Origin of the sequence: Synechococcus sp. 60AY4M2, assembly GCF_002760375.1 — a bacterium.
Classification (GTDB): Bacteria; Cyanobacteriota; Cyanobacteriia; order Thermostichales; family Thermostichaceae; genus Thermostichus.
Genome location: NZ_AUMZ01000001.1, coordinates 1,256,455 through 1,302,810, shown reverse-complemented (window position 1 = coordinate 1,302,810; position 46,356 = coordinate 1,256,455). Strand labels below are relative to the sequence as shown.

General features: G+C 60.5%; 42 protein-coding genes and 1 tRNA gene (1 of these 43 only partly in view). 17 read left to right on the top strand and 26 right to left on the bottom strand.

Features of this window, described 5'->3' with window-relative positions; translation table 11 throughout:
- From SYN60AY4M2_RS05710 to SYN60AY4M2_RS05695, 4 genes are all read right to left on the bottom strand, one after another.
- Positions 1-190 (bottom strand): helix-turn-helix domain-containing protein (locus tag SYN60AY4M2_RS05710; protein WP_143597031.1); only part of this gene is annotated, 190 nt, incomplete at its 3' end.
- A gap of 299 nt (positions 191-489) precedes the next feature.
- The gene (locus SYN60AY4M2_RS05705) at positions 490-3,690 is read right to left on the bottom strand and encodes a multidrug efflux RND transporter permease subunit (RefSeq protein ID WP_099812482.1); all 3,201 of its coding nucleotides are present in this window, start codon (positions 3,688-3,690) and stop codon (positions 490-492) included.
- A gap of 67 nt (positions 3,691-3,757) precedes the next feature.
- A complete protein-coding gene (locus SYN60AY4M2_RS05700; RefSeq protein ID WP_099812481.1) occupies positions 3,758-5,065 on the bottom strand; it encodes an efflux RND transporter periplasmic adaptor subunit in 1,308 nt (435 codons plus the stop codon).
- A 170-nt stretch (positions 5,066-5,235) separates the two neighbouring features.
- Entirely contained in the window at positions 5,236-6,486 is a 1,251-nt protein-coding gene (locus SYN60AY4M2_RS05695; protein WP_099812480.1) for an RNA-guided endonuclease TnpB family protein, read from the bottom strand.
- Between the two features lie 50 nt (positions 6,487-6,536).
- On the opposite strand from SYN60AY4M2_RS05695, the gene tnpA reads away from it, so the two are divergent.
- The gene (gene tnpA / locus SYN60AY4M2_RS05690; RefSeq protein WP_011429345.1) at positions 6,537-6,941 is read left to right on the top strand and encodes an IS200/IS605-like element ISSoc6 family transposase; all 405 of its coding nucleotides are present in this window, start codon (positions 6,537-6,539) and stop codon (positions 6,939-6,941) included.
- 222 nt (positions 6,942-7,163) lie between these two features.
- Positions 7,164-7,943: a hypothetical protein gene (locus tag SYN60AY4M2_RS05685; RefSeq protein WP_099812479.1), complete on the top strand. Its 780-nt coding sequence runs from the start codon at positions 7,164-7,166 to the stop codon at positions 7,941-7,943.
- Positions 7,944-7,991: 48 nt separating this feature from the next.
- Here the strand turns inward: SYN60AY4M2_RS05685 and SYN60AY4M2_RS05680 are convergent, their stop codons facing one another.
- From SYN60AY4M2_RS05680 to SYN60AY4M2_RS05650, 7 genes are all read right to left on the bottom strand, one after another.
- The gene (locus tag SYN60AY4M2_RS05680) at positions 7,992-9,287 is read right to left on the bottom strand and encodes a class I SAM-dependent methyltransferase (protein WP_099812478.1); all 1,296 of its coding nucleotides are present in this window, start codon (positions 9,285-9,287) and stop codon (positions 7,992-7,994) included.
- Positions 9,288-9,317: 30 nt separating this feature from the next.
- Entirely contained in the window at positions 9,318-10,400 is a 1,083-nt protein-coding gene (locus SYN60AY4M2_RS05675; protein WP_099812477.1) for a glycosyl transferase, read from the bottom strand.
- Between the two features lie 4 nt (positions 10,401-10,404).
- Positions 10,405-11,298 (bottom strand): DMT family transporter, encoded by an 894-nt coding sequence (locus SYN60AY4M2_RS05670; RefSeq protein ID WP_011429349.1) that lies wholly within the window; start codon positions 11,296-11,298, stop codon positions 10,405-10,407.
- Positions 11,298-11,645 carry a hypothetical protein gene (locus SYN60AY4M2_RS05665; protein ID WP_099812476.1) on the bottom strand — a complete coding sequence of 116 codons (348 nt, stop codon included), beginning with the start codon at positions 11,643-11,645 and terminating at the stop codon, positions 11,298-11,300. The genes SYN60AY4M2_RS05670 and SYN60AY4M2_RS05665 overlap by 1 nt, the downstream gene beginning before the upstream one ends.
- Positions 11,646-11,705: 60 nt before the next feature.
- Positions 11,706-11,993 (bottom strand): hypothetical protein, encoded by a 288-nt coding sequence (locus SYN60AY4M2_RS05660; protein ID WP_240527745.1) that lies wholly within the window; start codon positions 11,991-11,993, stop codon positions 11,706-11,708.
- A gap of 95 nt (positions 11,994-12,088) precedes the next feature.
- Complete coding sequence (locus SYN60AY4M2_RS05655) at positions 12,089-13,144, bottom strand: leishmanolysin (protein ID WP_240527744.1); 1,056 nt, start codon at positions 13,142-13,144, stop codon at positions 12,089-12,091.
- Between the two features lie 534 nt (positions 13,145-13,678).
- Positions 13,679-14,104: a hypothetical protein gene (locus tag SYN60AY4M2_RS05650; RefSeq protein ID WP_228375410.1), complete on the bottom strand. Its 426-nt coding sequence runs from the start codon at positions 14,102-14,104 to the stop codon at positions 13,679-13,681.
- Positions 14,105-14,826: 722 nt separating this feature from the next.
- Between SYN60AY4M2_RS05650 and SYN60AY4M2_RS05645 the strand changes: the two genes are divergently transcribed.
- From SYN60AY4M2_RS05645 to SYN60AY4M2_RS05635, 3 genes are read left to right on the top strand one after another with little or no spacing between them, the layout of a single operon-like run.
- Positions 14,827-17,034, top strand: a complete 2,208-nt coding sequence (locus SYN60AY4M2_RS05645; protein WP_099812473.1) for a transketolase — start codon at positions 14,827-14,829, stop codon at positions 17,032-17,034.
- Positions 17,035-17,080: 46 nt separating this feature from the next.
- A complete protein-coding gene (locus SYN60AY4M2_RS05640) occupies positions 17,081-18,406 on the top strand; it encodes an AAA family ATPase (protein ID WP_099812472.1) in 1,326 nt (441 codons plus the stop codon).
- Positions 18,399-19,043, top strand: coding sequence for a hypothetical protein (locus SYN60AY4M2_RS05635; protein WP_011429357.1), 645 nt, complete (start codon positions 18,399-18,401; stop codon positions 19,041-19,043). The genes SYN60AY4M2_RS05640 and SYN60AY4M2_RS05635 overlap by 8 nt, the downstream gene beginning before the upstream one ends.
- Before the next feature lie 35 nt (positions 19,044-19,078).
- Here the strand turns inward: SYN60AY4M2_RS05635 and SYN60AY4M2_RS05630 are convergent, their stop codons facing one another.
- The gene (locus SYN60AY4M2_RS05630; protein ID WP_099812471.1) at positions 19,079-19,624 is read right to left on the bottom strand and encodes a GDYXXLXY domain-containing protein; all 546 of its coding nucleotides are present in this window, start codon (positions 19,622-19,624) and stop codon (positions 19,079-19,081) included.
- A gap of 59 nt (positions 19,625-19,683) precedes the next feature.
- On the opposite strand from SYN60AY4M2_RS05630, the gene SYN60AY4M2_RS05625 reads away from it, so the two are divergent.
- A tRNA-Met gene (locus tag SYN60AY4M2_RS05625) sits at positions 19,684-19,755 on the top strand.
- 112 nt (positions 19,756-19,867) lie between these two features.
- Here the strand turns inward: SYN60AY4M2_RS05625 and SYN60AY4M2_RS05620 are convergent.
- Positions 19,868-20,260 (bottom strand): DUF29 domain-containing protein, encoded by a 393-nt coding sequence (locus SYN60AY4M2_RS05620; protein ID WP_049749706.1) that lies wholly within the window; start codon positions 20,258-20,260, stop codon positions 19,868-19,870.
- Here SYN60AY4M2_RS05620 and SYN60AY4M2_RS14055 point away from each other — a divergent pair.
- Positions 20,210-20,350: a hypothetical protein gene (locus SYN60AY4M2_RS14055; RefSeq protein WP_168173307.1), complete on the top strand. Its 141-nt coding sequence runs from the start codon at positions 20,210-20,212 to the stop codon at positions 20,348-20,350. The genes SYN60AY4M2_RS05620 and SYN60AY4M2_RS14055 overlap by 51 nt on opposite strands.
- A gap of 34 nt (positions 20,351-20,384) precedes the next feature.
- On the opposite strand, the gene SYN60AY4M2_RS05615 is transcribed toward SYN60AY4M2_RS14055, so the two are convergent.
- Complete coding sequence (locus SYN60AY4M2_RS05615) at positions 20,385-20,900, bottom strand: TIGR02652 family protein (protein ID WP_011429361.1); 516 nt, start codon at positions 20,898-20,900, stop codon at positions 20,385-20,387.
- Between the two features lie 321 nt (positions 20,901-21,221).
- Between SYN60AY4M2_RS05615 and rimP the strand changes: the two genes are divergently transcribed.
- From rimP to SYN60AY4M2_RS05600, 3 genes are all read left to right on the top strand, one after another.
- Positions 21,222-21,695: a ribosome maturation factor RimP gene (rimP, locus tag SYN60AY4M2_RS05610; protein WP_099812470.1), complete on the top strand. Its 474-nt coding sequence runs from the start codon at positions 21,222-21,224 to the stop codon at positions 21,693-21,695.
- 159 nt (positions 21,696-21,854) lie between these two features.
- Positions 21,855-23,222 (top strand): transcription termination factor NusA, encoded by a 1,368-nt coding sequence (gene nusA / locus SYN60AY4M2_RS05605; protein ID WP_011429364.1) that lies wholly within the window; start codon positions 21,855-21,857, stop codon positions 23,220-23,222.
- Between the two features lie 55 nt (positions 23,223-23,277).
- A complete protein-coding gene (locus SYN60AY4M2_RS05600; protein WP_011429365.1) occupies positions 23,278-23,925 on the top strand; it encodes a flavin prenyltransferase UbiX in 648 nt (215 codons plus the stop codon).
- A 141-nt stretch (positions 23,926-24,066) separates the two neighbouring features.
- Here SYN60AY4M2_RS05600 and SYN60AY4M2_RS05595 read toward each other — a convergent pair whose 3' ends face one another.
- The gene (locus SYN60AY4M2_RS05595) at positions 24,067-25,137 is read right to left on the bottom strand and encodes an alpha/beta fold hydrolase (RefSeq protein ID WP_099812469.1); all 1,071 of its coding nucleotides are present in this window, start codon (positions 25,135-25,137) and stop codon (positions 24,067-24,069) included.
- Positions 25,138-25,633: 496 nt separating this feature from the next.
- On the opposite strand from SYN60AY4M2_RS05595, the gene SYN60AY4M2_RS05590 reads away from it, so the two are divergent.
- The 3 genes from SYN60AY4M2_RS05590 to cbiE are packed head-to-tail and all read left to right on the top strand — an operon-like array spanning position 25,634 to position 28,441.
- Complete coding sequence (locus SYN60AY4M2_RS05590; protein ID WP_049749809.1) at positions 25,634-26,260, top strand: cobalt-precorrin-8X methylmutase; 627 nt, start codon at positions 25,634-25,636, stop codon at positions 26,258-26,260.
- Between the two features lie 33 nt (positions 26,261-26,293).
- Positions 26,294-27,181: a hypothetical protein gene (locus tag SYN60AY4M2_RS05585; RefSeq protein ID WP_228375411.1), complete on the top strand. Its 888-nt coding sequence runs from the start codon at positions 26,294-26,296 to the stop codon at positions 27,179-27,181.
- Positions 27,182-28,441: a precorrin-6y C5,15-methyltransferase (decarboxylating) subunit CbiE gene (gene cbiE / locus SYN60AY4M2_RS05580; protein ID WP_099812468.1), complete on the top strand. Its 1,260-nt coding sequence runs from the start codon at positions 27,182-27,184 to the stop codon at positions 28,439-28,441.
- Positions 28,442-28,475: 34 nt separating this feature from the next.
- Here cbiE and SYN60AY4M2_RS05575 read toward each other — a convergent pair whose 3' ends face one another.
- Positions 28,476-29,072 (bottom strand): NYN domain-containing protein, encoded by a 597-nt coding sequence (locus SYN60AY4M2_RS05575; RefSeq protein WP_011429371.1) that lies wholly within the window; start codon positions 29,070-29,072, stop codon positions 28,476-28,478.
- 190 nt (positions 29,073-29,262) lie between these two features.
- On the opposite strand from SYN60AY4M2_RS05575, the gene sfsA reads away from it, so the two are divergent.
- The 3 genes from sfsA (at position 29,263) to msrA (ending at position 31,559) form a co-directional block, all read left to right on the top strand.
- Positions 29,263-29,982: a DNA/RNA nuclease SfsA gene (gene sfsA, locus SYN60AY4M2_RS05570; RefSeq protein ID WP_011429372.1), complete on the top strand. Its 720-nt coding sequence runs from the start codon at positions 29,263-29,265 to the stop codon at positions 29,980-29,982.
- Between the two features lie 24 nt (positions 29,983-30,006).
- Complete coding sequence (xth, locus tag SYN60AY4M2_RS05565) at positions 30,007-30,792, top strand: exodeoxyribonuclease III (protein WP_099812467.1); 786 nt, start codon at positions 30,007-30,009, stop codon at positions 30,790-30,792.
- Positions 30,793-30,890: 98 nt separating this feature from the next.
- Complete coding sequence (gene msrA, locus SYN60AY4M2_RS05560) at positions 30,891-31,559, top strand: peptide-methionine (S)-S-oxide reductase MsrA (RefSeq protein ID WP_099812466.1); 669 nt, start codon at positions 30,891-30,893, stop codon at positions 31,557-31,559.
- 113 nt (positions 31,560-31,672) lie between these two features.
- Here the strand turns inward: msrA and cysW are convergent, their stop codons facing one another.
- The 10 genes from cysW to pflB form a co-directional block, all read right to left on the bottom strand.
- Positions 31,673-32,512: a sulfate ABC transporter permease subunit CysW gene (cysW, locus tag SYN60AY4M2_RS05555; protein ID WP_099812465.1), complete on the bottom strand. Its 840-nt coding sequence runs from the start codon at positions 32,510-32,512 to the stop codon at positions 31,673-31,675.
- Positions 32,502-33,314, bottom strand: coding sequence for a sulfate ABC transporter permease subunit CysT (gene cysT / locus SYN60AY4M2_RS05550; protein ID WP_099812464.1), 813 nt, complete (start codon positions 33,312-33,314; stop codon positions 32,502-32,504). The genes cysW and cysT overlap by 11 nt, the downstream gene beginning before the upstream one ends.
- A 6-nt stretch (positions 33,315-33,320) precedes the next feature.
- Entirely contained in the window at positions 33,321-34,400 is a 1,080-nt protein-coding gene (locus SYN60AY4M2_RS05545) for a TOBE-like domain-containing protein (protein ID WP_099812463.1), read from the bottom strand.
- Positions 34,401-34,539: 139 nt separating this feature from the next.
- Positions 34,540-35,628 (bottom strand): sulfate ABC transporter substrate-binding protein, encoded by a 1,089-nt coding sequence (locus SYN60AY4M2_RS05540; protein WP_240527742.1) that lies wholly within the window; start codon positions 35,626-35,628, stop codon positions 34,540-34,542.
- Positions 35,629-35,723: 95 nt separating this feature from the next.
- Complete coding sequence (locus SYN60AY4M2_RS05535) at positions 35,724-38,468, bottom strand: bifunctional acetate--CoA ligase family protein/GNAT family N-acetyltransferase (protein ID WP_099812462.1); 2,745 nt, start codon at positions 38,466-38,468, stop codon at positions 35,724-35,726.
- A gap of 52 nt (positions 38,469-38,520) precedes the next feature.
- Positions 38,521-41,151, bottom strand: a complete 2,631-nt coding sequence (gene adhE / locus SYN60AY4M2_RS05530) for a bifunctional acetaldehyde-CoA/alcohol dehydrogenase (protein WP_099812461.1) — start codon at positions 41,149-41,151, stop codon at positions 38,521-38,523.
- 90 nt (positions 41,152-41,241) lie between these two features.
- A complete protein-coding gene (locus SYN60AY4M2_RS05525; RefSeq protein ID WP_011429381.1) occupies positions 41,242-41,652 on the bottom strand; it encodes an OsmC family protein in 411 nt (136 codons plus the stop codon).
- Positions 41,653-41,833: 181 nt separating this feature from the next.
- Positions 41,834-42,586 (bottom strand): pyruvate formate-lyase-activating protein, encoded by a 753-nt coding sequence (gene pflA / locus SYN60AY4M2_RS05520; RefSeq protein WP_011429382.1) that lies wholly within the window; start codon positions 42,584-42,586, stop codon positions 41,834-41,836.
- Positions 42,587-42,747: 161 nt separating this feature from the next.
- Positions 42,748-43,125 (bottom strand): pentapeptide repeat-containing protein, encoded by a 378-nt coding sequence (locus SYN60AY4M2_RS05515; RefSeq protein WP_099812460.1) that lies wholly within the window; start codon positions 43,123-43,125, stop codon positions 42,748-42,750.
- 86 nt (positions 43,126-43,211) lie between these two features.
- On the bottom strand, positions 43,212-45,518 hold the full coding sequence (gene pflB, locus SYN60AY4M2_RS05510) for a formate C-acetyltransferase (protein ID WP_206336814.1): 2,307 nt from the start codon (positions 45,516-45,518) through the stop codon (positions 43,212-43,214).
- Between the two features lie 385 nt (positions 45,519-45,903).
- On the opposite strand from pflB, the gene SYN60AY4M2_RS05505 reads away from it, so the two are divergent.
- A protein-coding gene (locus SYN60AY4M2_RS05505; protein WP_240527741.1) for a VOC family protein crosses the window boundary here: on the top strand, positions 45,904-46,356 show its 5' portion. Its footprint extends 612 nt past the window's final position; the window shows 453 of its 1,065 coding nt (coding positions 1-453); it begins with the start codon at positions 45,904-45,906; the stop codon falls past the right edge of the window.

Here is a 46,356-nt window from a genome sequence, read left to right as displayed (position 1 = left end):
CTCGGGCGTACAAAACGACTCGTTTGTCCTTCTTGGGTGCTCTGATGTAGCTGTCGAGGTCATACCTTCTCGCCCTACCGGATGGTGTACGTACTGCATGGATCCAGCCCTTCTGTTCCCATCGCCTCAAGGTGTGGAGACACACCCCAAAATAATCCGCCGCTTCTCTCGGTTTTACATACCTAGCCATACCAAGCAGCCATACTGAACATACTGGGCATTATTTTCAGTATAGTCCAGCATATCATTGACTAGAGTCATGCTCCCTTCCTGCAGCGCCGCCCGCCCCCCAGCCACCATCGGGTGAATCTTCTGGTTAGCTGACCTGTTGTACTTGGCCGACTGCCGCTTGCGTAAGCAGAAGAGGGAAAGACAGCACTCTGCACCGCTCCTGCAAGAGGGTGGCTGGGCGCTCTTTCAGCGTGGTTGGCCTACCAACCCTGTCGCTGGAAAAAGCTGGAATCCACAGCCATAGGTTTTGCCCTGCAATCAAGTCGATTCTTCCGGCAACAGACCCTTGGGATCCTCCGGCGGCGGCAGATGGGCCAGATCCCCACGGGATTCGCTCCCCAAAACTCGCGCCTGGATTCTCTTGATCACGACATAGAGCACCGGCACCACCAGCAGGCTGAGCAGGGTCGAGACGAACATACCGCCGATAACAGCCGTGCCCAGAGACTGGCGGCTGGCAGCCCCGGCGCCACTGGCCACGGCCAGCGGGAAAATCCCCAGGATCGTGCTCAGGGCCGTCATGAGGATGGCGCGGAAACGGGTCTCCGCCGCCTGGATCGCGGCCTTGACCAGCGGGATCCCCTGGGCAACCAGTTGGTTGGCAAACTCCACGATCAAGATCGAGTTCTTGCTGGCCAGACCGATCAACATCACCAGCCCCACCTGGCAAAAGATGTCGTTGGCCAGGCCCCGCAGCAGTTGGGCCGAGAGCGCCCCCAGAACCGCCAGCGGCACCGCCAGCAGAATGATCAAGGGATCCACATAGCTCTCAAATTGGGCCGCCAGCACCAGGAAGACGAACACCGACCCCAAAGCGAAGATCAGCGGCGCCTGTCCCCCCGACTCGATCTCTTCCAAGGACAGGCCCGACCACTCGAAGCCAAACCCCTGCGGCAGCAAGCGGGCAGCCAGACTTTCCATAGCCCGAATGGCTTGCCCTGAGCTGAAGCCCGGCAGCGGGCTGCCCTGGATCTCCGCCGAGCGGAAGAGGTTGAAGTGGTTGATGATTGCAGGGCCGGTGGTCTCCTCCACCTGAACCAGGGTGCTCAAGGGCAAAAGCTGCCCCTGCCCACTGCGCACGTAGAACTGGCCGATACGTTCGGGGCTGCCCCGGAAAGCCTGATCCGCCTGCACATAGACCCGGTAGTTGCGGTTGAACAGGTCGAAATCGTTGACATAGGTGCCCCCCAACAGGGTCTGCAGCGTGCCGAAGACCTCGGCCAGCGGGATCCCCAGCACCTGGGCCATGTCCCGATCCACCTTGACCTGCAACCGGGGGGAGTTGGCGTTGAAGGTGGGCGGGTTAATCCGCACGCCCAGGGGGGGTTGGCCCGGCGGGGGCGGCGCGTTGCCCACGAAGAAAAGCGTGTTGGCCGTCTGCTGCAGCAGGTTGAAATCGTTCACCCCCCGATCCTGGAGCTGGAAGGTGAACCCGCCCGTAACCCCCAAATCGGGAATGGCTGGCGGCAAAATCGGGATCACCAACGAGCGGCTGATCCCGCCCAAAAAGGGCCCGAACAGCCGGTTGACAATCGCCTGCGCCGATTGTTCCGGTCGCCGCCGCTCGTCCCAGGGCTTGAGGGTGGCGAAGATTAACCCGTTCCCCGGCGAGGGCCCGGTAAAGCTGAACCCCCCCACGATCACCTGGTTTTCGATTTCCGGGATCCCGTCCAAAATGGCGCTGGCCTGCCGGATGACCCGGTCGGTGTAATTGAGAGAAACCCCCGGCGGCCCCTGGATGATGGTGATGAAAAAGCCCTGATCCTCATCCGGCACAAACCCGGTCGGCACGACCTGGAACAGCCAGTAGGTGAGGCCCAGACAGGCGACAAACCCCGCCACCACCAGCAGCCGCAGCTTCACCACCAGCTCCAGGAACCGACGATAGGCGGCGCGGATCCCTTCCACGGCCCGGTCAAACCAGCGCAACAGCCAAAACATCTGCTCCGAACGGGGGCGGATCAGCAGCGCCGACAACGCCGGAGCCAGGGTAATGGCATTGAAGGTAGACAGCGAAACCGATACGGCAATGGTGACGGCAAACTGCCGGTAGATGCGGCCACTGGTGCCGGGAAAGAACGCGATTGGCACAAACAGGCCCAACAGCACCAGCGTCGTGGCGATCACCGCCCCCAGGACCTCGTTCATCCCCGCCGAGGCCCCCTGCAGAGGCCGCATGCCGCGGTCGCGGATGTAGCGGGAGATGTTCTCCACCACCACGATGGTGTCGTCCACCACCAGGCCGGTGGCCAAGGTGAGGCCGAACATGGTCAGGGTGTTGATGGAAAAGCCGAACAGGCGCACAAACGCAAACGTCCCCAGCAGCGCCACCGGGATCGTGACAGTGGGGATGAAAGTGATGCGCCAATCCTGCAAAAAGATAAACAGCACCAGCACCACCAGGACAATAGCCTGCAGCAGGGTGAAGATCACCTCCTGCACCGACTCCGTAATAAACAGCGTGGCGTCGAAGGCGATCTCGTAGATCAAGCCGGGCGGGAAGCTACGGGAGAGCTCCGCCAACGTCTGCCGCACCTGCCGCGACACCTCCAAGGCGTTGGCATCCGGCTGCTTGGTGATGGCGATCCCCACCGCCTCCTGGCCGCCGATGCGGAAGAACGTATCGTAACTTTGGGCCCCCAGCTCCACCCGACCCACGTCGGCAATGCGCACCAAGCTGCCGTCGGGGCTGGCTTTGAGCACAATTTGGGCAAACTCCTCCGGCTGCGACAGCCGCCCCGTGGCCTGGACGCTGATCTGAACCTCCTGATCCGGGGGGCTGGGCTGGCTGCCGATCTGTCCGGCAGGCACCTGGATGTTTTGCTGGCGCACGGCGTTCACCACATCCAGCGCCGTCAGCCCATAGCCGGCCAGCCGCGTCGGATCCAGCCAGATGCGCATGGCATAGGTGCGCTCCCCGAAGACGATGACATCGCTGACGCCGCGAATGCGCCGCAGGGCATCGCGCACGAACAGCTCGGCGTAGTTGCTCACAAACAGCTCGTCGTATTCCCCTGCCTCTGAGCGCAGCGCCACCACCTGCACAAAAGCGCTATCGCCGGCCTTTTCTACACTAAGGCCGTTTTGGATCACCTCTGCCGGCAGCCGCGCCTGCACCCGTGCCACCCGGTTTTGCACATCCACAGCCGCCGTGTCCAGATCCCGATCCGGGCTGAAAGTGACGGTGATCTGGCTGGTGCCGTTGCTGCTGCTCACCGAAGAGATGTAGCGGATGCCCTCGACGCCGTTGATCTCCTGCTCCAGCACATTGGTTACCGCCGTCTCCACCGTCTCGGCATCGGCTCCAGGGTAAACGGCGGTCACCCTCACCGCCGGCGGCGCCACCTGCGGGTAGTAGTCCACCGGCAATAGGGGAATGCTCACCGCTCCCACCAGCACAATGATGATGGAGCAGACGCTGGCAAAAACAGGACGGCGAATGAAAAAGTCGACAAACATAGGCCAGGGATCCGCGTAAGGAGTAGAAGGGGATGACCAAGTTGGGAAACCGCTCAAGAGGAGAAATCTAGGGCGGGGATCCAGGCGGTCTCCCCTCCCCTTGCATCCTCTGCTGCAAAAGCACCTCATCGACAATCGGGGCGCCATCGCGGATTTTTTGCAGGCCGCTCAGCACAATCGGCTCGTTGGCCTTCAGCCCCTCCAGCACCTCGTAGCTGTTGCCGTAGAGGGATCCCAGCCGCACCGGCCTTTGCACCGCCACCGCCCCGGGGGGCTTGCCCTCCTCAGGTGGCTCTGTCGTCTGCACCGTGTAGACAAAGGTTTGGGCGCCCAGACGGGCTACCGCCGTTGCCGGCACCAGCAAAGCTGGCCGCTCCTCCCAGAGGATGCGGGTTCGCACAAACTGGGCTGGTCGCACCAGCGGGCCGTAGGCCTTGCGCAACTGGCCGGCGGGGTTCTCCAGCAGGGCCTTGGCCAGCACCGATTGCGTGCTGGCATCGGCTTCAGGCGCGATGAAAGAGATTTGGCTGGTGCCGATCACCTCGCCGCGGCTGTCCAAGATCTGCACCGGTGTGCCGATGCGCAGGCGGGGGGCCTGCTGCAGCGGGATATTCAGGTTCAGCTCCAGCGCCTGGGTTTGGGTCAGGGTGGTCAAAACCGTCTGGGGCGTCACATAGTCCCCCTGCCGCACCAACACTTCCCCGACAATACCGGCAAAGGGAGCCGTGACCTGGAAAAACTGCAATTGCACCTGCTGCCGCTCCGCCTCGGCCCGGGCCCGCTCCACCTCCCGCTCTGCCCGCACAATGGCCGCCTCTTGGGCCCGGATCTGCTCCTGTTGCGCCGCCAAGGCCGCCTCCGCCTGGCGCAGATCGCGGCTGGACTGATCCACTTGCGCCTGGCTGATGGCCCCCTCGGCCAAGAGGCGCAGGTTGCGCTGGTGTTGATCCCGGGCGAACTCCGCCGCTGCCTCCAGCCGCAGGCGATCCGCCCGCAATTGGCTGAGCACGGCTCGGCTGCTCTCCAGGTTGGCCTGAGCCGCCGCGATCCCGGCCGCTTGGCCGGCCACCGCCGCCTGTTGTTGCCGGCTGTCGATGGCAAACAGAGGCGCCCCGGCAGAAACCTGGGATCCCAGCCGCACGAACACCTGGGTCACCTGGCCGCTCACCTGGGGCCGAATACTGGCCACCTGCTGGGATCCGAGGCTGGCGATGAACTCCGACGTCTCCTGAATGAGCCGTTCTTCCACGGCGCCGATGGCCACCGGTGTCGGCTGGCCTTCTCCACTCTCCATGCCGCGAGGGGGCCCGCCGGGCCGACAGGCAGCCAGGAGCAAAGAAAAACCCAACAGCGGCAGAACTGTTCGCAATCGCATCCTCAACCTGCTCCCCCAACGAGCACCCAAACAGAGGGATCCCCCATCTGCATTGGCTCAACCAACCAAGGTAATGAGCCTGTGCCTTCCTGTGCCTGTGCAAAAGCGCTGGCCATCCTTCCCAATCCAGAACTAAGTTGACACTCCCGCCGCCTGAAGGCGGGGGATTCTTACGCAGTCCACAGAAGGACCCGTAACGGCGTTGTCAAAGCGCCTCTAGACAGTTCCTTAAGGCAAAGCCCCAAGGTTCTGCTTACTTTCTTAAGCAGGTTGGCGGCAGCATTTGCCTCAGCGTTGACCAACCACCCCTTTGCCGTTTGGTACAGGCCCCGCTTGACACGCTTCCCAGAGGGTCTCCACCCGTCGGGTTTTTCACCATAATTAGGTAGCTCATCTCCATCTAGGAAGCTCGCCTGCGAACTGTACGCCTCCTCCGCCTCGATAAACTCAATGCCATAGTGCTGACATAATTCCGCAATACGCTCCTTTAACCAACCTGTTGGAATTAAAACAAAGTTTTGGTTATTGACCTTCCCTAAACCGCATTCTTGCTTTTGTTCTTTGTTCCAACCAAAGATGATTCTCCCAATCGAGTGGTGCAAACAGAAGTCAATGACCTTGCGCGCAGCTTTGTGAATTGCATCTCGCATCCTCCGGCTTCTTTTTTCCGTAATTCGCTCAAGTTTCTGCGACCAAAACCCCTGCGGCTTGTCAGTCTTAAGCCTAGCCACCTCCTTGTTGTACCACTGGTTAAAGGATTTGACTTTGCGTCCGTCAATGATGAAGCTATGCCCTAAGTTGCTAACGCACGTAAGCCAGTTGTTTACTCCGTGGTCAATTGCTAGTACCTTTTTTGGATCCAGCGATTGCGGTTGAGCGGGCTTAGCATAGATCCACTCCAAGTAGAACACCCCATGCCTGGGCAGAATTCTTAGCTCCTTAATATTTTTCCAATCTAAGTTGGTAGGAAATCGTATCCAGAAAGCGTCTATCCCAAACCAAGCTTTGACCTGGTTGCCGAGCGGCACTCTGACTCTTCCTTCTTGGAACTTAAGCCACTTCCTCGGGTATGCTACCGTGAACATTCCCTTCTTACGGTAGCGCGGTAGGTTTGGTCTTAAGCTAATCTCTTCTTGCAAGAAAAGTTTCAGCTTTGTCTTAAAACTACTTAGTGCCTCAGCTACAGACTTACACGTCTGTTGTGCGGCGGAAACATACATTGCGATAAAGTGCTTGTTTTTGGTTCTCACCATTTCAGCGCAAAGCTCACCATAGCTTGCCCATCGCTTTGTTTTGAAATAGACTTGTCGCGCATAGTACAAAGCGCAGTTGTACACCTTATTAGACTGTTGACACAAGTACTCTAATACGGGGAGTAGCTCCCTGTCCCTGACGAGAACCTGCTGACAGCCGTACCCCATACTTGTTGGTAAGTGGCATGATAACTGCAGTCTAACATAAGTAAGCAACAATGCGAGAGGGAAGCCAACGGTACAATCACTACAACCATGCTGTGGGGCTAGCGGTTGTTCGCCTCGTTTTTTGCCCAAAGAGAAGGAAAAAGGTCTTGGTAGGAGAAGTCAGGAACAGGTTGTTTGAGCTATGGCAGGAGCTGTCTAGCGAGAAGGGTTGGCATGTGAGAGCGATTGAAATAGCTCCAGACCATGTCCACCTGTTTCTTGAGATTAAGCCTACCGACCCAATTCATCTTGTGGTAAAAGCATTCAAAGGTAGAGCTTCCAAATATTTAAGGCAGAAGTTTCCTAACCTGCGAAAACTACCTAGCCTTTGGAGCAGAAGTTATTTTTTCTGTACTGCGGGGAATGCTAGCGCTGAGGTAATTCAAAACTATATCAATGACCCACATCATTGGTAAGCGACTAAAGTCGCTCTCGGGCTTTTCCGCCCCGCGCTAAAGTGCGAGGCTACCAAGCTATCCCTCTGTGTAGGCTTAGCCAAAAGCCCAGCTTCGGGATCCAGAGCCCCAACTGGCCGGACAACGGCCATCTTCGGCTAGACTGTTCCAAAGTTGTCGCGCAAGCAGCGGGTCTTTTGTTGCCTGGCGCGAAGGCGAGTTGCCGGGGTTAAAAAAGCTGACATGAGAACTGTGGCCGTAACCTGGTTTCGCCCACCGCAGCTTCAGCTTCGTCCTCAGCACTGGCTGTGGAGCTGCCTCGGGGCAGCAGCCATCACAGCCCTCACGGCGGCTGCCGCTTGGGCGCGGCCGGTGTTGGAAGTGCGCATGACCATGGGCTTGCCCATCAGCCCCAACTACTGGTACCTGGTGGCCCTCAGCCGGGCCGGCAGCCCCGGCCCCACCGCCAATCTGGTGGATCCCAATGTCCGCGTCGGGCCCAATGAGTATGCTTTTGTCCAGAACTGGGACTACCTGATCCGGGTTACCCCCCTCAACGAAGAGTCGGTCTTGCAGTCCACCATCCAGCGGTTTGGCGAGCCGGAGCGGGAGCTTGCCGTCGGCTTCAACCAGGTGCGGGTGGAGCGCCTCAGCCGCGACCGCGACACCCTCCGCTTGCAGATCGACATCTCCGAGCTAGAGGGCCTCGACGGGCGGGATCAGGATATCCAGGTGGCTCTCCTCACCGCCCGCGCCCCCTTCCGCGTCGCCCCCGAGGAAACCAACTTGGCCATTGACGCCACCCGCGGCGAGCTGCCCCACTACTACCGCCTCAGCCTCTCCAACCAGCGGCAGGTGGTCGTGGACGATCCCCAGCGCCAGGAGACGATGCGCCGCAGCCGAGAATTGATCCAACAAAGTGGCTCCGGGGCTGCCCTCAGCCGCGAGCTCATCGAGGGGGGAGCCTTGGAAATTTTGGCCGCCAACATCCTCACCTTTGAGCTGCGCCTGGTGGATCGCTAGGGATCCGCTCCCCTGCGCGCCCAAGGCGGGGCCCAGATTGCCGCCATTTCAAGCCCCTTCTGCGCCAAGAGAAGCTGGGCTGGGATCCAACATCACAAACAGAAACGACTCCAGCCCCGCCAGGTAGGTGAGCACCTGCTCCTGGGCCGCTTCCGGTTCTATCTGATGGGCTTGGGCCGCCTGCTCGATCAAGCTGGCCACCGCCACTGGCCCCTGCAAGAGGGATCCCAGCCAGGCCATCTGGGGAGCCGGAATGGCGAGGCGGCCGCGGCTGGCCCCCGGCCAGTTCATAGTAAACTCCAGCTTCTTTTCGTAGGCCTGGGCGAAGTTGCGGCGAAATTCGGCATTGTCCATCAGGATGGGGTTGAGCTGCACCCTGCCCTCCAGCCAGTCGGCGTCGCTCCAGGGCAAGACCAGGGAAGAGCCGGGGTGCTCGGCCCAAAAGTCGATCAGGCGGTGGTCGGGGTAGATCAGCTCGTAGAAGTGGTTTTGCTCGGCGGGAGAGAGCTTGTCCAGCTCCGCCTCTAGCCAAGCCGGCATGGCTCTGTCTTTAAACAGCAGCGCCGGATCCCAGTCGGCGTAGTCCACCAGGCAAACCAAGCCCAGCTCTGCCTCTTGGAGCATGCGCATCAAGTCTGGGATTAAAAACCCCTTGTCGCCGGGCAAGAGGTAGTTGGCGCGGATGTTGGTGTCGTCGCTGTAGATCTGGGGATCCCAGTGCAGGGAGACCCGCAGCTCGTCAGAGGCCAGGCTGGCCATGAACTCCCGCACCCGCTGGCAGGCTTCGGGCGTGGGCAGATCAAACAACCCCAGCAGCCGGAACGCCTCCTGCATGCGCAAGATCACCTGCCGCTGGTAGGCGTGGTGCAGGTTGGCCCGCAGGATGCCGTCCGGGTTGAGCACCCGCTTGAGCGCCTTCAAGCCCGCCACCGGATCCTCGAGCAAATAGAGCACGTCGTTGAGGCTGATGAAGTCAAACTGCTGCCCCAGTTGTTCAATTTCCAGCAGGTCGAGGGCGTACAGCTCCACCTCTCCGAAGCCGTGGTAGCGCAGGCGTCGCTCCGTCCCCCGCACCGACTCCGGCGAGAGGTCGCAGGCCACCAGCCGTGCCCCCGGGTTGGCCTCCGCCAAGATCAAGGTCTCCCAGCCGGAGCCACAGCCGACATTGAGGATGGCGATCCCCTCGCTGGGCAGGATGGCGCGGGTGCGGGCGTATTGGGCCGTCGTCCAGCTTGAGCGGTATAGGCTGCCGATGGCGTTGCGCCCTGAGGCCTCAACGGGCACGTTGGGATAGGGCAGTTCCTCGTAGACTTGCCGCAAAGACTCGGTCGTGCTGCCGGCCATGGGATCCGCTCCAAGAAGCTGCTCCCTATGCTACTGCCCCAGGAAGGCCGCAATAGCGCCGGCAATGGCCTCATTGCCCCCGCGATCCAGCTCCTCCGGCGCCTGGGGTGGGTGAGGGGGATCCCGCAGGAAGTCCCAGGATCCCGCAAAGAACTCTTCCGGCGAGAGGATGCGGTGCCATCCGTAGCGCCGCAATCCCTCCACCAACAGGGGCGACTCGGCAAACCCCGACCGGTTGACACAGGCCATGGGCGTGCCACAGCGCAGCGCCTCTGCCAAGGTGCCATAGCCCGGCTTGGACACCACCCAACGGCAGAGGGGCATGACATCCACCGGCCGCCACACCTGGCCGTCTAGAATCTGCAAGTTGGGCAGAGCAGGAGCCTTTGGGTCGAAGGTGAGAAACTGCCAGTCGGGAAAATCCGCCAGCCGCTCGTAAGGCAAGCCCTGCAACCCCAGCCCGCCAAAGGTTAACAAAACCGTGGGCCGCTCCCGCTCCAGCCCCAGGCGCCGGGCCACCTCCTCTCCTGAGTAGCGCGGATCCGACCCCGTCAGCCCCACTGCCTCTTGGTGAGGGAAGGCGGCCATAGGCTCGGCAAAGGGCAGGCGAAACAGCCGCTGGCAGCGCCCGTACAGCTCGCGGATCCAGGCCACCAAGGGCTGAAACTGGGGGCCGTAGTCTTGGTAGATAAAATCCCAGCCGAAGTTGCTGGCCATCCAGCAGGGGATCCCGGCGGCCTCGGCAATGGCGGTGGCGATGGGGGGCACATCCGCCAGGATCAACGGCACCCCCTGGCTGCGAATGAACTCGGCCTCCTCCCGGATGAGGTCGGCAGCCCCCGCTTGAAACGCCTTGAGAGCAGCCAGCGTGGCCGGCAGATCCGCCTGCAAGCCATCCGGCTGCACCACCCCCACATCCAAACCCCGCGGCCGGTGCACAAACTCCCCTTCCCCGTAGCGCTGCAGCAGCCAGGCGGGGGCCGGCGTCACCCAAATGGGCAGGATCTGCGCATCCTGCCGCCGCAAAGTGTTCACCACCGCCGCCAGCCGGGTGACGTGCCCAAACCCGTGGGCCGTTGCCGCTACATAGAGAGGAATGGGATTCACCGCCATAGCCTTAAGAAAGAACAGGCTGAGGTTTTTCCCGCCGGGATCCCCAGAGGTTGCCGGCCAAGATAAGTCCCAGGCCCAGCACCGATCCCGGCGCGATCGGCTCCCGCAACAGCACCCCAATCAGCCCCAGCGACAAGAATGGCGTTACATAGACCCAATTGGCCAGGGATCCGCGCTCGTGGGCCAGCTCCAGGGCCCGCAGCCAAAACACAAAAGTCAACCCCATCTCCGCCAAGCCGATGTAGGCTGCCCAGGCCAGCCCCGCCATTGTCCACCTCAGCTCCTGAAACGGCAAGAGCAGCAGGCAGTAGAAGCTGCCGAAGACAAACCCCATGAACAGCTTCAGCACCGCGTCCCGTCCATCCCGCACATTGAGCAGCCAGTAGAGGGCCCAAATGGCAGCGCTGCCCACCGCCAGCCCCACCCCCCAGGGATCCTCCACCTGCCAGGTGTCCCAGGATCCCCCCGTGGCCACCAGCACCGCCCCCACTAGGCTCATGCCCAAAGCCAGCAGCAGCCGCCCGCGCAGGCGCTCCCCCAACAGCGGCGCCGCCAAGAGAGCCAGCAGCAGCGGCCAGGTGTAATTCAAAGCCAGCGCCGCCTGGGCCGAGAGGCGATCATAGGCCTGGAACAGCACCCCGTAGTAGCCAAGCGGGTTAAGTAGCCCCTGCAGCGCCGACAAGGCAATCTGGGATCGCTTCTGCTGGCGGACAAGATGCGCCCGCCCTGTAGCCACCAGAACCATCCCCAAGATCAGGCAGGAGCTGCACGCGGAAAAAATTAGCAAAAGCGTTGGCGCAAGGTGTTGCAGGCCAAACTTAAAGGCGCTGGCCGCCGTGGCCCAGCCCAAGATAGCTGCCGCCAGGTAGGCATAAGCCCGCCAGGGATCCCTGCCCATCAAAAGCGGTCCAGATCCCTGTCGTCCGCCTTTGGCCTAGCTCCGGTGGAAAGGCCCAGCCGCGGCGCCACCACCCAGGCGTAGAGCAGATAGCCCAGCCCCGCCACCACTGCCCACCTGAGAACGGTGCCGAAAACCCGGAAGAACAGCCCGACCAGAAGAATACAGCCCAGAATGGCGAAGACCGTCACCAGTGGACGCCCCCAAGTCTCAACCCAAGCTCGGACGGCACTTTTCCCCTGAGACGCAACGGATGTTCCTGGATCCCCAGAGGCCGCCGCCGCTTGCTCCAGTTCACGCTCAAGCTGTTTCAGCCGTTCTTGTTCTGAGAAAGAGAGATCGGACATAGAGAGCAGTCTCCAGCGGTGTCACCTCCATCTTACGAGCTGCTCCCGAAGATGGGCAGACTAAGCCCGCGCCGAAGGGATCTCCTGAACCATAGCCCGGAACAGATCCAAAGCCGGGCCAGGGCGACGGTTAGGACGCGGAGCCGGGATCTCGTTGGGCACAAACGGCTTCTCAACCACCACCTTGGGCTTGGCAGGCGTAGCCGTTGCCGCAGGGCTAGAGGACTGGGTTGGAGCGGATTGGGCAGGCGCCGGACGAAAAGGGCCGGTAACAAAATCCACGAGGCCGCCGAAGAGAATGCCAAAGAAGGAAAAAAGACCGCCGAACAGCTTTTTGAGGATGCCCATATAAGAGTTTGCCGATGTCGTAAAGTTCTGCAACTGGCCATTCATTATTGTTAAGAACGGGCAGCTTGGCTATAGGTAGATATGCTTTTTTCGACTCAGGGATCCCATACCTGCCTGCCGGTGGCATCAAACCGCCGCAGCGGCAGGGCCAACTCCAGCTCCTGCAGCTCCAGCGGCTCCGAGAAGCGCCGGCTGCGCCCCAGCTCAAAGCCATCCGCTGCCGCCGGATTCACCGCGTAGCCGATATCCGCCATGGCTCCCACCGTGAGGATGCTCAAGGGGTTGGGCACCCCCCGGTCGAGGCGGCTGGTCATCAGCTCGCGGCCCAAGACGCTCTCCCGCCAATGGGCATCGCGGGATCCCTCCCCAAACTGATTCTCTAAAGGAACAGAAGGGGCGTTCCCCCCCAATGTGATAAAAGCGTCAACTGCCCGCGGGCCGATAAAGCGGGGGTCATAGCCCGGCGGCGTCGGCTGATCCCGCCTCACCAACCCTACCGTCAGCCCCTTGGGATCCCAGACGCTGGGCAAAAAGCCAAGCGCATGGCCCAACTCGTGCAGGGCAGTAATGGGCAGATCCCCCCGCTCTTCCAAAGCCGAGAGGTTTTGGCTGTTGAAGAGCACAATTGAATAGAACGGCAAGCCATTCGAGGCCCGCACAAAGCAAGGAGCCGCCCCCCCCAAAACCCGCTCGTTGCCTAGGTCTCTCGCCCTCACCTCTACCAACAGATCGTCAATGGGGAAATTGAGCGGCGTGCTGGGAAATCCCCGATTGCATGCGTCGGCCTGAATAGAGGTGGGGGGCAAATCTGGCTGGTCCCCGACAATGATCTGCTGCCATCTCAAGGCCGCGCTGCGGACAATGGCTTGCTGACTGGGAGTGAGGCTGTTGTCGGGAAAGCGAAGGTCGATCGTGAACTGGGGAACAGAGGTAGGCGTCAGCGAAGGCAGAACAGTCGGGGTAGGGGTGAGGACGACAGCTGGAGTAGAGGTGGGAACGATGGTTGGAATGGGAGTAGGAATGACACTTACCGAAGAGGAACCACCACTTCCCCCGCAAGCCTTGAGCGCCAGCAGCAAGAGCATCGCCACCAGGGATCCGATCGGGCGCAAGCTCCACGTTCTGCCGCCAAGCTTCCGAAAATCCTTCACACTGCCTCCCAACCCAAAAGCCCCACAGCCCAGACAGATCATACCGGTTGCCTCCATTTGCCGAGCAGGATTGGCCCTGGGCTCTGCCACCCATACCCATTCTCAATGGGCGATGTCTAGGAGGCTGGGGAAACCTCTGTGGATCCTCATGAACAAAAACTGGGGCCTGAATGACACAGCAAGGATAGCTTGGTAGCCCCGTATTTTAGTGCGGCGAGGAAAAGCCCGTAAGCAAGTTGCTCGCCAATGGTGTGATTGTTGATGAGGCGTGCCCTTCCTAGGCAAGCACCCAAAACGGTGAAAAACCCGAGTAGGGGCAAGCGCCCAGGAGATGTCTCAGCTAACTTGCTAAGTAGGCAGAACTTTGGGGCTTTGCCCCAAGGAACTGTCTAGAAGCGTCTTGACAGCCCCCTTGCGAGTCCGTTCCTGGACTGCGTAAGAATCCCCTGCCTTTAGGCAGTGGGAGTGTGAATAATAACAGTCACCTCAAGAGTGAGCGAAGATGGGCCTGGCGGCACGTTTTTTTGAGCCCTTTCAATCCAGCAGGTCGGAAGAACCGTCTTCCTCTTCTAGGCTCCAACCCGCCCCCAAAGCGTCCGCTGCTGCCGCCCGCAACGCCTGAGTGTCCGCCCACAACTGCGCAGGATCCGATAGCGGATCCGACAAAGGCACCAAACGCAAGATGCGGCTCTCCTGAACCAGATCGATCACCACACTGGGCCGTTCCCCCTCCAGGCCTGCCACCTCCGAGGGGGAGGGATCCCGCAAGCAGGCGTAGTCAAAGCTGTTTAGGTTGAGATAAAGGCTGCGATTGGCCACCAAGGTAGCCGCCGTTGCATCCTGAAACACCTCCATCACATAGCCCTCCCCCTGCTTTCGTACCCGACCATCGACAATATCGAAGTAGCGAACCCGCCCCAGATCCGCCAGAAGACGGTAAATATCCCGCTTATTAACCAAAATTCCGCTATCTACGATACAGGGGGCACAAGGACGAGTGTCTGTCATGGAGTAGTCGGTCTTGGGGAGCAAGCGGATCGACAACAGGCAAGAAGCAATTAGAAGTAATGCTCAACAACAGCTAGCAACCATCGCAAATCCTCTAGAAAATAGCAACCCCCCACAAGTCTAAGACTTGGGCAAACAAAACCAGAGAACCTCAGGCAATCAAGACGAGAAAAAGTCAACAGCCCTACAAACTTAAGCCATTGCAGTACAGCCCTTTGCTTTGCTCCAAAAAGCCTCTAGCCTGCTTCTCGGAAACTCAGTTCTGGCCTCCCTCGAATGTACCACAGCTTTCCAAAAAGGGGCACCGATCCCTCCCAGGTAAAGGACAAGGGAAACTGGTCAATAGCCAGCAGATTTTCATCTGTATATTGTGGGAAAATAGGTGATTAAAGGGTTTGAGACACTAGATATTGTAGGTAAGGGTGAGGACGGGCCATCGCGACCGAACCTCTGCCCTAGGATGGATCTTGGCTACCCTTTTGATTTACTTGTCCAGATCGTCTGTCATCGATGACGAAAGCTTGCCAACAGCCTGTTGGGCCGCACCACCCACCGCTTGACCAACTTGGGGGCCGAGAGGGGTAGCCTCAGTTAGACGAGTTCTGCTTAGAACATCCAAGAGGCTCTATTAGGTTTAAAGTGAGGAGTAACCCGACAAAGAGTGAGGCTCGACCATGACGCTGGCTCAGGAGGCAACCGCCCAAATCCCCGCCTTTTGCGAAGGGATCCGCTACTTTGGCGATCCCTGGCCGGAATTCGACCGCCTGGGTCAGGAGCCTGCAGTGGATGCTGCCACCGGCAAGCTGCGGGATCCGGGCAGTCGCATGGCCGCCTACCAAACCCTGCTCTATGCCGATGCGCTGCGCTATCTCACGCTGCAGATGACCGCCAGCAAAGCCTCGGGCCACCCGGGCGGCTTTGCCAGCCAAGCGGAAGCCTACGCCGCTTTGGTGTACTTGGGCCAAAAGAACATCCCTACCGAGGTGGGCCACCACGCGCCCGGCTTCTATGCCGCCATGTTCTTGGATGGATCGCTGGCGGAGATGGGCATCCACACTGTCTCCGACTTGCAGGCCCGCTTTCGGGAACGGGAAGGGCTGCTGGGTCACCTCTCTGGCTACATCCCCGGCCTGCTAGCGCCAGCAGGGCCCCTCGGGCAGGGGCAGCACTTTGCTATGGCCGCCGCCTTGCTCTACCCGGATCGGCTCTTCCCCGTCACCATCGGCGATGGGGGCCTGGGGGAGCCCTACGTGATGAGCTCCATGATCCACTTTCACACCGCCTTCCCGCAGCGCACCAACTTCCTGCCGGTGCTGGTCTGGAACGGCTACAGCCAAGAGCACCACAGCATGATCTCTACCTTCACCAACGCTCAGATGGCCGAGTACTGGCGGGGCAACGGCTTTGAGGAAGTGGTGCTGGTGGATGCCAAAGACTTCGACGATGCCCAACAGCCTGGCCCCTACGTGGATAGCACCCAATTTTCCCTGGAAGCCCGCTTGGCCTTTGTCCAAAGAGTGCTGGTAGAGATGGAACGGGCCATCCAGTGCGCTCTAGGCGGCCACCTGACGGTTTTCATCCTCAAGCAACTGAAGGGGGCAGGCGTGCACGCCAAGGGATCCAAATCCCACAACCTCTACGCCCACCACACCTTGGATCACCCCGACATCGTGGCCGCTCTGGAGGCACGGGCCCTGCACCCAGCCGCTTGGGCTCTGGTGCGCCAAAATTGTGAACGGGCTGCTGGCGGGCCGGCAGCCAAGGTGGTGGTAACCGAATTCGTCCGCCCTCTGCCGCCCTTGGGATCCCTCAACTTAACCGAGTTCTCCCTCGGCGATAAGCAGGTTTCCACCACTGCCATCGGCGCCCTGGTGCTACAGGTGGGGCAGAAAGACCCCGACTTTCTGGTGGCCAACGCTGACGGCAATGAGGCCTCTGGCCTTGCCAATGTCAACCAGGGCCTGAAAGTGATCCACCCCACGGCGGATCCCCTCTACAACCAACAGCCCCAAGGGCAGGTCTACGAACCCCTTAGCGAAGATGCTTGTGCCGGCCTGACGGCAGGCCTGGCGCTCTTTGGCGGGCGCTCCCTGTGGTGTTCTTACGAATCCTTTGCCGTCAACGGCCTGCCCATCTGGCAGACGGTGACCCAGGCGATGGCCGAGCTGCGCCGCCCCACCCCTTCCGCCATTGCTCTCTACACCGCCGGAGCCCTGGAACAAGGCCGCAACGGCTGGACCCACCAACGCCCGGAAATTGAAGCCTACCTGGCGGCCATGATGCGCAACGGCAACATCTTCCCCCTCTTTCCCCCCGACGCCAACTGCGCCCAAGCCGCCTACGAGTGGGCCTTGTCTACCTACAACAAAGGGATCCCGATCTTTGCCAGCAAAACCCCCCTGCCCATCCGCACCACCCTGGAACAGGCTCGCCAAGCAGTAGAGCAGGGCTGCACCGTGCTGCAGGAAGTGCCCGGATCCCGCACCGTGGTCTTTGCCGTGGTGGGAGATATGATCCTCCTGCCCGTCTTTGCCGCCGCTGAACAGCTCAAGGCCCAGGGGATCGGCAGCAAAATTGTCTCTGTGGTCAACCCCCGCCGCCTCTATCGCCCCGGCGATATAGCCTGGTCTACCTGTGCCCAACCCGATGGGGAGTTCATGTCTGACCAGGAGTTTGCCGCCTGGTTTGCCGGCGAAGCCCTTATCGGCGTGACCGGCGGATCCAGCCTGATGTTGGAGCCCCTGTTGCTGCGCTACACTGGCCCGCGCGACATCTTTGCCTGGAAACGCGGCGAAACCACCGCCACCCCTACTGAGCTCATGGACTACAACGGCCTGACAGCCCAGGCGCTGGCAGAGAGGGCAAAGCAATTGCTAGGCTAAGGGCGAGCTTTTAGCTTGGTTAGCATTGTCCACCTTATTTTTTCCTATGACTGAGGCTAGCTATCTCCGAGAGAAGCTTGAGAGTATATCTCCCACCGAGAGGGTAGAGCGAATTGTTGTCCAACGCTTTGCTGTTCCTCTCCTGCAGGCGCTTGGCTTTGACGAGTCGGAAATTAGAGAAGAATTCGAGACAGGTTGCGGCCAGGTCGATCTCGCAGCAAGAAAGAACGTAGATCCTGAAGATATTTTCTTGAGATCCCCGAAGAATCCCTACTTGCTTTTGGAGGCAAAATCTAGAGCAGTTAATCTCAGAGAAGGATCTTACTATAGAGATGCAGTTTGTCAGATAGAAAGTTACTTGCTTGCCAAGAACTGCAAATCTGCAAAATGGGGAATTATCACCAATGCAAATAACATCCAGCTTTGGAGGAAGCACGGAAAAGTCGTCCACCCCGCTACAGCAAACCTTGATATTAGCTCAGATAACATTGAGAGCATAGTGCGTAACTTGCGAGACAAGATAGAAAACTATGAGCGCGCTCTGACTGTATGCATGTATAACAATAAAGGGGGCGTAGGCAAAACAACGACGGTCATTAACCTTGCGGCAACACTAGCAACCAAGAGAAAAAAGGTCTTAGTTGTTGACTTTGATTCTCAGGGTGATCTGACAAGAAGTTTGGAAGCCACTCCTGGAAAAATTACACTGACGCAATGTTTAAAGGATCCCAAAATAGACGTCCATGCCATTGTCCAAACATATAAACTCAAGGGATTTTCCATCTTCGACATTATCCCAAGAGACCCTGAACTAGAGACGTTGACTGATAGCCGGGCAGTAGCATATATCCCAAAGGGAACTCGGCGCCTTCGCGATCTCATTGCTCCTCTTCGCAATGAGTATGATTACATCCTAATCGACTGCCCAACTCAATGGCTTTACTTCAGCCAAAGTGGTGTTTTTGCTGCCGATGTTATTTTGATACCTACCCGCCCCGACGATCTGTCTTCCCTGAATAATGCTGCTAGAGTAATCACCAGCTTTGTTCCAGAAACTGCTAGGTCACGACAGGATGGTGGCCCTATTGCTTTGCCTACCTTTTTCAACGGCGTCTCTTCGGGAAGTGAATACACTATTAGACTAGCTCACGAAGAGATACAGAAGCTTATCAACCAGGAGAAAAGTGTAGATCTACGTCCATATTTCTGGCCGCATTTTAAGAAAGGTAATGAAAACAAAAGCATTTTTAGGATACCTGACTATGCAGTGATATCCTCTGCAAAGTTTGCTCGAATTCCTGCCGTCTTTAAGGACAGGAGAGTTTTAGAATACTACCAGAGTCTTGCCCGTGAGTACTTTATCGATGAGTGAGTTTTCAGATCTAGGTAGGTTGGTTAACTTACCCCTTGAGAGCATTACGCCCGCCGATGGGTTTTCTGCTCCCTCCTTCCTTGTTGCCGCAGCCGCAGATCAGCTAAGGGCGACAGGAGGACACAACTGGGTTCCTCTGCTGGTGGTCGAGGCTGGCAACTATCAGTACAAGGCCATTGGTAACCATTTTGTCTATGCAGTTGCTCGAGAGGCGGGGCTGGAGAGGCTCTGGTGCATTGTTGTCGATCCCGACCCAGAGCAGGTTAAGCAGGCCCAAATCCTCACCAGAGAAATTGTCCCAAAGGTGAATCTGACAGAGGCCCCGAGAGAAACTATCTTGGCCGCGTTGAGATACCTGGCCGAGCAGCCCGGCACCCCCCTTAAGGGAGTTGATATAACCATTGCAGCCGCGCGAATTGCGGAGGCAGATAGGAGCTGGTGGCAGGACTTAACCCCCATAACCAAGCTGGGGTGCAAAATTACACGAGGCAAAAAGTTGGAGGCCCTGAAAGAAGTATTTTTTCTAGCTCCTACAGCGCCACCTCCTAGCCAGAAGAAGTCGTCTAAAAAATCCACAGCATCTGCCAGGGCCAAGAAAACAAGCGCAACTCGCTCTCGGAAAAAGAAAGAGGGCTAGAAGGGCGGCAGAGCAAGACCAGCTTTACTCTTCTCTTAGTACCGCTGTTCTCCTACCCAAAGGCCCACCAGCGCTGCCTGGCCCCAGGGATCCACCTTCACCTCTGCTCGCAGGGTTTCTGGGTTGCGGCGGATCTCTAGTTCCAGAACATCTCCCAGCGCTTCCGAAATGAAAAACTCTTCGATCCCAAACCTAAGCTGCCACCCATCGAACCAACCTTGCAGGGCGACCTCCGCAGGCTGCAGATCCTTGGGTCGGTCGCGGCTGATGCCGATGGCCTGCCAGGGTTGAGCGGGATCCCCGGCAGGAGGAGCCAAGCACAGGTAGAGGATCCCTGGCTTAGCGAGCTCAGGGGACCAGCCGGGCAGTTTCTCTAGGGTGGAAAGCTGGGCAACGGTGTAGCTCAAAGCTACGTAGCGGCCCCGCAAGGGGTCATAGGGATCCAGAGGAGCAATCTGCAAGTAGATCGGGGAGCCAGTGGCAAGGGTAAGCGCCTTCCGAGCTGGCACCAGCCCAACCAGGCCCACCTGCAGCACCAGGGCCAGCCAAAACAGGGATCCCTTAAGAAAAGGAGGCGACATTGCCAGCCGACGAGAGCAACTTCCTGCACAAAGATGCTATCCTAGTTAAGCATCTTCCCGGCTCAGTAGCTCAGCGGTAGAGCAGGGGACTCATAAGCCCTGGGTCGCGTGTTCAAATCACGCCTGAGCCATCCTTCCTAAGGCTCTGGTTACAGCTTGTGGAGGACAGTTAAGCTGGAGCTCCGGCTTTTGCTCTCAGGTTGCAAGAGGCGGCACTTCCAAGGGCGAGCAAAGCCCCTTGAGCTATTCCGATCCCGGATAAAAGCCGAGATCCATTACCTGCTCAAGCGTGTAGGGACACTCGGCGGGCAGATCCTCTTCCGAGAGCGGCGTTTCTTTCACCACCAACAGGATCCCGTCTTGGTAAGCCTCTGGCAGAGCTGCCAAAAGCTCAGGCTTTAGGCTAGGACTCTCTTTGAGCAATTGCTGGATTTGGCGACGTTGTTCGCTAATAGTTGCCCGCCAACTTTTGCCGCGAAGCTGGAGCTGGAACTGCCCCTTGAGGAGGTGTCCCGGCAGGATCCCCAAGCGATTGACCAATTCGCGGCGCTCTTGCCTGCCCAAAGCCTCGATTTCCTCTGCCAGATGGCCCGCTCGCTCCGAGAGGCAGGGTTTCGCTTTGAGCAGTTGGAACAATTCTACATGCCTAGCCAACCAAAGTGGTTCGGCTACACCTACTGGGGTATAGCCTCCCCTGAGCCGGAGGGGGGATCCCAGGCGGGTTAGCCGCTTCTAAAGCCCGACCTTGCCTTTCTCAGGGCTAGTCACAGAACTGCAGCCGGGATTGCGGCTGTCGCATGGCCGGATCCAGCTCGCAGATCAGCTCGAAGTTGATCACCCGCCAGCGCTGCGGCGAGCCACCGGCTCCTTCAGGAAGCTGGGAGCTGAAGCTAACCGGCAGGCCGTAGAGGCGGGGTGGGCCGGGGCGCCGCTGGGATCCCTGCTCCAGGTAGGGGGTGAGCAAAGAGCGGTAGCGCTCGGCCACGATCACCTGCGTGGCCCGCATCCCCTGCATGCGCAGGCGATCCAGCTCTTCGTGAATCTCGAAGCGGATCCCATCGGCATGGGTGTGCTGGCGGTACCAGCGGCCTTCCCAGAGGCGCCAACGCCGCCCTGATTGCAGGTGAACCAGCTCCTCTTGCTCGGGATCTGCCTCAAAGGCGCCGTGGCGATGGCAGAGGTAGGTATCGGTCAGGGTAAGGGCCGCAATCGTCTGCCGACAGTGGGGGCATTGAATGCTGGGGCCAAAGATGGGATAGGAGAAAGCAACGGTCATAGGAAACCCCACAGAATGCGGCTGGGTGTCTGGGCAAATCCGCGGCTGTCCACATTAATTATAGGTGTGGCCTTTTGCAGATCTGGCTCACGCGGATCCCTCTGGCCAAATCCGACAAAGTATTCTAAGATCATAGCCAGGGAAAAGCCTGCCCAAAGCCCCCCGCGACGGCAGGTAGATTCCCAAGGATCTCCGCAATGATAACGGGGAGTGGGTAGCGCCCACTTCTTTGCTTTTTTAGGGGGAAGATGCCCCCGCTGCCGGCTCCAGCTTCGCTGGGCTGGGATCTGGCCGTTACACCGAGTTGGCGATGAGTTGGCTATGGTTCACCCTCTGATCCCGCAGTTGGAGAGTCTGGCCCGTCCCTTGGCCGCTCGACTGGGGTACGAGTTGGTACAGATGGTTTTTCACACCAACCAGTATCCGCCGGTGCTGCGGGTGGATATCCGTCCGCTGGATCCGGAGCAGGAAACCAGCCACGCCGATTGCGAAGCTATGAGCCAGGCCTTGGAAGTGGAGCTGGATCGAGTGGATCTGATCCCCGGCCATTATGTGCTGGAGGTCTCCAGCCCCGGCATCAGCAACCTCCTCATCAGCGACCGCGACTTTGTGGTTTTCAAAGGGTTTGCGGTGGAGGTGACGGTGGATCCCCCCTACAAGGGCAAAGCTGTCTGGTCAGGGCATCTGCTGGGTCGGGATGAGGAGAAAGTTGCCCTATCCCTCAAGGGACGGCGCGTGCAGTTGCCCCGCGCCTCGGTGCAGCGGGTTGTCCTCTCAGAGGCGGAAACCGAGTAGAGGAATGGGGATAGAGAGGACGTTCGAGCGCGAAGTGTGTTGCCCTGTCTTCGCGTCGGAGCTGCCTGCTGTGCGGCGATGCATTTCCCGTCAGGATTGCGGAGCAACAGTGATAGCAGTTTCATCCCAGCTTAAGTTGCATTAGGAGGACAACAGCTTATGTCGATGGTGCCTCTGCCCGGTTTGGCAGAAATGGTGGAGATGATCTCGCGGGAGCGCAACTTGCCCCGCCATGCGGTCACCAACGCCTTGCGGGAGGCGCTGCTCAAGGGCTACGAACGCTACCGCAAAACCATTCAGCGAGATGTCGTCTTTGAAGAAGACCACTTCCGCAACTTCGATGTGGAGCTGGATGTGGAGGCAGGGGGCTTTCGCATTTTGGCCACCAAAACCATTGTCGAGGAGGTACGGGATCCAGATCACGAGATCTCCCTGTACGACGTGCAGCAGGACTACCCGGAAGCCGAAGTTGGCTGGGAAGTAACCAATGACGTCACTCCCCAACAGGCGGAGTTTGGCCGCATGGCGGCCATCCAAACCAAGCAGGTGCTGGCCCAGAAGTTGCGTGACCAGCAGCGCCGCCTGATTCAAGAAGAGTTCCGCGACCTGGAAAATACCGTGTTGCAGGCACGGGTGCTGCGCACGGAGCGGCAGACGGTGATCATGGCGGTATCCAGCGGTTTTGGGCAGCCGGAGGTGGAAGCCGAACTGCCCAAGAAGGAGCAGTTGGCCAGCGATCGCTACACCCCCAACGCGGTGATGAAGGTCTACCTCAAAAAGGTATACGAGGGATCCCGGCGGGGGCCGCAGCTTTTGGTTTCTCGGGCCGACGCCGGCTTGGTGGTGAACCTGTTCGCCAACGAGGTGCCGGAGATCGAAGAGGACATTGTGCGCATCGTGGCGGTGGCGCGGGAGGCCAACCCGCCTTCCCGCAACGTGGGGCCGCGCACCAAGATTGCCGTCGATACCGTGGAGCGGGACGTGGATCCGGTGGGGGCCTGTATTGGGGCAAGGGGATCCCGGATTCAGGCGGTGGTGGCAGAGCTGCGCAACGAGAAGATCGACGTCATCCGCTGGTCGCCGGATCCGGCCACCTACATCGCCAACGCCCTCAGCCCGGCCAAGGTGGTGGAGGTGCGGTTGGTGGATCCGGAGATCCAACAGGCCCATGTGCTGGTGACCAGCGACCAGCTCAGCCTGGCCATCGGCAAAGAGGGGCAAAATGTGCGCCTGGCCGCTCGCCTCACTGGCTGGAAAATTGACATCAAGGAAGTGGAGAGCTACCGGGCAGCGCTGGAGGAGGCGCAAGCGCAGGGGCTGCCGTATCCCTTCATCACGCCGGCGGCTTTGGAGCGCTTCCGGCGGCGGGAAGAGCGAGCCGCTTTGGGGCTGGACGAGGAGTACCCAGAGAAGCTTCGCCTAGAGGAGGAGCTGGAAGAGGACGATAGGCTGGAGGAAGACTGGGTCGAGGAAGACGAGGACTTCGACTACGACGCCGAGTTCGACATCGCCCAGCCCAAGGCCTAGAGCCGAGGGGCCTCGGCAGTCGGTAAACTGAGGTAAAGACCCTTTCCGCCTGCCCTTGAACTCCTCCCAGCCGATCATCCTTGGTATATCGGGCGCCTCCGGGATGCTCTACGCCGTGCGCGCCCTACACGTTCTGCTCAGCCTGGATTACCGCGTCGAGGTGGTGGCCTCCAAAGCGGCCTATCAGGTGTGGCAAGGGGAGCAAGGGGTGCCGTTGCCGGCAGATCCCCAGCGGCAGGCCCAGTTTTGGCGGCAGCAGGCCGAAAGCGAGGGCGGATCCTTGGTCTGCCACCGCTGGCAAGATGTGGGGGCAACCATTGCCAGCGGCTCCTACCGCACGCAGGGGATGTTGGTGATCCCATGCAGCATGGGCACGGTAGCCAAGTTGGCCGCTGGGCTGAGCTCTGACCTGCTGGAGCGGGCGGCTGACGTGCAGCTCAAAGAAGGCCGCCGCCTGGTCATCGTGCCGCGGGAAACCCCCTTCAGCCTCATTCACCTGCGCAACCTGACCATCCTGGCAGAGGCAGGGGCGCGCATCGTCCCGGCCATTCCGGCCTGGTACCACCAGCCGCGTACCCTCTTGGACTTGGTGGACTTTGTGGTGGTGAAGGCCCTGGATCAGTTTGGCATCGACAGCGACCTCATCCAGCGCTGGCAGGGGATGCGTCAGCGTCAGATCCTCAAGCTGCCCCCCGAGGACTAAAGGGATCCCTTGGCCCTCATCCCTAGCCGCTTTCCCAACCGGAGAGGGAGGTTCCCACCTAGCGCGATCATTCATTCATACATAAGGTTTCACCGCTAGCAGGGAGGGCACTGCTGAACCTGGGCAGGGGAACTGGCTGGACTAGCCAGCCGCGGGATTCTTGCGAAGGTGGGTGGACAAGTTAGGGCAAGTCTCCAGGCTAGCTGCCCACTCACTAATGAGGGTGTTGACCCAGTGGGGCAGCTCGTCGTGAGCGCAGTGGCCCACCCCTGGCAGCTTCACCAACGTAAGAGCCGGCTGCCAGCGCTTAAACTGATCCGCCAAAAAGCTGGGCACCGCCGGATCTTCCTGGCCCCAGAGGAGGAGAATGGGCATCTTGAGCGTGGGCAACAGGCGCTTGGAACTGTCGAAGCGGCGGCAGAGAATGGCCCTCAGGCTATCCAAAAACACGTGGGCTGCCCCCGGCTCAAAGGCCGGCCTCTGGAAGATCTGCACCAGCTCCTCGTCCACCTGCTCGTCCCGCTTGTAGACATTTTTGATCCAGGCCCGCAGCACCTCGGTTTGTCGCAGCCAGTTAAACAAATGAGGATAGGTGAGCGGGCAGCCCAAAACAGCCAGGATCCCTTCGCAAAGGGCCTGCACCAACACATCCCAAGGAGGGGACAATTCTTCGGGGTGAGGCCCATCGGCACAACTGATCAAGCACAAACCCTTCACCATCTGGGGATAGCGGGCAGCCACAATCACCCCCACCAGGCCCCCAATGGAATGGCCTACCAGGAGGCTGGGCTGCTGGATGTGGGTTCGCCAAAACTCGTACACCTGCTCGACCCACAGATCGACGCTGTAGGCGATCTCCGGCTTGGCACTCTCGCCAAATCCCAGCAGGTCGAGAGCATAGACGGAGCGCTGGGATCCCAGAGGAACAATGTTGTGGCGCCAATGGCCCACCGAGGCCCCAAAGCCATGGATCAAGATGGCCGGAGCCGCCGTCAAGTTCACCTGGCCGCTGGCGGTTTGGGCGCGACTGGGGGTGTAGGTGAAATGAATAGGCCAGCCGCGCCAGAGCCAGGTTTGGGAATGACCATAGCGAGGAAGCCCTGAGACGGGATCCCTGCTGCCGACCGAAGAGGGGGGCGTCGCAAGGGAGGGGAAACCTGCCCCGCCGACAGCAGCAGAGGGAGAAGAAGAAGGAGGGTTATGTTCAGGCAAGGGAGGATTGACACTCCCACCGCCTAAAGGCGGGGGATTCTTACGCAGTCCACAAAAGAACCCATAACGGCGTTGTCAAAGCGCCTCTAGACAGTTCCTTAAGGCAAAGCCCCAAGGTTCTGCTTACTTCTCGCTCCAGAGGATTTGTTGCTGCTCGGGTTTTTCACCGTAGTTAGCGTTTTCCCCTGGTCTGGCTAGGATTATAGCAGTTAGCAACTAAAGTCGCTAGCGGGCTTTTCCGCCCCGCACTAAAGTGCGGGGCTACCAAGCTATCCTTTTGTATGTGACAACAGCAGGCCCACCTCCATCAGGATAGACCGATCTTAGCGGTTGCTGGAGGGCGTCTAGAGTGGACTGGAGGGGCGTTTCTCTCAGATAACCCTCTTGAGCGGCTTTTTCTGGACATTCCCCACCCCTTTTTCCAAACAAAACCGCTTGCGTCAACAGGATGGAGAAAACCCTCCTGCCAGATGTGGCTCTGCCTACCGATCCCATGATGGATGAAACAGCTTGGATAGACCCCATTACAGCGGCCAGCTTCCGCCAGATTGACCAAGAGATCGGCCCCCACCCCTGGCAAGGGATCCCCTATGAGATCGTGCGCCGCGCCATCCACGCCACCGCTGACTTCGAGCTGCGGGATCGCTTTGTGTTCAGCCCCACGGCAGTTGAGGCGGGACTGGCGGCCCTGCGGCAACGGCGGCCGCTGGTGGTGGATGTGCGGATGGTGGCCGCCGGGATCCAAGCTGGCCTCGCGGCGCAGGGGATCCCGCTCCATTGCGCTTTGGACTGGGCAGAAGAGCCTCTTGAAGCCGGGCAAACGCGCACGGCCCAGGGGATGGTCAAGGTAGCCCGGCGCTACCCGGAAGCGATCTTTGTCGTCGGCAACGCGCCCACGGCGCTGCTGGCGCTGGTGGAAGAGATGCGGGCCCAGCGGATCCGGCCCAGCCTGGTGATCGGGGTGCCAGTGGGCTTTGTGGCAGTGGAAGAGGCCAAACGGGCGCTAGCGCAAACGGATGTCCCCCAGATTCGGGTGGAGGGCCGCAAAGGCGGATCCCCGGTGGCCGCTGCCATCGTCAATGCCCTACTGCTGGCCGCCCGCCGGGATCCCATCCCCAACTGACTAGAATTGGAACGACATCTTCAGACCTTTCCCATGACCCCCGAACAAGAGGAGTGGCTGATCCGCAACCTTCAGCTTCAACAAGAACAGCTTCAAGAGATCCGAGCCGAACAGCAGAGAGCTGCCGAGCGGTTTGAGGCCCAGATGACGGAGATGCGGCAGGCCTTTGCAGCCCAAATTGCCGAGATCCGAGCCGAGCAGCAGCGGGCCGCCGAGCGTTTCTCCGCCGAGATCGCCGAGATCCGAACTGAGCAGCAGCGGGCTGCCGAGCGCTTTGAGGCTCAGATGACGGAGATGCGGCAGGCCTTTGCAGCCCAAATTGCCGAGATCCGGGCCGAGCAGCAGCGGGCCGCCGAGCGTTTCTCCGCCGAGATCGCCGAGATCCGAACTGAGCAGCAGCGGGCTGCCGAGCGCTTTGAGGCCCAGATGACGGAGATGCGGCAGGCCTTTGCCGCCCAAATTGCCGAGATCCGGGCCGAGCAGCAGCGGGCCGCCGAGCGTTTCTCCGCCGAGATCGCCGAGATCCGAACTGAGCAGCAGCGGGCTGCCGAGCGCTTTGAGGTCCAGATGGCCGCAATGCGAGCCGAGCGGCAGGCCATCGAAGCCCAGCTCCAGACCGAAATCCAGGAGATCCGGACGCTGATTCAGCACAACCAGGAGCGGATTCGCCAGAACGAAGAGCGGGGAGATGAGCTGGAGAGGGCCATCCAGGAATCCCGCCGCGATATGCAGGCCGGCTTTGCCGAGCTGAGGGAGGCGCAAGCCCTGATGATGGAGCAATTCCGGGAGCGGGATGGCCGCCTGATCGAGGCTCATCTGGGCTTTATTCGGGAAATGCGGGAGATGCAGCGGGAAGTGGCGGAGTTGCGCCTGGATTTTCTCAACCACATGCGCCAGTACCACCCGCCTGTCGAACGCTAGATGGCTACGACAACATCTGGCCGATCACCTCAGCTTGCGGTTATAGGGGTAGCAGCAGATGGCTCGGTGGCCTCTTGGGCGATTCCCCCCCTCTCCCAAGCGCAAACCTTGGCCGGGCCCTCCAGCTTGCTGCAGCACTTTGCTGACCATCCGGCCCGCCAGATCCGGCTTACTGGACCAGTGGAAAGTTGGATCCCGCTTTTGCAAAAGGAGCTGGCGCAGGGATCCCTGGTTTTGTTGGCCAGCGGGGATCCGCTGTTTTTTGGGATTGGGCGCCTGTTAACGCAGTACTTCCCGGCGGAGCAACTGGCCTTTTATCCCCAAGTCAGCTCAGTGCAGTTGGCCCTCAACCGCCTGCAGATCCCCTGGCAGGAGGCCACCATCCTCAGCCTGCACGGGCGGGGGGTGGAGCGGTTGCAAGACGCCCTTAGGCAGGGATCCCCTCTTATTGTGGCCCTGACCGATCCGGAGCACACCCCGGCGGCGGTGGCCCAGTTTATCGCCGACCTGCGGCTGCCGGTGCGCTACCAGGGCTGGGTGTGCAGCCAACTGGGATCCCCCCACGAGCAGATCCTGCCCCTGCAAGAAGGGGAGAAATCTGCCTTCCCCAGCCCCAACTTGGTGGTGTTGCGGCGCGTTGAGCCGGAACCGGATCCCCGCCGCTGGCCTTTGGTGGGGATCCCGGACGACCAGTTCCACACCTTTCCCGACCAGCCCGGCCTGATCACCAAGCAGCCCATCCGACTGCTCACGCTGGGGGCGCTGCAACTGCCGCGGCAGGGAGTGGTGTGGGATATCGGGGCCGGCACCGGTTCCGTAGCCGTGGAGATCGCCCGCCTCTCCCCCCAGCTCCAGGTCTATGCCATCGAGCGCAACGCCACAGGCATTTGTCTTATCCGGCGCAACCGCCAACGCTTCGATCTGGAAAACCTGCACGTGATCCCGGGGACAGCGCCCCGGGTGCTGGCCGACCTGCCGGATCCGGAGCGGGTGTTGCTGGGGGGAGGCGGCAAAGGGATCCGCGATCTGCTGCCGGCGGTGGCGGCCCGCCTGCGGCCTGAGGGGATCTTGGTGGCTAACTTCGCCACCCTGGAAACCTGCAGCGAAGCTCTGCAATGGCTGCGCTCGCGGGGCTGGCAGGTGCGGGTGGAACACATCCAGATCTCCCGTTCCACGGCCTTGGCCGAGGGCACCCGCTTTTCCCCGCTCAACCCCGTTTACCTGCTGCAAGGGATCCCTTCAAATTTGAGGTTGCAGTAACGGCCTCGTCGCCCTGCCCCCAGCTGGGGGCAATTTACCCCTCGTCCTCCTCATCGGTGGTGAAGCTCGGTCGGTACAGGTAGGAGGGGCGGTTGGTCTTCTTAATTTGATCCTTGATGGACTCCAGGTCGATGTAGCGATCCGCCAAGTTAATTAGCTGGTCGCTGGTCATCGAGCGCAGGCTAACTACCTCCACCCGCGCCCCTTGGTAGCTGACGGCATTGACTGCATAGGCCAGATCCCCATCGCCGCTCACCAGCACCGCCGTCTCGTACCAGCGCACCAGCGACAACATGTCCACAGCGATTTCCACATCTAGATTGGCCCGCTTGGAGCCATCGGGCAGTTGGGTCAGCTCTTTGGTAACCACACGGTAGCCGTTGCGGCGCATCCAGAGCAAAAACCCCTGCTGCTTTTCGTTGTTGCGATCGACGCCGGTGTAGAAAAAGGAGCGCAGGAGGGGAGAACGGCCGGTCAGCGTCTTCAGCAGGCGGGTGTAGTCGATCTCAATGCCCATCTGTAGGGCGGCATAGAAGAGGTTGGATCCATCGATAAAGATGGCCACGCGCCCACGGTCGTCCTGGAAGGGATCCGGGGGCTGAAAGCCGGGCTCAGGATCAAGACGCAACATTCGGGCTTTCTTCTCCAAGTTTTGGCAAAGGGATAGAAAAAGATAAAGTATTAAAAGCTATAGGAACAAGGCGTCGGCAAAAAAGGCCCTGGCTGGAGAGATACGTCATTTACCCTAGCGCAGGAAGCTCCCTCCACCCGGAAGACTTCCAAAATCCTAAAGAAAAATACTCACCGGAGGACGCTTGCAGATGCCCGCCCAAGAGGGGCCGCCCCCTTACTGTTTTTCCACCCCCTTGCGCAGGGGGGTGTTGCGCAGCCGCTACCGGCGCTTCTTTGCCGAGGTGGAGCTGGAAAATGGGCAACCGGTAACCGCTCACTGCCCCAACACCGGGCCGATGACGGGGGTTTGCCAGGTGGGAGCGCCTGTGTACCTCTCCTATCACCCCGATCCCAAGCGCAAATTGGCCTACACCTGGGAGATGATCCAGGTGGAAGGGGTGTGGGTGGGGATCAACACCGGCCTGCCCAATCGCCTGGTGGAATGGGGGCTGGCACGAGGGTGGTTTCCCCAATTGGCGGAGTTCTCCCGCTGGCAACGGGAAGTGACTTGCGGCAGGAGCAAAATCGACTTCCTGCTGATGGGAGACTCTGGCTTGGCCTACCTAGAGGTTAAAAATACCACTTGGGCCGTGGGATCCCGCGCCCTGTTTCCCGATACGGTGACGACTCGCGGCCAAAAGCACCTGGAAGATCTCATCGAGATCCGCCGGCAAGGGCAGCGGGCTCTGCTGCTGTATTGGATCAACCGCGCCGATTGCACCGAGTTTGCCCCCGGCGAAGAACGGGATCCCCGCTATGCCCATCTGTTTCGCCAGGCGCTGCAGGCTGGGGTTGAGGTGCTGCCCTACCGGATCGCGGTCTCGCCACAGGGGATCCGTCCGCTGGGTTTGGCCAAAATAGTGGCCTGAGCGTCGTCTTGGAAACCTGCTGCCATGCAAGTGGCCACCTGGAACGTCAACTCCATTCGCACCCGGCTGCCCCAGGTTTTGGCTTGGCTGGACAAGCAGGGATCCCTGGATGTGCTCTGCTTGCAGGAGACCAAGGTGGTGGATGCGGACTTTCCCCGCGCGCCCTTTGAGGAGCGAGGCTTTTACGTAGAAGTGTACGGGCAGAAAGCCTACAACGGCGTTGCCCTCATCAGCCGGGAGGTGCCGGAAAAAGTAGAGCGTGGCTTTGGGGCCCTGCTGCCGGCAGCGGCGGAGCTGGACGAGCAAAAGCGGCTGATCGGCGGCCTCTACCGCGGCATCCGCATTCTCAACCTCTACGTGCCCAATGGCGAGGCGGTGGGATCCGACAAGTACGCTTACAAATTGCACTGGTTGGCCCGCCTGAAGGATTACCTCAACATCGCCCTGGGCCAGGGGCAGCCCATCCTCCTCTGCGGCGACTTCAACATCGCCCCCGAAGACCGGGATATTTACGATCCCCGCAAAGCCGGGGAAATCATGGCCTCGGAGCCGGAGCGGCAGGCCCTGCGGGAGATCCTGGCTTTGGGGTTTGAGGATGCCTTTCGCAAATTCACCCCGGATCCCGGACATTTTAGCTGGTGGGACTACCGCGGGGGTGGGTTCCAGAAGAACCGCGGCTGGCGCATCGATCACTTCTACCTTTCCCCTCTGCTCCAGGACAAAGCTACTGCCTGCTGGATCGACGTCGAACCGCGGCGGGCACAAAAGCCCAGCGACCATGCCCCTGTGGTTGTGGAGCTGGCAATCTGAAATCCCCAGGCTGCTCGCTTGCCAATCCTTAATTTCAAGACAACAGCGGCCACCTGCGTTAGGCTGATAAGTGTTAACGAATGTATCGGGCTATCGCGATGGCGCTCTTTGGTTTTGGCAAATTGGGCAAGAAACTGACCCTGCCCACCCCGGAGGAGGCTTTGCCGGGCCGCTCCGAGCCAATGGCGATCGTTAACCGGCACTACGTCAAGGGCACGCCGCTAAAGCCCCCCTTTCCGGAGGGCATGGAGCTGGCCCTGTTCGGCATGGGCTGCTTCTGGGGAGCCGAGCGCAAGTTTTGGCAGTTGCCGGGAGTGTTCACTACTGCGGTGGGCTACGCCGGCGGGTATACTCCCAACCCAACCTATGAGGAGGTTTGCACCGGCTTGACCGGCCACAACGAGGTGGTGCGGGTGGTTTACGATCCGGCTCAAATCAGCTACCTGCAGCTTTTGAAGGTGTTTTGGGAAAACCACGATCCCACCCAAGGGATGCGGCAGGGCAATGATGTGGGCACCCAGTATCGCTCCGGCATCTACGTCTATTCCCAGGCCCAGCAGGAGCTGGCAGAAAAAACCCGCGATCTCTACCAGCAAGCCCTGAGCGCCCACGGCTACGGCCAGATCACCACTGAGATCCTGGACGCCCCAGAGTTCTACTACGCCGAAGACTACCACCAGCAATACCTGGCCAAGAATCCGCGCGGCTACTGCGGCTTGGGCGGCACCAAAGTTCCCTTGCCAGAGCTGGCTGCCGAGTCTGTTTGAGCCACACCCTGGCCGTCCCACCCTCACCCCCGGCCCCTCTCCCTGAGGGAGAGGGAAGTTAGAGCGGCGCGTTCGTGATGAGGTTGCCTAGCGATAAGGATCCCAAAGAAGGCCTAGAAGATGCGGCGGGAAGGGGATCCCCGCTCTAGCAGCTCCTTGGCCACCAGGGTCACCACTGCCAGCAAGGAGAGCACCACCGCTGCCGCATAGGCCGAGCCCGTGGCATAGCTGCGGTAGGCATCTTCCACAAACAAGGGAAGGGTCTGGGTACGGCCGATGATGTTGCCGGAGACCACGGCCACCGCCCCGAACTCCCCCATGGCGCGGGCATTGGTCAGGATGACGCCGTAGAGAAGGCCCCAGCGGATGTTGGGCAGGGTGATGCGCAAGAAGATCTGCCAGGAATTGGCCCCCAGCGTTTTGGCGGCCTCTTCCTCTTCGGTGCCGGCCTCTTCCAACACCGGCAGCACCTCCCGCACCACAAAGGGCAAAGTGATGAAAGCGGTGGCCAGCACAATGCCCGGAAAGGCAAAAATGACCCGCAGATTCCAGGATCCCAGCCAACCCTGACGGCCAAAGATCAGCACCAGCATCAGGCCGGCCACCACTGGCGAAATGGAAAAGGGCAGATCGATGAGGCTGAGCAGCAAGGCCCGCCCCGGAAAACGGCGGCGAGCCAGGGCCAAGGCGGCACAGAGGCCGAAAAGGGTATTGAGAGGCACGACAACCAAGGCAGTCAGCACCGTCAATCGGAGGGCACTGAGCAGCTCCCGCTCGGTCAGGTGCTGCAGAAAAGCTGGGATCCCTTCTCGAAACGCTTGGTAGAAGATGTTCACCACCGGGATCCCAAGCAGCAGGGCAATGTAGAGCCCGACAATGCCGATCAACAGGCCCGACAGCCAAGGGTTTGTCGATGGCTCCGGTTGGACCCCCGATATCCCGTCAGGTTTCATGGCGACTTCCCCAAGCTTGCAGAAGGTTAATCACCACCAGCGACAAGAAAGAGATCCCCAGCATCACTGTCCCGATTACCGTTGCCCCGGCATAGTCGTACTGTTCCAGCCGCTGGATCACCAGCACTGCCGCGATGAGATCCCGGAAGGGGATGCTGGAGGCGATGATAACGATGGAGCCATATTCGCCCACAGCGCGGGAAAACCCCAGGGCCACCCCGGTTAAAACAGCGGGCAAAATCTGGGGCAGCACCACCCGCCAGAAGGTCTGCCAGCGGGAGGCGCCCAAACTCCAGGCCGCTTCTTCCACCTCTTGTTCCAGCTCCTGCAGCACTGGCTGCACCGTCCGCACCACAAAGGGAAAAGAGATAAACAGCATCGCCACCCCCACCCCCAAGCGAGTGAAGGCAATGCGGATCCCCAAGGGGGCCAACAGGGATCCAATCCAGCCGTTGCTGCTGTAAACCGTCGCCAGGGTGAGGCCGGCAACAGCCGTGGGCAGGGCAAAGGGCAGATCGATCAACCCCTCGAGGAGCTTTTTGCCGGGAAAGGTGTAGCGCACCAACACCCAAGCCGTCAGGGTGCCCATTACACCATTCACTAAGGCCGCCAGCAGCGCAGTTACAAAAGTAACTTCATAGGCGGAGAGGGCCACCGGATCCGTCGCGATCCGCCAAAACTCCGCCCAGCCCACGCTGCTGGACTTGGCGATCAAGGCGGCCAGCGGCAGGGCCAACATCAGGAAGAGATAGCCCAAGCTCAGCCGCCACGGCCAAGACAGTTGAAACCCAGCTTGCTGCAACTTTCCTCAAGCTCCCAGCGACATCGGACTTCGTCCCGCCGTCGCCAGCGGGGTCATGGCAGTTTTCTTGTCGTTTTTTTTGAGGGGAAAGGCCTTGACCACCTTGGGACGGACATAGACCTGCTGCCCCACCTGCAGCGGCTGGCTGGCGTATTGATCCCGGCTCAGGTGGGCCCAGAGGGATCCGCCATCGCTCAAGACCAGCTCCGCCTGGATCTCCCGCCCCAGGTGGATGATCGCTTTTACCCACGCGGGGACGCCGCTGCTATTGGGGTTGACCTCGATCTGCACATCGTGGGGGCGCAAGAAAAGCTGGTGCGGGCCGGCCTGCGCCTCGGGAAGCTGGCAAGATAACAGGGAGCGGGGAGAGAGCTCGTTAACCGGGCCGATAAAGCTCATGACAAAGGGGGTGGCCGGGTGATCGTAGATCTCGGCAGGGGATCCCACCTGCTCGATCCGCCCCTGGTTCATGACCACGATCTGGTCGGCCACCTCCATGGCCTCCTCTTGGTCGTGGGTAACCAAGACGGTGGTGACGTGCACCTTGTCGTGCAGGCGCCGCAGCCACTGGCGCAGCTCCTTGCGCACCCTGGCATCCAGCGCCCCAAAAGGCTCGTCCAAAAGCAATACCTGCGGCTCCACCGCCAAGGCGCGGGCCAGGGCCACCCGCTGCCGCTGCCCCCCCGAAAGCTGCGAGGGATAGCGATCCCCAAACCCCGACAGTTGCACCAGCTCCAACAGCTCGTCCACCCGCGCCCGGATCTCGGCCCGCGAAGCTTTGCGGATCTCCAGGCCAAAGGCAATGTTCTGCCGCACCGTCATGTGCTTGAACAGGGCGTAGTGCTGGAAGACAAAGCCAACATTGCGCTCCTGGACGCTGGCGTGGGTGGCATCCCGACCGGTGAGGAAAATCCGCCCCGTGTCCGGCTTTTCTAGACCAGCAATGAGGCGCAAGAGGGTGGATTTGCCCGAACCCGACGGCCCCAACAGGGCGACCAGGGATCCCGTGGGAATGGTGAGATCCGTAGGGTGGAGGGCCTGAAACTGCCCAAAACGCTTCGATACCCCTGCGATGGTGATGCCCATAGGTTCTGCCTAGCTAAGGGTTGGCCGGACGGCGTTTCTGACGAAGGAGGGAGCCTCTAATCTACGGTAAACCTGTCAACAAACCGTTGATACAGCCCCCAGGATACCCCGAACGGGGAGAGGAAGACAAGGGATCGGTCTACAACTGGGCTTGGATGCGGTCAAACAAAGCCCCGTCGGCAAAGAAGCGGTTCTGGACAGCTTCCCAGCCGCCCAGGTCGGCGACAGTCACCAGATTTTTGATGGGAGGGTAGCGCCAGGCAAACTCTTGGGCCACCGTGGGCTCCACCGGCCGAAAACCCACCTCGGCAAAGGCCCGCTGCGCCTCGGGAGTAAAGAGGTAGTCCACAAAGGCTTCGGCCACGGCGCGGGTGCCCTTGCGGTCTACGTTGGCATCCACCACCGCTACCGGGTTGTCGATGGAAATGTTGGGATCCGGCACCACGTAGGGCAAGGGCTGGCCGCGCAAGCCCGCCAGGATCACCTCATGTTCGTAGGTGAGCAGGGCATCCCCCTGCCCTTTTTGGAAAAAGACATCCGTAGCCTCCCGCGAGTCCCGCGGCAGGACGCGGACGTTTTTGTAGACCTGAGTAGTGAAGGCTAGAGCCTGCGGCTCAGGGACAGCGCTCCAGAGGGCCAAAAAGTTCCAGCGGGCGCCCCCGGAGGTTTTGGGGTTGGCAGTAACCACCTGCAAGCCGGGCCGAGCCAGATCCGTCCAGGAGCGGATATCGTGGGGGTTGCCCTCCCGCGTTACCATCACCACCACCGAACGGGTGACGATCCCCTGGTTGGGTGTGCGACTTTCCCAACCCGGCCGAATCAGGCCGGCAGCCACAATGCGCTCCACATCCAGGCCTAGGGCCAGGGCCACCACATCGGCATCCAGCCCCTCGATGACCGCCCGCGCCTGCGTTGCCGAGCCGGCGTAGCTGCTTTCCACCCGCACCCGTTGTCCGGTCTGGGCCAGCCAATGGGCCTCAAAGGCAGGGATGATCTGGCGGTAGGCATCGCGGGTCACCGCAAAAGAAGCCAGAAGAATCCTCACTTCCCCGTGGGATCCCACCCCACAGCCACCTAGCCCCAGCAGAAGGAATCCCACCGCCAGCCACCGCCCCGCTCTCCCCCACCAGGCCACCGCGACGGGTGAAGGGATCCCCAATGGCTTCCCCGCTGCCCCTTCCATCTTCACCGCCATCCCCAAAAACTTCTCCACTTCTCCGTCCCTCACCCCCAACCCCTCTCCCAAAAGGCGAGGGGAGGTTGGAGGCTAAGGAACTATTCTACGGTAATCCAGTCGGCAAACCGTTTTTAGACCAGGGATCCCTAGGCGGGGCAGGGGGTGGGGGGCGCCGCGTCGGCAGCGAGATCCAGCGTGGCATTGAGGAGGCCGGGATCCTCCGGGGAGGGGAGCAACTGGAACCCTAGCCGCTTGCACAGGCGGCGCATGCCCTCGTTTTCGCTGAGCACCTCGCCGGCCAGACGCCGGATTCCTTCGCAGCGGGCCACCTGAATCAGGCGGGTCAAGAGCTCCGTGCCGATCCCCTGCCGTTGATAGGGATCCGCCACCAGCATGGCAAACTCCGCCTCTTCGGGGAGGCCGTGTCTTTTGGAGAGGCGGCTGATGCCGAGGATTGTGGCTTCTGGCTCCTGTTTTTCCGCCACCAGGGCGATCTCGCGGTCGTAGTCGTTGAAGCAGATGCGGATTAAGCGCTCGTGGGCGATGCGGGCGCTGTATTTGATGGGGTGGAAGTAGCGCAGGTAGATGCTGTAGTCGGAGACGTGGCGATGAAACTGGATTACCAGCGGCTCGTCTTCAGGGCGAATGGGGCGGATGGTGATGCCGTCCCGGAAGGGCCAGGTGTACTGGGTGGGATAGGGGCGGATGGCCAACGGCACCGGTGGTTCTTGCTCTGAGCGCAGAATGACGCGGGCATCCAAAGCCACCAGCCCCTCGCCCGAGGCCAGCAGGGGGTTGATGTCGATCTCCTTGATCTCCCGCTGTTCGGCCACCAGTTGGCTGAAGCGCACCAAAAGCTGTTCCAGCGCTTCCAGCTTGACGGCTCGGCGCCCCCGCACCCCCTTGAGGGCCTTGTAGATGAGGGTATTCTCCATCAGGCGCCGCGCCAAGGTGGTGTTGAGGGGGGGAAGGCCGATGGCGCGATCCTGGAACACTTCCACCAATTGGCCGCCGCTGCCAAACAGCAACACCGGCCCAAACTGGGGATCCTCGCTGCTGCCCAGGATCAGCTCGTAGCCGTCGGTGCGGATCATCGGCTGCACCGTCACCCCTTGGAAGTGCTGGGATCCGGCTTTTTCGGCAACATTGGTCTGGATCTGCCGGTAGGCCCGCCGCACCGACTCGGCATCGGGCAGGTTGAGCTGCACGCCGCCCACATCGGTCTTGTGGGTGAGGGTGTGGGAGTAGAGCTTGAGCACCACCGGGTAGCCGATTTGTTCGGCGGCCTCTACAGCCGCTTCCGAGCTCTCGGCCACCCGCGTGGGCACCACCGGGATCCCGTAGGCGGCCAGGAGCTCCTTGGACTCGACCTCGGTCAGGAGCGTGCGGCCTTGCCGCCGGGCTTGGCTGAGGATTGGCTGCACCCTCTCGCGCTCGACCGCTGTTGCAGGGGGCAGCGCGGGGGTTTCGTAGAGGGCCTTGAGGTTGTCGCTGAAGCGCCACAGATAGCTGAACACCCGCGCCGCCTGATCCGGATAGCGGTAGGTGGGGATCCCGGCCTGGTTGAGGATCTGCTCGCCGGCATCCACCAGGGCTCCCCCCATCCAACTGGCCAGGATGGGTTGGCGAGATCCGCTGCGCCGCCAGGTCTCCACCACTTTCTCAGCCGTGGCCGTGGGATCCGTCATGGCTTGGGGGGTGAGGATCACCAAACAGCCCTGGCTGGCGGGATCCCGCAACACGATCTCCAGCGCCTGGGCAAAGCGCTCCGGGCCGGCATCGCCCAGGATATCGATGGGGTTGCCGTGGCTCCAGTGGGGCGGCAGGATCTGGTTGAGCTGCTCCAGGGTTTGGGGAGAAAGCTGGGCCAGGGATCCGCCGGCGCGAATGAGGGCGTCGGTGGCCAGCACCCCTGGCCCGCCGGCATTGGTGAGGATGCTGAGGTGGGGCCCTTGCGGACGGGGCTGTTTGGCCAGCACCTCCGCCATGTCGAAGAGATCTTCAATGTGATCCACCCGCAGCACGCCGCAGCGGCGGAAGGCCGCATCCAAAACCGCGTCGCTGCCGGTGAGGGATCCCGTGTGGGAGGCCGCCGCCTGGGCCGCCGCCTGGGTGCGCCCCGCCTTGATGACGATGATGGGCTTGCTCAGCGCCACCTCGCGGGCCGCCGACAAAAACGACCGCGCATCCCCGACGGATTCCATGTAGAGGACGATGCTGTGGGTATGGGGATCCTGGCCCAGGTAGTCGATGAGATCCCCCCAGCCCACATCCAGCATCGATCCCAGGGAGATAAAGGCGCTAAAGCCGACATTTTCCTGCAGGCTCCAGTCTAGGATCGAGGTGCAGAGGGCCCCGCTTTGGCTGATAAAGCCCACGTTGCCGGGCCGGGCCATCTGGGCCGCAAAGGTGGCATTTAGGCCCGTGTGGGGGTTTTGGATCCCCAGGCAGTTGGGGCCAATCAGGCGCAGCTTGCCGCGGGCAGCCTCTTGGATGGCCTTTTCCAGCTCCAGCCCCTCGGGGCCGATTTCCTTAAAGCCCGCCGAGAGGACAATAGCTCCCTTGACGCCGGCCTCGACGCATTCTTGAATAACCGCCGGCACCCCGGCTGCCGGGATGGCGATGATGGCCAGATCCACCGGCTCGGGCAAGGCGGAAAGCCGCTCGTAGGCCCGGATGCCCAACACCTGGTGCCGCTTGGGGTTGACCGGGTAGACCGTGCCGCCAAAGGGATGGCTAATGAGGTTCCACAGCAGCGTGCGCCCAACACTGCCCTCGCGCTCTGTTGCCCCCACCACGGCCACCGAGCGGGGCAGAAAAATGGGAGCTAAGGGGTGGGATCTGGCCTTCCAGATGTCGAGGCTGGGATCGGGGCGGTGCAGCGTAGCCATAGCCGTTGCCAGGGTGGGGGTCACGTTTTGGCTGGGAGCAGAAAGGCGGCTCTTAGGCCAGAGCCGGCTCCGGCTGGTGGTAGAGGGCAGCCTCCACCCGGCAGCCCCGGTAGGCCAAGACGTACAGCTCCTTCATGTCCTGAATCAGCGGGTAGCGGGGGTTGGCGCCGGTGCATTGATCATCGAAAGCCTGCTCCGCCATCGCCTCCAGACGGTCGTAGAACGCCTGCTCGCTCTCGCTGAGGGCCTCGCGGATGGTAGCCGGGATCCCTAGCTTCCGCTTTAGCTCCTCGATAGCCTCAATGAGGCGCATGACCTTTTCATCGTCATTGGCCCCGCCCAACTGCAGGTAATCGGCAATCTCGGCATAGCGGTGCTTGGCGTTGGGGTAGCGGTATTGGGGGAAGATGGCCTGCTTAAAGGGGGCGTCGGTGGCGTTGTAGCGGATGACGTGGGTAATCATCAGGGCATTGGCCAGGCCGTGGGGCAGGTGGAAGGTGGATCCCAGCTTGTGGGCCAAGGAGTGGCACACCCCCAAAAAGGCGTTGGCAAAGGCCATGCCGGCAATGGTGGCGGCGTAGTGGACTTTTTCTCTGGCTTCTGGATCTTCGGCCCCCTTCTCGTAGGCCCGCGGCAGGTAGGTCATCAGCAGCTTAATCGCCTGCAGCGCCAGCCCATCGGTAAACTCGCTGGCCATCACCGAGACATAGGCTTCCAGGGCATGGGTAAGGGCATCGAGGCCGCCGTAGGCGGTTAGCTTCTTGGGCATCTTCAAAGTGAGATCCGGATCCACGATGGCCATGCTGGGGGTGAGGGCGTAGTCGGCCAGTGGGTACTTGATCCCCACCCGGTCGTCGGTGACTACGGCAAAGGGCGTCACCTCGGATCCCGTCCCGGAAGTGGTGGGGATGCAGACCAGTTGGGCCTTTTGCCCCAGCGGCGGCAGCTCGTAGACCCGCTTGCGGATGTCCATAAAGCGCGTGGCCAGGCCTTCAAACTCCACCTGCGGCTGCTCGTACATCAGCCACATCACCTTGGCCGCGTCCATCGGGGATCCGCCCCCCACGGCGATGATCACATCCGGCTGGAATTGGCGCAACTGCTCCAGGCCGCGGTTGACGTTGCTGAGGGTGGGATCCGGCTCCACGTCGTGGTAGACATCCCACTTGATCTGCAGTTCGTCCAAAACCCGGGTAACCGCCTGCAGCACGCCCAGCTCGAAGAGGGGCCTATCGGTAACCAAAAAAGCCCGTTTTTTGCCGGCCAACTCCCGCAGCGCCACCGGTAGACATCCCGGCTTGAAGTAGATCTTGGGCGGCACCCGAAACCAGAGCATATTTTCCCGCCGGTAGGCCACCGTTTTAATGTTGAGCAGGTGGCGCGGCCCCACATTGTCCGAGACCGAATTGCCCCCCCAAGTGCCACAGCCTAGGGTGAGCGAGGGATCCAGCCTGAAGTTATAGAGATCCCCAATTGCTCCCTGGGAAGAGGGGGTGTTGATCAGCACCCGCGCTGTTTGTAGGGCATTTTCAAAGTAGGCAATATCGTCCCGATTGGCGGGATCGGTATACAAAACAGAGGTGTGACCCCGCCCACCGAAATTGACCACTTGGACGGCCATATCGACAGCGCTGGGGAAATCCTTGGCGCGGTAGAGGGCCAAAACAGGAGCCAATTTTTCGTAGGAAAACGGCTCTTCGGGCCCCACCTTCTCCACTTCCCCAATCAGCAGCTTGCTGCCTTCGGGTACCTGGATCCCGGCCAGAGCAGCGATGGTCTGCACCGATTGGCCAACAATAGCTGGATTGAGACGGCCATCCTTGAGGAGAATGCGGCGCACCGCTTGCGTCTGTTCCGGATCCAAAAAGTAGGCCCCTCGATGGCAAAACTCCGCCTTCACCTGCTCATAAACGGCCTCCACCACGATCACCGCCTGTTCCGAGGCGCAGATCATGCCGTTGTCAAAAGTTTTGCTGAGCAAGATCGAGCTGACGGCTGTGGGAATGTCGGCGCTGGCGTCGATCACCGCCGGCGTGTTGCCCGCCCCCACACCCAGCGAGGGGTGGCCGGAGGAATAGGCCGCCTTGACTAGGGCGGGGCCGCCGGTGGCCAGGATCAACTTCACCTCCGGATGTTGCATCAAAGCCTGAGACAGCTCGATGGTGGGCTCGTCGATCCAGCCGATCAACCCCACAGGCGCACCGGCTGCCTCAGCCGCCTCCTTGACCACCTTGGCCGCGGCAATGGTGCATCGTTTGGCGCGGGGGTGAGGGGAAAAGATGATGGCGTTGCGGGTTTTCAGGGTGATGAGAGCTTTGAAAATGGTTGTCGAAGTGGGGTTGGTGACTGGCACAATGCCCGCCAAAAGCCCCACCGGCTCGGCAATGCGCTCGTAGCCAAAACTCTCGTCCCGCTCGATGACGCCACAGGTTTTCTCGTGTTTGTATTTGTTGTAAATGTATTCAGAGGCAAAGTGATTTTTGATCACCTTGTCTTCCACAATCCCCATGCCGGTCTCTTCCACGGCCAGCTTGGCCAGCGGGATCCGTTCGTTGTTGGCGGCCAGGGCAGCTTTGTGAAAGATCCGATCCACCTGTTCCTGGGTGAAGGTGGCATACTCAGCCTGGGCAGCTTTTACCTGTTGGATCAGAGCTTCCAGTTCCTCGAGGTTGGTGACAGGCATAGGTGGATCCTCCAAAATTACATCCATACAGGTTAAAAGTTGAGGCAACCGTTAGAAATTGCTGCAAGACTCCATGGGCCTGCTGACCGGCTAAGCGCCAACAGGCGCGGGAACCTGGATCTCAGTGGTCATTTTTGGGGGATGGGTAAGGGTGTTGTGGATGATGCACGCATCGACTGCCTTTTCCAACCCTTTTTGGTGTTTTTCGTCGAGCGGGATCCCACTTTTCACCCGAATGCAAATGTTGTCTAGGCGGGCAGGGTGCTCGACTTTATCTGCGGTAACAACCACTTCCAGCCCTTTGGGATCCAACTGCCGCGCTTCCAAATACTTGACGGCATAGAACCCCACACAAGCACCCAAAGAGGCCAAAAACCACTCCGGCGGCGTCATTCCCTGATCTTGGCCGTGGTTGTCCAAAGGCTGATCGCTGAGGATGCGATGGCCGCGGCTTTGGGCTTGAAATTGAACGCCATTTTGGTAGGTTACGCGCACTTCCACCGGGGATCCCTCCTCATTTTTGGAGCTACCAGAGTTGGCAAGCTGCTAGACTATTGGGTTCAACTAAGTTCAACTTAGCATTACCTTGGAGACAGCCTAAGGACTTTAGAGATGACTTTGGGATCAGGCTGGCTCAAGTCAGAATTGGCTCTAGTTTTGTTGCTGTCGCTCCAGCGATAAACTAAACTGCCACCAATCCCCGCTCGCGAAAGATCTGCAAAGCGTGGTTGATCTGTTCCGGGGTGGGCGGCTGAACATCGCTGAGGGTATAGGGCAATCCCAACTGCTGCCATTTGTATTCCCCCATCTTGTGAAAGGGCAAAACTTCCACCCGCTCCACGTTGGAGAGCGTGGCCACAAACTCGGCCAAGCCCTTGATGTTTTCCTCGGGATCTGTTAGCCCGGGAACGAGGACAAAACGAATCCAGGTGGGCTTGTGAATCTGATCCAAATAGCGAGCCAGATCGAGAGTGGGCTGCAGCGAAACGCCGGTAACTTTGCGATAGAGCTCCGGCAGATAGGACTTGATATCCAGTAGCACCAAGTCTGTATGGGCCAACACCGGCTTGGCCACGCCCAAGGGCGCATAGCCGGAAGTATCTAGAGCCGTGTGCAAGTCCAGCTCATGGCAGCGGCGGAAAATCTCCGCCACAAAGTTGGGCTGCATCAACGGTTCCCCCCCGCTGGCCGTGACTCCCCCGCCCTTGAGGTAGTAGTTGCGGCAGCGCTGGATCTCCGCCATGAGGGAGTCCACTGTCACCACCTGGCCAGCATTGGGATCCCGACAGTCCGGATTGTGGCAGTACAGACAGCGCAGAGGACAGCCCTGCAGGAAGATGACAAAGCGGATCCCTGGCCCATCTACCGTGCCACAGGTCTCGACCGAGTGAATGCGGCCGGTTATCGGCGTCAAGGGGTTGAGCGGGGTATCCATACTTCTATCCTCAACAGCTTTTGCAAAATATCAATTAATCTTGAGGTTTTCTTCCCAATTGCTGTCTATGCTGCGCACACCATGGTTTTGTCTCTTTTGAGATTTGGGCTTTACCCGAACTGGGTTTTGCTTAACAGTTGACAACCCCTGGAAAGACCCCCCTACTGGGAAACACCTGCCGAGATGTTGTGCAGGCGATGGGCTTTGGGATCAAAGCCCGCCGGGAAATGGGTATAGGCATCGTAATCGGCGTGATCCAGCAAAGCCCCCTCCAAGAGGGCACCGCGGAAATCGCTGCCGAAAAGCAGGCATCCCCGCAGATCCGCTCCCGATAGGTTGGCGCCGGTGAAATCGGCAAAGCTGAGGTCACACCCCCGCAGGTTGGCGCCTGCCAGGTTGGCCCCTCTGAAATCAGCAGAGCGCAGGTCGGCACCGGCTAGGTGGATGCCCCGCAAGTCGGCCTGGGGCAGCTCGATCCCCTGGAAATCGCGCCGTCCCGCCGCGTAGTCTCTCACCAAGTCCAAAACGCTATAGCTCATCGAACCTCCTTGCTTGGGGAGGGGGATCCCTTCCCTCGACCCTGCTACGGGCAGCCTTCCGGGATCCCCCACTCCGCCGTTTTCCGTTAGAAGTGTTGGTGGAAGGTGCGGTTAATCACATCCAGTTGTTGCTCGCGGGTGAGCTTGATGAAGTTCACCGCGTAGCCAGACACTCGGATGGTGAGCTGGGGATAGAGCTCGGGGTGCTCCATGGCGTGCAGCAAGGTCTCGCGGTTGAGAACGTTCACGTTGAGGTGAAAGCCGCCATCCCGCATGTAGCCGTCCAGCAGCCCCACCAGGTTGGCAACCCGCTCCTCGGCGGTGCGACCTAGGGCCGCCGGCACAATCGAGAAGGTGTTGGAGATGCCATCCAGGGCGTCGTCGTAGGGCAGCTTGGCCACAGAAGCCAGCGAGGCCACCGCCCCCTTGGTGTCCCGGCCGTGCATGGGGTTGGCCCCCGGCGCAAAGGGCTCGCCGGCCCGCCGCCCATCGGGGGTGTTGCCGGTTTTTTTGCCGTAGACCACGTTGGAGGTGATGGTGAGGATGGACTGGGTGGGGATGGCGTTGCGGTAGGTCTTGTGCTTGCGCAGCTCCGCCATGAAGGTCTGCACCAATTGCACCGCCATCTGGTCAACCCGGTCGTCGTTGTTGCCGTATTTGGGGAAGTCCCCCTCCACCGCGTAATCCACCACCAGGCCGCGCTCGTCCCGGATAGCCCGCACCCGCGCGTACTTGATGGCCGAGAGGGAATCCGCCACCACCGACAGGCCGGCCAGGCCAAAGGCCATGGTGCGCAGCACGTCCCGGTCGTGCAGGGCCATCTCCAGGCGCTCGTAGCAGTACTTGTCGTGCATGTAGTGGATGATGTTCATGGTGTTGACGTAGGTCTTGGCCAGCCAGGCCATCATCTGCACCAGGCGCGGCCACACCTCGTCATACTCCAGCACCTCAGAAGTAATGGGGGCATAGGCCGGGGCCACCTGCTCGCCGGAGATCTCGTCCCGGCCGCCATTGATGGCATAGAGTAGGCACTTGGCCAGGTTGACCCGCGCCCCAAAAAACTGCATCTGCTTGCCGATGCGCATGGCCGACACGCAGCAGGCGATGCCGTAGTCATCCCCCCAGTAGGGGCGCATCAGGTCGTCGTTTTCGTACTGGATGGAGCTGGTTTCGATGGAGACCTTGGCGCAGTAGCGCTTGAAGGCTTCCGGCAGCCGCTCCGACCAGAGCACCGTCAGGTTGGGCTCCGGTGCCGGCCCCAGGTTGTAGAGGGTATGCAGCATGCGGAAGCTGGTCTTGGTAACCAGAGGCCGCCCATCCAGCCCCATGCCGCCGATGCACTCGGTTACCCAGGTGGGATCCCCGCTAAAGAGCTCGTTGTACTCCGGCGTGCGCAAAAACCTGACCATGCGCAGCTTCATGACAAAGTGGTCGATGAGCTCTTGGGCCTCTTCCTCGGTGAGGATCCCGGCCTGCAGATCCCGCTCGATGTAGATGTCTAGGAACGTGGAGACCCGCCCCAGGGACATGGCAGCGCCATTTTGCTCTTTGACGGCTGCCAGGTAGGCCAGGTACAGCCACTGGATGGCCTCGCGGGCGTTGCTGGCCGGACGGCCCAGGTCAAAGCCGTAGCTGGCCCCCATTTCCTTGAGCTCGTGTAGGGCTTTGATCTGCTCCGAGAGCTCCTCCCGCAGGCGGATGGTTTCTTCATCCATCGTGTCCAGGTCGAGGCTGGCTTTTTGCGCCTCCTTGTCCTCAATCAGCCGATCCACCCCATAGAGGGCCACCCGCCGGTAGTCGCCGATGATGCGGCCCCGCCCATAGGCGTCCGGCAAGCCCGTGATGATGCCAGAGCGGCGGCAGCGGCGCATCTCCTCCGTGTAGGCGTCGAAAACCCCGTCGTTGTGGGTCTTGCGGTACTTGGTAAAGATTTCCTTAACCTTTGGATCCAGCTCGTAGCCGTAGGCCTTGAGGGCCGTCTCCACCATGCGGATGCCGCCGAACGGCATAATGGCCCGCTTCAGGGGCTTGTCGGTCTGTAGGCCTACAATTTGCTCCAGCTCCCGGTCGATATAGCCCGGCGGGTGGCTGGTGATGCTGGAAGGAAGGTCCGTGTCGGCATCCAAAACCCCCCGCTCCCGCTCCAGCGCCATCAAATCCTTAACCTTGGCCCACAGCCGCTGCGTGCGTTCGCTGGCCGGCGCCAAGAAGCTTTCGTCGCCGGTGTAGGGAGTGTAATTGCGCTGAATAAAATCTCGGACATCAATGCAGCGTTGCCACCGTCCCGGCAGAAAATCTCTCCCAATCGTTTGATCGGATACTTTGCGTTCTGTGGTTTTTTGGGCCTTCGATTCTGTAGATAAAGCTACAGAACGCTGCGCGCTTGCTATCATAACAATCCTCCCGGCTATTACGCCTAACAACTCCGCCAATAGGCTGGCGACAGGGCGAGGCGACGCCTCAGCAGCTGCCAAAAGCTACAACAATCTTTGCAAAAGGGAAGGTCTAGCCACTCACTTGAGGGACAGCTTTTAGCAACTCTGCTGTTTCTTTTTTTAGATGTTGGCCCTACACCTCGCCCACTTCAATTTTAGTCTCTTGCCCTGGGAAGATGTTTTTGTGGGCGCATTTTTAACCGTGTTTTTTAATGTTGTCTTAAGAGTTTGCTGGAAAGAGTTTTGACCTTTTCCCTCGCCGAAGGGCCGACCTATGCTGAGGTAGGGCAGCCCCGGTTGCCCCACCAGAAGACCTGGTGTTCGCGTTAGCAGTGCGTTTTCTATGAAGTTTTCTATGAACCCGTCCATTCGAATTGTCCAAGGGATCCACCACCTGCACTTCTACCTTTGGGATCTGCCCCGTTGGCGGGAACACTTTTGTCGGGTTTGGGGCTTCCGGGTGGCAAGCGACGCCGGCAACACCCTGGAGCTGGAGCAGGGATCCCTGCGCTTGCGCCTGTCTCAGCCGGCACGGGCGGGGGACGAGGTGGACCGCCATTTGCAGCGGCATGGGCCGGGGGTGGTGGATGTGGCCTTGGCGGTGGGAGAGCAGGAGCTACCGGCCTTGGCGGAGCTGTTGCGGGGCCGAGGCGCCCAACTGGCGTGGATCCCGGCAGCAGCGGCGCTCTGCCTCCACACCCCCTACGGGATCCGGCATTCTCTGATCCCTGGCCCCTTGGATGCCGCCCCTGCCGAAGCGGGCCTGTTTTCCCACTGGGATCACGTGGTGTTGAAC

Coding starts and splice junctions, on each gene's coding strand:
- SYN60AY4M2_RS05660 (WP_240527745.1), bottom strand. CDS start 11,993: ATGGGCATCCTCAAAAAGCTGTTCGGCGGTCTTTTTTCCTTCTTTGGC.
- nusA (WP_011429364.1), top strand. CDS start 21,855: ATGTCGATGGTGCCTCTGCCCGGTTTGGCAGAAATGGTGGAGATGATC.
- SYN60AY4M2_RS05705 (WP_099812482.1), bottom strand. CDS start 3,690: ATGTTTGTCGACTTTTTCATTCGCCGTCCTGTTTTTGCCAGCGTCTGC.
- cysW (WP_099812465.1), bottom strand. CDS start 32,512: ATGAAACCTGACGGGATATCGGGGGTCCAACCGGAGCCATCGACAAAC.
- cbiE (WP_099812468.1), top strand. CDS start 27,182: ATGGCTACGACAACATCTGGCCGATCACCTCAGCTTGCGGTTATAGGG.
- SYN60AY4M2_RS05575 (WP_011429371.1), bottom strand. CDS start 29,072: ATGTTGCGTCTTGATCCTGAGCCCGGCTTTCAGCCCCCGGATCCCTTC.
- SYN60AY4M2_RS05670 (WP_011429349.1), bottom strand. CDS start 11,298: ATGGGCAGGGATCCCTGGCGGGCTTATGCCTACCTGGCGGCAGCTATC.
- xth (WP_099812467.1), top strand. CDS start 30,007: ATGCAAGTGGCCACCTGGAACGTCAACTCCATTCGCACCCGGCTGCCC.
- SYN60AY4M2_RS05515 (WP_099812460.1), bottom strand. CDS start 43,125: ATGAGCTATAGCGTTTTGGACTTGGTGAGAGACTACGCGGCGGGACGG.
- SYN60AY4M2_RS05545 (WP_099812463.1), bottom strand. CDS start 34,400: ATGGGCATCACCATCGCAGGGGTATCGAAGCGTTTTGGGCAGTTTCAG.
- SYN60AY4M2_RS14055 (WP_168173307.1), top strand. CDS start 20,210: ATGGCCCGCTCGCTCCGAGAGGCAGGGTTTCGCTTTGAGCAGTTGGAA.
- SYN60AY4M2_RS05590 (WP_049749809.1), top strand. CDS start 25,634: ATGGATGAAACAGCTTGGATAGACCCCATTACAGCGGCCAGCTTCCGC.
- SYN60AY4M2_RS05680 (WP_099812478.1), bottom strand. CDS start 9,287: ATGGCCGGCAGCACGACCGAGTCTTTGCGGCAAGTCTACGAGGAACTG.
- tnpA (WP_011429345.1), top strand. CDS start 6,537: ATGCGAGAGGGAAGCCAACGGTACAATCACTACAACCATGCTGTGGGG.
- SYN60AY4M2_RS05640 (WP_099812472.1), top strand. CDS start 17,081: ATGACTGAGGCTAGCTATCTCCGAGAGAAGCTTGAGAGTATATCTCCC.
- pflA (WP_011429382.1), bottom strand. CDS start 42,586: ATGGATACCCCGCTCAACCCCTTGACGCCGATAACCGGCCGCATTCAC.
- sfsA (WP_011429372.1), top strand. CDS start 29,263: ATGCCCGCCCAAGAGGGGCCGCCCCCTTACTGTTTTTCCACCCCCTTG.
- rimP (WP_099812470.1), top strand. CDS start 21,222: ATGGTTCACCCTCTGATCCCGCAGTTGGAGAGTCTGGCCCGTCCCTTG.
- SYN60AY4M2_RS05695 (WP_099812480.1), bottom strand. CDS start 6,486: ATGGGGTACGGCTGTCAGCAGGTTCTCGTCAGGGACAGGGAGCTACTC.
- SYN60AY4M2_RS05700 (WP_099812481.1), bottom strand. CDS start 5,065: ATGCGATTGCGAACAGTTCTGCCGCTGTTGGGTTTTTCTTTGCTCCTG.
- adhE (WP_099812461.1), bottom strand. CDS start 41,151: ATGCCTGTCACCAACCTCGAGGAACTGGAAGCTCTGATCCAACAGGTA.
- SYN60AY4M2_RS05685 (WP_099812479.1), top strand. CDS start 7,164: ATGAGAACTGTGGCCGTAACCTGGTTTCGCCCACCGCAGCTTCAGCTT.
- msrA (WP_099812466.1), top strand. CDS start 30,891: ATGGCGCTCTTTGGTTTTGGCAAATTGGGCAAGAAACTGACCCTGCCC.
- SYN60AY4M2_RS05645 (WP_099812473.1), top strand. CDS start 14,827: ATGACGCTGGCTCAGGAGGCAACCGCCCAAATCCCCGCCTTTTGCGAA.
- SYN60AY4M2_RS05665 (WP_099812476.1), bottom strand. CDS start 11,645: ATGTCCGATCTCTCTTTCTCAGAACAAGAACGGCTGAAACAGCTTGAG.
- SYN60AY4M2_RS05635 (WP_011429357.1), top strand. CDS start 18,399: ATGAGTGAGTTTTCAGATCTAGGTAGGTTGGTTAACTTACCCCTTGAG.
- SYN60AY4M2_RS05615 (WP_011429361.1), bottom strand. CDS start 20,900: ATGACCGTTGCTTTCTCCTATCCCATCTTTGGCCCCAGCATTCAATGC.
- pflB (WP_206336814.1), bottom strand. CDS start 45,518: ATGATAGCAAGCGCGCAGCGTTCTGTAGCTTTATCTACAGAATCGAAG.
- SYN60AY4M2_RS05535 (WP_099812462.1), bottom strand. CDS start 38,468: ATGGCTACGCTGCACCGCCCCGATCCCAGCCTCGACATCTGGAAGGCC.
- SYN60AY4M2_RS05675 (WP_099812477.1), bottom strand. CDS start 10,400: ATGGCGGTGAATCCCATTCCTCTCTATGTAGCGGCAACGGCCCACGGG.
- SYN60AY4M2_RS05585 (WP_228375411.1), top strand. CDS start 26,294: ATGACCCCCGAACAAGAGGAGTGGCTGATCCGCAACCTTCAGCTTCAA.
- SYN60AY4M2_RS05630 (WP_099812471.1), bottom strand. CDS start 19,624: ATGTCGCCTCCTTTTCTTAAGGGATCCCTGTTTTGGCTGGCCCTGGTG.